A 55,230-nucleotide genomic window follows, 5' to 3' on the forward strand; every position below is an offset into this window, starting at 1 on the left:
GCGCAGCTACCCTGAGCACTTGCCGGAGATCGAGTACGACCCGGGCGATCGGGTGCTCAAGGTCGGACGCATCGGGCAGGTCCGCTTCAATGGCCGGAGCCTGTTTGTCGGCGGCGGCCTGGCGGGAGAGCGGGTTGCCATCCGTCCGACCACGACCGACGGCGTCTTCGACGTGGTGTTCATCCGTAAGACCGTGCGCCAGATTGATCTCAGGCAACCCAAGCCATGACCATCAACCCGTTACCCATGTCTCCCGACAAGCGTTACCCATGTATACCGGCTGAACACCATGCGCACCGATTGCGGAATCAGCCCGTGCGCACGGCGCACCCTACCAGCTCGAAATCACCCCAACGGCTTCCGCAATTTCAATGCCCCGACGGCAGGAAGAAGCGCGCCGTCAGCGGCAGGTGATCGGAGATGCGCAGGGTGTCGCCCTGGCGCACCCGCGCTTCGATGCGGGTCAGGCTGGGGCTGTGGAAAACGTAGTCCAGGGTGCGGTCGGGCCCCTTCACCCGAGGGTCGTTGGGGTAGTGGGTGAACCATTGCGCCTGCTGGGCACCACTGGCTTCCTCGACGCTGGGAATCATCGGGTAGCGGCTCCAGAGTGCCTTCAGTTCGCTGTCGCGGGTATAGCGGCTGCGCTGGGGGGCGGACAGTCGCTCGTACTGGCCGGGCGGCAACTGGTTGAAGTCGCCGGCCAGGATCCAGGGCAGGCCTTCGCTCTGAAGCTGGTCGAGCAGGCCGCGGGTCATGGCTACCTGGCGCTTGAGGGTTTCCGGGTCGTCCTCCAGGGCATCCAGATGCGTGTTGACGGCGGCCAGTCGCCCGCCGTCGCGAATCGGCAGGTAGCTCACCAGCAGTGCGCGCTTCTTGTCGAACTGGCGGCTGAGCGGATCGTTCACTTCCAGAGGCAGCTGCAAGCGTTCGGCACTCTCGATGCGGAAGCGGCTGAGGGTCGCCAGTTTCAGGCCGACGCTGCCGAGGATATGGGGATCGGGTACGAAGGCGGCCTTCCAGTAGAAGGCCTGGCTGGTGCAGGGGTAGACGTCGGCCAGGCGTTCCTGGAGCAGGGCCAACTGGTCCTGGTAGTCGGTGGCGCGGGCGCCTTCGTGCAGTTCCTGGAGATTGACGATGTCCGGCTGTTCCTCGCGAATCACCCGCACCACCTCGTCCAGGCTATAGGCCAGGTCTTCCGCCGTGGGGCGTTCGTCCGGGCCTTCGCCATCAGGCAGGTCGTAATAGAAGACGTAGCGTTTGCCGGCCAGGTACTGGAGGTTCCAGGTCATGACCTTCAGGGCCTGGCCCGGCTGCAGTTGCGGCACTTCGGCCTGACAGGCCAGCACGGCCGGTTCGCGCTCTGCGGGATGCCAGGTCAGCGCATAGATCAGGGCCACCAGGCCAACGGCCAGGACCGACAGGCTGAGCAGGGCGAAACGCAGGACTCGGGGCATCGGCAAGGGCAGGCATCTATGCTGGAAGAGGGCGAGCATACCCGAGCCGCCGCCGCGGCCCAAGCCAGGCGCGCCCGGGAGGAATGCCGTGGACAGCGAAGTGCGAATCGCCCAGCGGGGGCCGTTCGAAGTGGAGGTGGTGGCCGGCCGGGATTACTTCTGGTGCCGTTGCGGCCGCAGCCAGCAGCAGCCGTTTTGCGATGGATCTCATAAAGGAACCGGCCTGGCGCCCCTCAAATTCCATGCAGATGTCAGCGAAACCCTGTATTTCTGTGGCTGCAAACATAGCCACTCGCCACCGCTCTGCGATGGCACCCATAACCAACTGCAAGACTGATCCGGGAGCCTGCATGCGGCTGGGCGTAGTCCTCTGGTCAATCCTGGCCTCACATTTCAATTCGGGACGCCTCTGGCTGGCGGGTTTGCTGCTGTTGCCCCGCCTGGTGGTTGCTGATGATGCACCGCCATTGCGGGTAATGACCGATTTCTGGCCGCCCTTTCGCATCGCCGGTGAAGGAGGGCAGCTGCGCGGTCTGGACATGGACTTGCTGGCGGAGCTGGAGCGCCGTACTGGGCTGCGCTTCGAGGTGCAGCGAGCGCCCTGGTCGCGAGGGCTCGCCGCATTGGAGCGGGGCTCGGCCGACCTGATGACGGGCCTTGCCCGGACCCCCGAGCGCGAACGCTTTATCGACTTCCTGGAACGCCCTTATTTCACCTGCGCGCCCCGCTTCTACAGCCTGCCGGCGCTGGCCCAGAAGGTCAGCGGCTATGCGCAGCTGGGCCAGTACGACATCGGTTTCGTGCGGGGCTCGGCCTACTTCGAACCCTTCGATTCCGATCAGGACTTGCGCAAGGTCGGGGTCGGCAATGAAGGGCAGTTGCTGGACATGCTGCGCCACAAGCGGCTGCAGTTGGTGATCGGCACCGATTGCCAGGTGGACTATCAACTGCTGCGCGACCCGACCCTCGCCGGGCGCATCGTCAAGCTGAACTATCGGCCGACTGCGCGTACCGAACTCTTCCTCGGCTTCACGCGCCAGCGGCCCTTGCAGGCGCAGCGCCAGGCTATTGCCGAGGCGCTGGAGCAGATGATCGATGAAGGCTGGGTGCTGGATGCCGCGCGGCGCTACAGCCCCCGTGCTCAGTGAGCGTGAGGCTCGACGTACAGCTCGTAGTCCGGGGCCAGATCCATATCCCAGAAGGCGGCCTCGATCTTGTGGCCATCAAGGTCGCGGATGAAGCAGCCGTAGTAGGGCTCACCGTATTCGGGGCGCGGGCCGGGTTCGCCATCGCCCTTGCCGCCGGCGTCCAGGGCGGCCTCGAAGAAGGCCAGGACCGCCTCTTTGCTGGCAGCGAAGAAACCGATGTGGGTGCCATTGCCGACGCTCGCCGGGCGGCCGTCGATGGGGGACTGCACCCAGAATTCCGGGTACTCGCGGCCGTAAGCCACAGCGCCGGGGTGCTCCATGATGCGCTTGCAGCCCAGGGTGGGCAGCACCTTGTCGTAGAAGGCGACGGCGCGTTCGAAGTCGTTGGTGCCAACCGAGATGTGGGACAGGATGCTGGGGTTTTCAGCCATGGAAGATCCTCCTTGAGTGGCCTGGAAAGCCTAGCAGCCCGTCGCGGAAACAGCGGCCAACCCTTCCATGGGTTGGTGTCCGGACGTTACAGGGTCACTGCTCCGTCGCGCGTTCCGTGACCAGGGTGAACATCCGGTATAGGGCGATGCTGACGAACAGCTGGAAGAAGCTGTTGAAGCTTTCCAGCACCACGGTGCCCACCGGATCGGGGTTCTGTCCCAGTTCGCGATAGGCGAACCAGTCCACCAGCCAGATCGGCCCCATTACCAGCAGCACGCAGGCGAGGATGGTCCAGAAGTGCCCGCGGGTGAGGGCGAAGCTTTCCTTGATCGCGTCCAGCGGGGGCTTGCCTTCCAGCACCAGCAGGTACTCGGCGAAGGCCAGTTTGATCATCACGTAGACGCCGGGAATGATCAGCATCCAGACCCCGACCATGATCAGCAGCGTGCTGATGGCTGCCAGCACGGCGAATGTGGGCCAGCGGAACAACGCCATTTCCAGCACCTGCCTCGGCTTGAGGCGGATGTGATGGCTGCGGCTGTCGACGAAGATGATCAGCGCGCCGACGTAGAGCGGATAGAACAGCATGCTGACGATGATCGACGCGCCCTGGGATTTGTCCGCTCCTAGCCAGGCGATCAACCCCTGTTGGGCGATCGCTTCGGTGAGGATGGCCGGCAGGCAGAGCAGGGCGATTTCGCCGGCGTTGCGGGAGAAGAAGAACCAGGAGGCGCGCAGCAGCTCGAACGGATTCATCGGCGGGCATTCACATCTTGCGGCAGTTGGTCTTGCGCACTTTAGCCCAAGCCTGCGCTGCCTCCAAAGGGCGCTTCACTCGGAACGGTAGTGCAGGACGCGGTTGGGTAATTGCGACAACAGACGGGCGAGGTCGGCGGTGGCCACTTCCAGGGTGTACTCCGGTGGGCCCGGGGAATAGATCAGGTAGTCGTGCCGGAAGATCGCCTCGTCGAATACCAGGGCAATGTCCTCGGCATGGCCCAGGGGGCAGGCGCACTGGGGCACGCAGCCAGTCAGCTCCACCAGTTCTTCGTCGCTGGCAATGCTCGGTCGCGCGCCCAGCAGCGCCTTGAGTTGTGCCCAGTCGGCCCGCGCGCCTTCCAGGGTCACCAGCATGGCGTAGCCGCCGCCCTTCAGGCGCAGGAACAGGCTCTTGCTCTCCACCCCGCGCAGGCCGAAGCGCTGGCGCACCGCATGGGCGGTGGGATAATCGAGCACGGCTTCGTGGCTGACCTCCCGGTAGGGGATGGCGTGATCGTCGAGCAGGGCCAGGTTGCGGTCGTGGAGCGACATCGGGGTTCCGCGGGATGGGAGACGGGAGCGCCATGATAGTCGTTCAGGGAAGGCTGAGGTCATCCAGCCCGGCTTCGCGCAGCACCTGCTGCTCGATGGCCTGCAAGCGACCTTGCTGTGCCATGTGCCGCAGCACCTCCTCCAGGCGTGGTGCGAGATCGCGATGGCGCGGGTTCAGGTAGTGATGCATGGAGAAGCGCTCCAGCACCGGATGCAGGGGCTGGATACCGCGCATGCCGCTCTGGCGCAGGATGCACATGCCCGAGTAATAGTCCTCCACATGCACGTCCACGCGGCCACCGGCCAGTTTGCGCATGCCGTTCTCCACCCCATTGGACGGTGACATCCGCACCCCCTTGAGTCGCAGTTCCAGCGCCGCCTTGCCGCGTTCGAAACCGACGAGATACGGCTTGAGGCTGGACCAGCCGCGCAGTTGCAACGGGCGATTGGCAAAGGCCACCGTGTAGGATTCGAACAGTGGGGTGCGGATCAGCAGCAGGTCGCTGCGCTGCTCGGCCAACAGGCTGGTGCGGCACAGTTCGCCATCGTTCAGGCCGCGCTCGGCATATTGCAGGGCGCGGGCGGCTGGCGCGGCGCGGGTCTCGATGCTGATGCCGAGCTCGCCGTAGGCTTCCACCAGGATGCGCTTGCAGATCTGGAACAGGGGCAGGCCCTGGTCGGGAAAGGTGCTGAATACCAGGCGCGCCTCGGCATGGATGGGGGCGGACAGGAGCAGCAGGACAAGCAGGCAGCTTCCATAGGCTCGCATTGCACAATCGCCTGGGGCACGGCCTGTGGCTGGAGTGACTGCCAGACGGCGCCGCCTGCCATGGCGGGCGCCTTGCTCCCTGCAACAGACCCGTGCGGTGGGTCTTGGCGTCTTCCCCGTTCTCGATGCGCGCGGGGTTAGCTGAAACTATAGACGCCCGCCTTCAGGGCGTTGGCCAGTTCGCCAGCAGTTCGTCCGTCGACAGCACCTGCGCGTATTCGCCCTGCAGGTTGGCCATGGCCATGTCGTGCACTTCCTCGGCGCTGCGCTGGCGGCCGGCGAAGTCGGTCTTGGCGAAGGTGTAGCAGGCGTCCGCGACGACCGTCGTGGCAAAGCCCAGGTTGCCGGCGCTGCGGGCGGTGGCTTCCACCGAGTTCTCGCTGGCTACGCCAACGATCACCAGCGCATCCAGGCCGCGCACCCGCAACCAGTGCTCCAGACCGCTGTTGATGAAGGCATCGGGCACGTTCTTCTCCAGTACCTGCTCGCGCTCCCTGGGCATGAACTCGGGTTGGAAGAGGACGCCGGGCTGTCCGGGGGCGAATACCGAATGTGCCTCGCGGGAGATATGGCGGATGTGCACCAGCGGCCAGCCGGCGGCGCGCCAGCGTGCCAGCAGGGCGGCCATGTGGCGTTCGGCATCGGAGTTGTTGCGCGGTTTGTCGAGGCCACGGATGCCTTGCTGCTGATCGATGATCAGCAGGGCAGCGGGAGCGTTCTGCAGGGTCCTATCCACTTTCCATCCCCAGAGGCTGGCATACTGGCCGCAATCTACCCTTATACCGTCGCTGCCAGCCAGCCGCCCCCAGTCAGCCACGAGGATCCGCGTTGAAGAAAATCGCAGTATTCGCCGACGTGCAGAACCTCTACTACACGGTGCGTCATACCTACGGCTGCCATTTCCACTACAGCGCGTTCTGGCAGAGCGTCAGCGCCGAGGGCGATATCGTCGAAGCCAACGCCTACGCCATCGATCGCGGCGACCCGCGCCAGCAACAGTTCCAGCAGATCCTGCGCAATCTGGGCTTCAACGTGAAACTCAAGCCCTTCATCCAGCGCAGCGACGGTTCGGCCAAGGGCGACTGGGACGTCGGCATCACCATCGACGTACTGGACGCCGCGCCGCGCGTGGATCTCATCGTGCTGGCCTCCGGCGACGGCGACTTCGACCTGTTGCTGGATCGGGTGGCCAAGGCCCATGGCGTGGAAACCCTGGTCTATGGCGTACCCGGCCTGACCGCGCAATCGCTGATCCGCGCCGCCAGCCGCTACCAGCCCATCGAAAGCCCCCTGCTGCTGCGCAACTGAAACCCGCCCCAATCTGGACAATTCCGTGGACCCCATAGCCGTCATCGACTTCGAGACCACCGGCGTCATGCCGGGCAACGACTGCCGCGCCACCGAGATCGGCATCGTCATCCTGGAGGGTGGGCGCATCGTCGACCGCTACCAGAGCCTGATGAATGCCGGTGTTCCGGTACCCGCCTTCATCCAGGGCCTGACCGGCATCACCACCGCCATGCTGCGCGAGGCGCCGCCCGTGGAGCAGGTGATGGGCGAGGCGGCGGACTTCATCGGCGACCTGCCGCTGCTGGCGCACAACGCCTCGTTCGACCAGAAGTTCTGGGACTACGAAATCGGCCGCATCGGCAGGACACGCCACCAGGCCTTCGCCTGCTCATTGCTGCTGGCCCGGCGCCTGTTGCCCGAAGCGCCCAACCACAAGCTCGGCACCCTCAATACCTGGGCGTGCCTGCCGAACACCGGCAAGGCCCACCGCGCCCTGGCCGACGCCGAGATGGCCGCCAACCTCACCCTGCACATTGCCGGACGCCTGCGGGAGAAGCATGGAATCGCGGAGGTCTCGCACAAATTGTTCTGCAGCCTGCAGAAAGTACCGGCGGCAAAGATTCCCGAAGCACTCAGGCGCCATCGGGAAGCCTGACCTGCTTTTGTAGGTTGGTCCGAGCTCCGCGAGGCCCAACGATTCCGGGTCGGGTCCGCCTGTTGGGCTTCGCTTCGCTCTGCACCAACCTACGGATAGATCAGCCTTTTGCCGTGCGCAGGGTTTCCACCTTGCCGCGCTCCTGCAGCACGGCGGGAATTCGCTGCTCGAACGGCGTGGAGAGGACGAGCGAGGTCTTGGTCGCGCCGAACTGGCCGATCTGGTCGATCAGGTCCTGCAGCTCCGGCATCGACGCCACGGCCGCCTTGATCAGCAGGCAGGCATCGCCGGTAACGCGGTGGCATTGGGTCAGCTGCGGGATCTTCTCCAGGGCATCCTGGGTGCGCTTGTAGTCACGGTCGGTGATGCGCAGTTCGATCACGCATTCGATGGGCGAGCCCAGCTTCGCCAGGTCCACGCCGGCGTGGTAGCCGGTGATGATCCCGGCGGCCTCCAGCTTGGCCACGCGGTCGGCCACCGCTGGCGGTGACAGGTTGACCCGGCGCGCCAGGTCGGCGAAGGACGCGCGTCCGTTCTCGATCAGGGCCGACAGCAGCAGGCGGTCGTACTTGTCCACAGGTGCCTCCGAAAGTGGTCGCCTTCGAATCGAAGGGTGGAGCCGGTGAATTCGATGATTTGCAAGGTATGGCCGGGGATCAAGCAGGCTTTCTGCCTTATTTCCCCGCCGAAGCCTTTCATAGAATAGACACCTCATTCCTGCCTGTGTCGAGTTCCGATCATGCCTGCGCGCCGCTTTCCGTTCCTGCTCATAGGGGCATTCATCGCTCTCTATCTGATCTGGGGTTCCACCTACCTGGCGATTCGTATCGGTGTCGAATCCTGGCCGCCCCTGTTGATGGCCGGGGTTCGCTTCGTGGTGGCCGGCGCCCTGATGTACGGCTTCCTGCGCTGGCGCGGTGTCCCCAACCCGACCTGGCAGGAGTGGAAGTCCGCCGCCGCCATTGGCTTTCTGCTGCTGAGCTGCGGCAACGGTGGCGTAACCCTGGCCGAAGACCTCGGCGTGGCGTCCGGCGTCGCCGCCTTGGCGGTGGCCACCGTGCCGCTGTTCGCCCTGCTGTTCGGGCTGATCTGGGGCCAGCGCACCACGCGCCTGGAATGGGCCGGCATCCTGCTTGGGCTGATCGGTATCGGCCTGCTCAATCTCGGCTCCAACCTCCAGGCCAGCCCGCTGGGGGCCGTGCTGATCATATTCGCTGCGGCGTCCTGGTCTTTCGGCTCCATGTGGAGCAAGAACCTCAAGCTCCCCGCCGGCCCCATGGCCAGCGCAGTGGAAATGCTCGCCGGCGGCTTCGCCCTGCTGGCCGGCAGCCTGCTCAGCGGCGAGCGCATGGTCGCCGCGCCCACGCTGGCCGGTTGGGGGGCGCTGGCCTACCTGATCGTGTTCGGTTCCATCATCGCCTTCAGCTCCTACCTCTACCTGCTGAAGAACGTGCGTCCGGCGGCGGCCACCAGCTACGCCTACGTCAACCCGGCGGTGGCGGTGCTGCTGGGGATCGCGTTCGCCGGCGAGACCATCGGCATCGAAGAGGGCCTTGCCATGCTGGTGATCATCGGCGCCGTGGTGCTGATCGGCCTGCCGCAATGGCGCGAACGCAAGGAAGCCAAGGCGCCGGCGGACGAAGAGCTGCAACAGCAGACCAGTTGATCCCGGAGGTCGTGGGCGGCCTGATAGAATTGCGGCTTTTCCGCACACTATGGCTGCCCCGATGACCTTCGCTTCCCTCGGCCTGATCGAACCCCTGTTGCGCGCCACCGAGGCGCTCGGCTACCAGACCCCATCGCCGGTACAGGCCGAGGCGATTCCCGCCGTCCTCAAGGGCCGCGACCTGATGGCCGCTGCCCAGACCGGCACCGGCAAGACCGCCGGCTTCGCCCTGCCGCTGCTGCAGAAGCTGACCCAGGAAGGCCCGCAGGTGGCCAGCAACTCGGTACGTGCCCTGGTGCTGGTGCCGACCCGCGAACTGGCCGAGCAGGTCAACGAGAGCTTCCGTGTCTACGGCCAGCATCTGCCGCTGCGCAATTACGCGGTCTACGGCGGCGTCAGCATCAACCCGCAGATGATGAAGCTGCGCAAGGGCATCGACGTCCTCGTCGCCACCCCCGGCCGGCTGCTCGACCTCTATCGGCAGAACGCCGTGAAGTTCAACCAGCTCCAGGCGCTGGTACTGGACGAGGCCGACCGCATGCTGGATCTGGGTTTCGCCCGCGAGCTGGACGAGCTCTTTTCCGCACTGCCGAAGCGCCGCCAGACCCTGCTGTTCTCCGCCACCTTCTCCGACGCCATCCGCCAGATGGCCGGCGAACTGCTGCGCGACCCGCTGTCCATCGAGGTCAGCCCGCGCAACGCTGCCGCGAAGAGCGTGCGCCAGTGGCTGATCCCCGTGGACAAGAAGCGCAAGAGCGAATTGTTCCTGCACCTGCTGGAAGACCGTGGCTGGGGCCAGGTGCTGGTCTTCGTCAAGACGCGCAAGGGCGTCGACCAATTGGTGGATGAACTCCAGGCCCAGGGCGTCAGCGCCGATTCGATCCACGGCGACAAGCCGCAGCCCTCGCGCCTGCGCGCCCTGCAGCGCTTCAAGGCGGGCGAAGTGCAGGTCCTGGTGGCCACCGATGTGGCGGCCCGTGGCCTGGACATCGACGACCTGCCCCTGGTAGTCAACTTCGACCTGCCCATCGTCGCCGAAGACTATGTGCACCGCATCGGCCGTACCGGCCGCGCCGGCGCCACCGGTGAGGCGGTATCGCTGGTCTGTGCCGATGAGGTGCAACTGCTGGCGGCCATTGAAGTGCTGATCCGCCAGACCATCCAGCGTCGCGACGAGCCGGATTTCATCCCCGATCACCGCGTGCCCATGACCGATGCCACCGGCCAGGTGATCAAGAAGCCGAAGAAACCCAAGAAGCCCAAAGAGCCCCAGGCCGTCGCTGGCAAGCCAGGCAAGGGCGCAGCGCTGGGCCGCTGGATCGACAGCGAAAAGCCCAAGGTCAAATCGGTGCGCAAGTCGCCGGGATTCGGCAAGGCGAAGAAGGGCTGATTCCCGGCCCGGGCGTCACCGCATTGTGGTGATGGGTGACGCCTGATGGGGCAACGGGAACCCGAATGGGGCAGGGCGGGGAACCGGCACCCCCGTGCCAGAGCGGGCGGTTGGGCTTTCAGGATATTGGCGCACTTCCTGCATTTCTGTTCGAAATGCTGAACGCCTATCTATAGTGATTGAAGCGCAGCCCAACCTCAGGCATTTCCCACATGCGCCACAAGGAACTCAAACACTGGACCACCGGTGTTGCCCACCTGCTCGCCCAGCCCGCCGGGCGAGCCCGTCTGCTCGGCCTCAGCCAGTGGTTGCAGCAGGCCTGCCATGTCGACCACTTCGTGCTCTTCATCTACGAAGGCAATCACCGGCCGCTGGCCTTGTTCGACACCTTCCCCCCCGACAAGCGCCATGTGTATGTCGAGGACTACCAGGTCGGTCCCTATCTGCTGGACCCCTTCTACCTCGCCTGCACCCGCAACCAGGCCCCAGGCCTCTGGCGCCTGCGCCAGTTCGCGCCGGACCACTTCTACCTGGGCGAGTACTACGTCACCTACTACCAGCAGACCGGCCTGACCGAGGAGATCGCCTTCTTCATCGACCTGGCCGACGGCGCCAAGGCGGTGCTCTCGCTGATGCGCAGCGCCTGCAGCCCGGCCTATAGCCGGGACGAGATGCAACTGCTGGACTGTGCCCAGCCGGTGGTGGAGCAGGTGGTCAACGAAGCCTGGGAACTGGCCCGTGCCCACGCGCCACGCCCGGCGCAGGACCTGGACTACAAGATCCGCGAAGCCTTCGACCAGTTCGGCGCCCACGTGCTCACCGCGCGGGAGCAGGAAGTGGTGCAGATGCTCCTGCGCGGCCACTCCAGCGCCTCCGTGGCCGAGCACCTGGCCATCAGCCCCGGCACGGTGAAGATCCATCGCAAGAACATCTACGCCAAGCTGGGCATCGGCAGCCAGTCGGAGTTGCTCGGGCTGTTCGTGCGTGAACTGGCCGGCCAACGCGACGATCCCGAACCGTTGCGCAAGGCGGTCTAGCCTTATCGCTATTAGCGATTTAAACGGCGCTGCTCAATAACTATCCAGCACAAGCCGGATCAGCCGCCATCGGCCTCCGGCGCGGATGCCCACGAGTTATCCACAATGATTTGCACAGAAATTGTGGGCAGGGCGAGCGCTCGCTATGTGCTGTTGTAGGGGCGAATTCATTCGCCAAGGGCAACGCAGTTGCCCCCACGAGATTGAACAGGGCAGCCCTGCGGCCTGCTTGGCGATTGAAATCGCCCCCACAACGAGGCTGCTCAAAAACCGAGCAATTGCTTCTATCCCTTGCGGCGCGTGCCTCGCAGCCAGTCTTCCACTAGTTATCCACAATTGATCCCACAGAAAATGTGGGCAGCGGGCATACCTGTAGGGGCGAATTCATTCGCCAGGGGCAACGCAGTTGCCCCTCGAGATTGCACAGGGCAGACCTGCGGCCTGCTTGGCGAATGAATTCGCCCCCACAAAGAGCGCCTGCTCAAAATCCGTCCATCCCGCGCAAATCCCCGCCGGCCGGGACGTCCAGCCCTCCATCCATAACTTATCCACACCATGCTCCACAGTTTCTGTGGAGGGCGCGTCTATCCCCGGAGGGATATATACAGCCGAAAACCGCCATTGGTAGCGTGTTGCCACATGCCAAGAACACCTGAAAAAAGGGGCCGGTCGTGAGCGATGCAAGCGAGTTCTTCGATATCGAGTTCCGCCATGTGGTCAAGCGCTATGGCGCGGTCTCGGCGGTCAACGGCCTGAACTTCAAGGTGCGGCGCGGCGCTTTCCATTCCTTCCTCGGCAGCTCCGGCTGCGGCAAGACCACCACCCTGCGGATGATCGCCGGCTTCGAGCAGCCCACCGAAGGTGAGGTCCTGCTGGCCGGGCGTTCGGTGGCCGGGGTGCCGGCGCACCAGCGGCCGGTGAACATGGTGTTCCAGAGTTATGCACTGTTCCCGCATCTCTCGGTGGCGGAGAACATTGCCTATGGACTGCGCTACCACCAGCCGCGCCCGGATCGTGCCGGGCAGCGCCGCATGGCCGACGAGGCGCTGGAGATGGTGCGCCTGTCCGGCTTCGGCCAGCGCAAGCCCCATGAACTTTCCGGTGGCCAGCAACAGCGGGTGGCCCTGGCCCGCGCCCTGGTGAACAAGCCCACGGTGCTGCTGCTGGACGAACCCCTGGCGGCACTGGATCGCAAGCTGCGCAAGGAGATGCAGTCCGAACTGCTGCGCCTGCAGCGCGAGGTGGGCATCACCTTCGTGCTGGTCACCCATGACCAGGAAGAGGCGCTGTCCATGAGCGACAGCATCAGCGTCATGCAGGACGGCCAGATCCTCCAGAGCGCCAGCCCCGAGCAGCTCTACGAAACCCCGGCGAGCCGCTACGTGGCCGACTTCATCGGCGAATCCAACCTGTTCGACGGCACCGTGCGGCGCATCGAGGATGGCCGCGTGCTGCTGGAAACCACCCACGGCCTGCAACTGGCCAGCCCGCAGACGCCCACCGGCCCCGCCCTCAAGGCCTCCGAGCCGGGCTGCATCGCCGTGCGCCCGGAGCTGATCGCCATCGGTGCCGGGGCCGAGGCGCTGCCCCGCGAGATCAGCCTGCCCGGCCAGGTGGTGGACCGCATCTACCTTGGCAACCTCACCGAGTACCGCGTGCGCACCGAGCCCTTCGGCATCGTCTGCGTGCGTGTGCCGCGCCATGGCCAGCACGAGCGTTCGGCCTTCGAACACGGCTCGCCGGTACGCATCGGCTGGGACCAGGCGAGCGGCCTGGCGATGACGCTGTAGAGAGACGCAGTAGGCGAAGGACAAGAACAACCAACCCTTGAAAGGCAGGTGGCAGCAATGGATCGGAAAGACTTCATCAAGCAACTGCGCAGTTGGCAGAACGGCTCCATCAGCCGTCGCGAGTTCCTCGGCCGGACCGGCCTCGGCGTGGCCATGGCGGTAATGGCCGCCAACATGCCGGGCCTGCTCACCAGCAACCGTGCCTTCGCCGCAGAGAAGGGCTCCCTCGGCGACCGCGTGGTCCTGGCTACCTGGCCGAACTACCACAATGCCGAGAACTTCGCCGCCTTCGCCGAGCAGACCGGCGCCCAGGTGCAGATGAACGTGTTCGGCTCCAACGAAGAGATGCTCGCCAAGCTGCAGGCCGGTGGCAGCGGCTGGGACGTCTTCGTGCCCACCAACTACACCATCAGCACCTACGCCGAGCTGGGATTGATCGAACCGCTGGACCTGTCACGCATCCCCAACTTCGATCCGTCCTCCTACGAGAAGCGCTTCATGGAGCAGGGCGTGATCAACGGCAAGACCTACGCCGTGCCCAAGGATTGGGGCACCACCGGGTTCGTCTACGACAGCAAGAAGATCAAGGCCAGGCCCACCACCTGGAAGGAGTTCTGGGAGCTGAGCAAAGGCGAAGCCACTGGCCGGGTGATGGTCCACGACTATCAGTTGACCGTGATCGGCAATGCGCTGAAGTCCTTCGGCTACAGCTTCAACTCCATCGACCCGAAGGAGCTGGCCGACGCCGAGAAGCTGTTGCTGGAGGTCAAGCCGCATCTGTTCGCCATCAACTCCGATTACCAGCCGTCCATGCGCAACGGCGATGCCTGGATGGCCATGTGCTGGACCGGCGATGCCTCGCAGCTGCATCGCGACCTGCCGGAAATGAGCTACGTGCTGGGCCGCGAGGGCGGCGAGATCTGGAGCGACTTCTTCGCCATTCCGAAGAGCGCCGAGCGGCGTGATGCGGCCTACGCGCTGATCAACTACCTGCTCGATCCGCAGGTGAACAAGCGCGAAGTGGAGGCCCACGGCTACCCCAGCGGCGACAAGCGGGTGGATGCGATGCTGCCCAAGGCAATGTTGGATGACCCGATCATGTACCCGGCCGCCGACCTGCTCAGCGCCCTGGAGTTCGGCGCTGCCGCCACCCTGACCAGCCCGGCCCGGGCGGAACTGATGGCGCGCTTCAAGGCGGCCTGACCCATGGCGCTGTAGGAGCGAGCTCTGCTCGCGAAGCCGTTCGCGAGCAGAGCTCGCTCCTACGAAAGCCGCAGTAATGAACCGTAGGGAATCTTCCATGAACGTCGCCCTCAGCGCCCCCGCGCTGGCCGATGCGGGCCAGGCCGCGCCTGCCGAAAGCCGCAGCCTCGGCCGTCGCGTCACGCTGCTCCTGCTGTTGCCGTCCACCTTGTGGTTCCTGCTGCTGCTCCTGCTGCCGCTGGTGATCATCCTGGTCTTCAGCCTGGGCGAGCGCAGCCCCGTGGGGGGCTACAGCGCCGCCCTGACCCTGGAGAACTACCTGAACCTCGGCTCGCGGGCGAAGGCCTTCTACAACACCTTGCTGCTGGCGCCGCTGGGCACCCTGGTGTGTCTGCTGGCCGCCTACCCGCTGGCGTATTTCCTCGCGGTGAAGGTGCAGCGCAGCCGCTCGCTGCTGCTGACCCTGGTGATCGTGCCCTTCTGGACCAGCTTCCTGATCCGCACCTACGCCTGGATCTTCATCCTCGGCGGCAAGGGCATCCCGGCGCTGCTGGCGATGGTGGGCCTGGATGACGTGCGCCTGATCAACACGCCGACCGCCGTGCTGATCGGCATCGTCTACGGCTACCTGCCGCTGATGGTGTTTCCCATCTACGTCAGCCTGGAAAAGCTCGACAAGCGCCTGTTGGAAGCCTCGTCTGACCTGGGCGCCAGTGCCTTCGAGACCTTCCGCCGGGTGACCCTTCCGCTGTCGGCGCCCGGCGTCATCACCGGCAGCATGCTGGTGTTCATCCTGCTCATGGGCGAGTTCCTGATCCCGGCCATCCTCGGCGGCGGCAAGGTGTTCTTCGTCGGCAACGCCCTGGTGGACCTCTTCCTGCAATCGCGCAACTGGCCGTTCGGCAGCGCGGTGGCCATGACCCTGGTGGCGATGATGCTGGTGATCATCGCCCTCTACCTGAAACTGGTGGCGCGCTACGGCAAGCGCGGCACGGAGGGGATGCTCTGATGTGGCTGCGCAGCTATTCCACCTCGCTCTACCTGTTCCTCTATGCCCCCATTGCGCTGATCGTGCTGTTCTCGTTCAACGCCGGGCGTAGCGGGCTGTCATTCGAATGTTGCTCGGTGCAGTGGTTCGGCCGCGCCTTCGGCAATCCGTTCATCATCGAGGCCCTGGGCACCAGTGCGCTGATCGCCTTCTGCTCGGCGGTGATCGCCACGCTCTTCGGCACCCTCGCGGTGTTCGGCCTGCAGCGGGCGGGCAAACGGGTGCGGCTGTTCTTCGATGCCATGACCTACTGCGCGATCATCATTCCCGGCATCGTCATCGGCATCGCCACCCTGATCGCCTTCATCAGCCTGTTCGAAGTGGTCAACCCGTTGCTCGACCTGCTGCTGGGAGCCGGTCTGCCGCGCCTGCGCATGGGCCTGATCACGGTGATCGCCGCCCACTCGTTGTTCACCATGGCACTGGTGATCGTGATCGTCCGCACCCGCGTCGAGGCCCTGGACAAGGCCCTGCTGGAAGCCTCCGCCGACCTCTACGCACCGCCCCTGGAAACCTTCCGCCGGGTGACCCTGCCGCAGATCGCACCGGCCATCCTCGCCGGCTTCCTGCTGGCGTTCACCTTCAGCTTCGACGACTTCATCGTTGCCTTCTTCGTCGCCGGCTCGGAAACCACGCTGCCGATCTACATCTTCTCGTCGATCCGCCGGGGCATCACCCCGGAGATCAATGCCATTTCCACGGTGATCATCTGCGTCTCCCTGGCGCTGCTGTTCACCTCCCGCTACCTGCAGAACCGCCGCAGTGGCGCCTGAGCGCCCATGGAGCAGAGCCATGCGTGACCAGCTTTACATCAACGGGCAATGGGTCCGCCCTGACCTGGGCGGTTATTTCGAGGTGCTGGACCCCAGCAGCGGCGACCTGATCCAGCGCGTACCGGCGGCCACCGAGGAAGACATCGACCATGCCGTGCATGCCGCCCGGCAGGCCTTCAATCGAGGCTGGGGACAAAGCAGCGGGGCCGAGCGCGCCAGTTGGCTGGAAGCCCTGGCCAGCGAACTGGAAGGCCGCCAGGACGCCCTGGCGGTGCTGGAAGTGCGCGACAACGGCAAGCCGCTGCCGGAGGCGCAGTGGGACATCGCCGACGCCATCGGTTGCTTCCGCTACTACGCCGAACTGGCGCGGGAATTGGACGACCGCCAGGACGAGCCGCTGGCGCTGCCGGACGATCGCTTCAGCTGCCGTATCCGCTATGAGCCGGTGGGCGTGGCCGGGCAGATCATCCCCTGGAACTACCCGCTGCTGATGGCCGCGTGGAAGGTCGCCCCGGCCTTGGCGGCGGGTGCCACCTGCGTGCTCAAGCCGTCGGAACTGACGCCCCTGTCCGCGCTGGAACTGGCCGGCGCCGCCGAACGCATCGGCCTGCCGTCGGGGGTGCTCAATGTGGTCACGGGCCTCGGCAGCGAGGCGGGTGGGCCGCTCAGCCAGCATCCGGGTGTGGACAAGCTGGCCTTCACCGGCAGCGTGCCGACGGGGGCGAAGATCATGTCGGCGGCGGCGGCCGACATCAAGAACATCAGCCTGGAGCTGGGCGGCAAGTCGGCCTTCATCGTGTTCGACGACGCCGATGTGGACGCCGCCGTGGAATGGATCATGTTCGGCATCTTCTGGAACCAGGGCCAGGTGTGCAGCGCCACGTCGCGCCTGCTGGTGCAGGAAGGCATCGCCCCGCGCCTGATCGAGCGCCTGGTGGAAGAAACCCGGCGCATCAGCATCGGTCCCGGTCTGGAGCGCGGCGTGCTGCTGGGGCCGCTGGTGAGTGCCGGGCAGTATCAGAAGGTCGTGGGCATGATCGAGCAGGGCAAGCAGGAGGCCAGCCTGCTCACCGGCGGCAAGCGGCCCGCGCACCTGTCCCATGGCTATTTCATCGAACCGGCAGTGTTCGATGAGCCGGCGGACAACAGCCGTATCTGGCGCGAGGAAATCTTCGGCCCGGTGCTGTGCGTGAAACGCTTCAAGACCGAGGCCGACGCCCTGCGCATGGCCAACGACAGCCGCTTCGGCCTGGCCGCCGCCGTGATGAGTGCCGACCTCGACCGCGCCGCGCGGGTGGCCAACGGCCTGCGCGCCGGCATCGTCTGGGTCAACTGCTCGCAGCCCACCTTCACCCAGGCACCCTGGGGCGGCATGAAGCAGAGCGGCATCGGTCGCGAGCTGGGGAGATGGGGCCTGGAGAATTACCTGGAGGTGAAGCAGGTGACCGAGTACAGAAGCACCGAGCCTTGGGGGTGGTACATCAAATGATTGAAAGGGGCAGGTAGGTTTTTTGTAGGGGCGATTTCAATCGCCAAGCAGGCCGAAGGGCTGCCGAACCAATTTCCAGGGGGCGGCTGCGCAGCCCTTGGCGAATGAATTCGCCCCTACAGGAGCTGCGGACGACGGGTCTCCGCCAACTGCCGCTTCAACCGCGCCACTTCGGTCATATCGGTGATCACCAGGCACACACGCTCCACCTTGCCACCTGCGGCGGCAAGGGGCAGGACGGTGAGGTTCTGGTACATGAAGTCCTCTTCGCCAGTGATCGGCCGGTAGTTGTCGAAGCGGATCAGGTAGGGCCGCTGCTCCCACAGGCTGAAGGCGCGGGTGCCGAGTTGCAGCACGCTGTCCACCTTGCGTCGCAACCAGTTGCGGTCGATCTCCGGGAACAGCTCGAAGAGGTTCTTGCCGTGTACCCGGTCGGGGCCAAGGCCCGAATGGTTTTCCATGAAGCTGTTCCACACCTCGACGTGGTACTGGCGGTCCAGGACCACCACGCCGACGTCCAGGCACTGGACGATATCCAGCAGCCAGTGGAGTTCCTTGAAATCGATCTGTGCCGGCATGGGGTCAGTCCATCAGGTAGTGGATCTTCTGGGTCAGGCGCGCGATGGAGGTTTCGGTGAAGAGCAGCAGCAGGTCGAAGTGCAGGTTGTGATCTTCGATGGCGTAGCTGATCTCCACGGCCAGCGTCTTGCGCCAGCGCCGGTTGTTGAGCTGGAACAGCCGTTCGATGGAGCTGTGCCGGCCGAGCAATTGCGGGTGGCCCTGGGAGAAGCGCACGTCGATCTGTTCGGCGATGCCGGCAAGGCAGGCGCCGATCAGGATGCTCGCCAGGTCCAGCTGGATCTCCGCTTCCTCGTTCTCGCCCTGGGGGCGGCAGCCGAGCAGGCGCGCCACCTCGGCGCTCTCGGCATCGTGGAACAGCAGCAATGCCTCGCCGGCGATGGATTCGCCGATGAAGCCCTGGCACACCGCCGACAGCCGTTCGCCGCGCTGGGCATCGGCCAGGGCCATGTGCAGTTCGCTGACTTCGAAGAGGTTGACGTTGGGCACCGGCAACTGCACGAACACCCCGAGCACCCGCGCCAGCAGGGCGGCGGCGCGGCCCATGGCGACGTTGCTGACCTCGCGCAGGGCATCGCGGAAGTTCACCCGCAGGTCCGGATCGGTGCGTACCGGGATGCCGCTCAGTGGGCTGGTGGACGGCGCCGGGCGCAGCAGCCCCAGGCGGATCAGGGTTTCCCGCAGCTCGTCCGGATCGGCGGGCTTGCGGATGAAGGCCAGAGCGCCGAGCTCGTGAACGCGGCGCTGGGCTTCTTCCTGGATATCGCCGGAAATCACCACCACCCGTGACTTCAGCCCCTCGGCGCGGATTCGGCTGAGGACCTGGTAGCCATCCATCACCGGCATGGTCAGGTCCAGCAGGACCACCTGGCCCTGGCCCTGGCGTATCGCTTCAAGGGCTTCTTCGCCATTGCTCGCCTGGGTGATATGCACCGGCCAGTCCAACGGCAGCGCGCGAATCAACTGCTTGCGCGCCATCATCGAGTCGTCGCAGACGAGAAGGGGAATCACCTTGGGGGCACCGCGTGGAGAAAGCTGGGCTCTGGGCAAGCATAGACGCTGGCCGCGTGCCAGCCGACACCTCGCGGCCAGCTTCCGATCAGATGCGGTCCGGGACCGATCAGATGTTCTGGCCGATGCGCCAGAGGACGCCGCTGGGGTCGGCGAGGATGAAATCGCGCATCCGCCAGGGCTGGTCCTCGGGCGGAGTGGCCCGCACGCCATAGCGCTCGATCACGCCGGAGTCCTGCACGTGCTGCCACCAGGCTTCAACGTCCTTCACCTGCAAATGCATCATCAGGTTCTCCGCAAACTCCTTGGTGTAGAAGCTCTGGAGGAGGAAGGCGCAGTGGCCGTATCGGAAGTAACTGACCTCGTCCGAAGTGCTGCACATTTCGAAGCCGAGGTCGCGGTAGAAGTCCTTGCTCTGTGCATAGTCCTTCGCCGGCACGAAGGCTTTGATCTCGATGGTGTCCAGTGTGCTCATGGGGCTTTCCCTGACAGTAACGATGGGCAGGCGATCACGGTGGAAACGGCCCTCTGACGGGGTCTGGAGCGGGATGCTATGCGAGCTCGTGGGGCTGCGAAAGCCAGCGCAGCACACCTTGTGCCGCCACTCGTCCGCTGGCGAAACAGGCGGTGAGCAGGTAGCCGCCAGTGGGCGCTTCCCAGTCGAGCATCTCGCCGGCGCAGAACACGCCCGGCAGTTGCCTGAGCATCAGGCCTTCATCCATCGCCTCGAAGGGCACGCCGCCGGCCGAGCTGATCGCTTCGTCCAGCGGGCGCGCCCGTACCAGCGTCAGCGGCAGGGCCTTGATCACGGCGGCCAGGCGCGCGGGGTCGAGGAAATCGTCCTTGGCCGACAGCTCCCGTAGCAGGCCGGCGCGGGCACCGTCGATGCCCAGCTGGCTGTGCAGGTGCTTGGCCATGGAGCGCGAACCGCGCGGGCGCGCCAGGGCCTTGGTGACCTTATCCACAGAGTGGTTGGGCAGCAGGTCCAGGTGCAGGGTGGCGCTGCCGGTGGCGTTGATTTGCTCGCGGATAGCGGCGGAAAGGGCGTAGATCAGGCTGCCTTCCACGCCGTTGGCGGTCAGCACGAATTCACCCAGGCGCGGTGCCTGGTCAACCAGGCGAATGGCCGTCGACTTGATCGGCGCGCCGGCGAATTTCTCTTGCAGCAGCGGGCTCCAGCCTTCCACGTCAAAACCGCAGTTGCTGGGCTGCAGCGGCGCGATGGCCACGCCGCGCTGTTCCAGCAGCGGCACCCAGGCGCCGTCCGATCCCAGCCGTGCCCAGCTGCCACCGCCGAGCGCCAGCACGCAGGCGTCGGCACGGACGGACGTTTCACCGGCAGGCGTTGCAATGCGCAGCGCACCGTCCTCTGCCCAGCCGAGCCAGCGGCTGCGGGTGTGGATGACCACGCCCTGCTCGCGCAGGCGCTTGAGCCAGGCGCGCAGCAGCGGCGCGGCTTTCATGTCGGTGGGGAAGACCCGTCCCGAGGTGCCGACGAAGGTGTCGATGCCCAGGCCGTGAATCCAGGTGCACAACTCGTCGGCGCCGAACCCCTCCAGCAACGCGCCCACCTCTTCGCGGCGTACACCGTAGCGGCCGACGAAAGGGGCCTTCGCTTCCGAATGGGTGATATTCATCCCGCCCACGCCGGCCAGCAGGAACTTGCGTCCCACCGAGGGCATGGCATCGAACAACTCCACCCGAGCGCCGCCCTGGGCCAGGACTTCGGCGGCCATCAGGCCAGCGGGGCCACCGCCGATGACGGCGACGAAGGGGGAGGAGTCGTTCATGGGAATGAGTCGGGGCGGGAAATGGGGGAGGGCGCATTCTAATGCACGCCGCTCGGCTGGACACGGCATGTTGTGGGAGTGAATTCATTCGCGATGGGCGGCGACGCTGCCCCGAGGAAGGCTGCCGGGCAGGCCAATGGCCTGCTCAGCGATTGAAATCGCTAGCGCCCCAGCCCCATCTCCTGCCAGACCCGATTCGCGCTGTGATGGAGGATGCCGTGCCGCCTTGCCAACGCCGCGCGGTCCTTGCTATAGCCGCCGCCGATCACACCCACCACCGGGATGTCGCGCCCCAGGCAATGGCGGATCACCCGCTCATCACGCTCGGCCACGCCGGCGTCGGTGAGTTGCAGATAGCCCAGCGCATCGTCCTTGTGCACATCCACGCCGGCGTCGTAGAGCACCAGGTCCGGCTGATACAGCGGCAACAGATAGTTCAGCGCATCCTCCACCACTTGCAGGTAGTCGGCGTCACCCATGCCCATGGGCAAGGGGATGTCCCAATCGCTCTCGGCCTTGCGCGCGGGGAAGTTCTTCTCGCAGTGCAGGGAGACGGTGATGGCTTCCGGGGTATCGGCCAGCAAGCGCGCGGTGCCGTCGCCCTGGTGCACGTCGCAGTCGAAGATCAGCACGCGCTGCACCTTGCCCGCCTCCAACAGGTAGCGGCTGATCACCGCCAGGTCGTTGAAGATGCAGAAGCCCGCCGCGTGGTCGAAGTGCGCATGGTGGGTGCCACCGGCCAGGTGGCAGGCCAGGCCGTGCTCGAGCGCCAGGTCGGCGGCCAGCAGCGAACCGCCCACGGCGCGCACGGTGCGCCGCGCCAGTGGTTCGCTCCAGGGCAGGCCGAGGCGGCGCTGTTCGTCGCGGCCCAGGTCGCCGTCGAGGAAACGCCGGATGTAGTTGGGGCAATGGGCGAGCGCGAGCACGTCGGGCGGGCAGATGTCCGGGCGGTGCAGGCGCGCGTCGGTGGTCAGGCCGCTGTCCAGCAGGTGCTCGTAGAGCAGGCGGAACTTCTCCATGGGAAAGCGGTGTTCCGCCGGAAAGGGCGGACTGTAGTCGTCGTGGTACACCAGCGGCAGGAACATCGATCGGCACTCGGGGCGGGACGCAGGGCAGTATTATGAGGCCTTCGAGCCAGGTTCAAGAGTAAGCCCCGTGCCCCCGATCGAACTGCATACCCCGCGCCTGCACCTGCGTGCCTGGCGCGACGATGACCTGACGGCCTTCGCCGAACTCAATGCCGACCCCGAGGTGATGCGGCACTTCCCCGCCTGCATGAGCCGCGAGCAAAGCGATGCCCTGGCGACCCGAATCCACCAGCACACCCAGCAGTACGGATTCGGTCAGTGGGTGGTCGAGCACCGCGGGGACGGCGGCTTTGTCGGCGTCGTCGGCCTGCAGAACGTGAACTTCGACCAGCACTTCACCCCAGCGGTGGAAATCGGCTGGCGCCTGATGCATCGCTACTGGGGGCAGGGCCTGGCCAGCGAGGCGGCGCAGGCGGCCCTGGCGTTCGGCTTCGAGTCCATGCAGCTGGCGGAGATCGTGGCGTTCACCGTGCCGGGCAACCTGCGTTCCCAGGCGGTGATGACGCGAATCGGGATGCAGCGCGACATGCAGGGCGACTTCGAGCATCCGCTCCTGCCCGAGGGGCATCCATTGCGCCTCCATCTGCTCTACCGCCTGGGCCGCGCCGAATGGGAAGCCTTGCGATGAGCAATGACGTACGTGCCTACCACGAGCTCAGCAAGCACCGCCCGGACCGCTTCGCGCCGGGCCCTGGCCAGCTCGACTGGGCGACCCAGCCGGCGCCCTTCCGCCGCTACGCCGGGGCGCGTGTGCTGGAGTTGTGGCATCGCCCGCTGGAAGAAACGCCGGGCTACGACGCGGTCTTCGCTGCCCCGGTCGGCGCGCCGGCGCCCCTGAACCGCGCGAGCCTGTCGCAACTGCTGTACGACAGCCTGGCCATTTCCGCCTGGAAGGAGTCGGGTGCGAGCCGCTGGGCGCTGCGGGTCAACCCGTCCTCCGGCAACCTGCATCCCACCGAGGCCTACCTGCTGCTGCCGGCGGGCGCAGTGGAGGAGGGCGCCCTGCTGGCCCACTACGCCCCGGACGCCCATGGGCTGGAAATCCGCAGCGAGTTGCCGGCGCCCCTGGCCGAGCAGTTGTCCACAGCGCTGCCGGCGAGTGGCTTCCTGCTGGGGCTCGCCAGCATTCCCTGGCGCGAAGCCTGGAAGTACGGCGAGCGCGCCTACCGCTATTGCCAGCACGACCTGGGTCATGCCCTGGCGGCACTGGCCATCGCCGCCAGTGCCCTGGGCTGGCAGGTGCGGGTGATGGGCGGAGTCGCTGAAGAAACCCTGGATGCCCTGCTGGGGCTGGACCGGCCCGGCTTCGTCGAGCGCGAGTACGCCGATGTGCTGCTGTGGATAGGCCCGGCACAGGAACGGGAGTTCGCCCTTGGCCAGCCGCTGCTGGATGGCCTCGCCGCCCTGGAGCTGCATGGCACACCGAATCGCCTGTCCCGCGAGCAGCGCCACTGGCCCGAACTGGAGCGAGTCCACGAACTCTGCCGGGCTCCGCGCCTGCCGCCGGCCGACTGGCGCGCAGCCGAGGCCCGCGCGGTTGTGGATAACCCCGGACTGCCGTTGCGCCCGCTGCTGCATCGCCGGCGCAGCGCGCAGTCCATGGATGGCCGCAGCGGTATCCAGGCGGACCTGTTGCTGGCCTGGCTGCGCCGCCTGATGCCGGAGAATTCGCCGGTGCCCTTCGCCAGCCTTGGCGATGCGCGGGTCGACCTGCTGCTGTTCGTCCATCGCGTCCAGGGCATGGCGCCGGGCCTCTACTGGCTGGCACGTGGGGCCGCTGCGGAAAGCGAGCTGCCCCAGGGCCTGCGCGAGGATTTCCTTTGGCAGCGGGCCAGCGACGAGCTGCCGCTGTACCGCCTGCTGGAAGGCGATGCCCGTGGCCTGGCGGGCTTTCTGTCCTGCGGCCAGGACATCGCCGCGGACGGCTGCGTTGCGGTGGCCATGCTCGCCCGCTTCGAGGCTGCCCTGGAACGGGGCGCCTGGCTCTACCCGCGGCTTTACTGGGAGTGCGGGCAGATCGGCCAGTTGCTCTACCTGGAAGCCGAGGCCGCCGGGATATCGGGGACCGGCATCGGCTGCTACTTCGACGATTCGGTGCATGAATTGCTGGAAATGGCCGACAGTCGCTGGCAAAGCCTTTACCATTTCACCATTGGCCGCGCGCTGTGGGACGAGCGCCTGACGACGCTGCCGGCCTATCCCGAACTACGAAGACCGCCCCGGCCATGACCGGAGCGGCAGCCTTGCAGAGGAGAACTCCATGACCCAGGTGCTCGATGAGCTGGTCGCGCTGCTGAGCCTCGAATCCATCGAAGAGAACCTGTTCCGTGGCGTCAGCCAGGACCTCGGTTTCCGCCAACTGTTCGGCGGCCAGGTGCTTGGCCAGTCGCTCTCCGCCGCCAGTCAGACGGTCGAGTCCGAGCGCCATGTGCACTCCCTCCACGGTTACTTTCTGCGCCCCGGCGATGCCACCCTGCCGGTGGTCTACTCGGTGGAGCGGGTGCGTGATGGTGGCAGCTTCAGCACCCGCCGCGTCACGGCCATCCAGAAGGGGCAGCAGATCTTCACCTGCAGTGCGTCCTTCCAGCAGGACGAAGAAGGCTTCGAGCATCAGCTGACCATGCCTGAGGTACCGGGGCCGGAGAACCTGCCCAGCGAGCAGGAACTCGCTCGGCAGAATGCGCACCTGCTGTCGGAGCGCATACGCGACAAGCTCCTTTGTGCCAAGCCCATCGAGATTCGCCCGGTCAGCGCGGAAAACCCGTTCGACCCGCGTCCGGGGGAGCCGATCAAGTACGTCTGGTTCCGCGCCGACGGCAGCCTTCCGGACATCCCGGCGATCCACAAGTACATCCTCGCCTACGCCTCGGACTTCGGCCTGCTGACCACGTCCATGCTCCCCCACGGCGTGTCGGTGTGGCAGAAATTCATGCAGGTGGCCAGCCTCGATCATGCCCTGTGGTTCCACCGCGACCTGCGCGCGGATGACTGGTTGCTCTACTCCATGGATAGCCCTTGGGCGGGCAATTCCCGTGGTTTCTCCCGCGGCAGCATCTTCAACCGCGCCGGCCAGCTGGTGGCCTCGGTGGCCCAGGAAGGCCTGACCCGCCTGCGCGAGGATTGGAAGTGACGGTTCCGAACACCGAACTTGGGCGATACCGCCACTGGGTGTTCGACATGGACGGCACCCTGACCATCGCCGTGCATGACTTCGCCGCCATCCGCGTGGCCCTGGACATCCCGCCGGAGGACGACATCCTCCACCACCTCGCCGCCCTGCCCGATGACGAGGCCGCCGCCAAGCACGTCTGGCTGCTGGAGCACGAACGGGAGCTGGCGCTGAACGCCCAGCCCGCTGACGGCGCCATCGAGTTGGTTCGCGAACTGCACCAGCGCGGCTGCCAGCTCGGCATCCTCACCCGCAATGCCCATGAACTGGCCCTGCTGACCCTGGAAGCCATCGGACTGGGCGACTGCTTCGCCACCGCCGACATCCTCGGCCGCGGCGAAGCCCCACCCAAACCCCACCCCGGCGGCCTGCTGCACCTGGCCGGGCGCTGGCAAGTCCCACCCCGCGAACTGGTGATGGTGGGCGACTACCGCTTCGACCTCGACTGCGGGCGCGCCGCAGGGGCGGCAACCGTGCTGGTCAACCTGCCGGAAAACCCCTGGCCGGAACTGGCGGACTGGTTTGCGCGGGATTGTGGGGCGTTGTTGGGGATGGTTGGGGTGTAAGGGGCAGGTGATTGCGAGCAAGGAGGCTCAATGGAACTCAAGAAGTTTGCCAGGGAACTGCGCAGCAACATGACTGATGCTGAGCATCGCCTCTGGTACTACCTGCGTGGACATCGGTTCTTCGGACTCAAGTTCAAACGACAGAAGCCAATGGGTCGCTACATAGTCGACTTCATTTGCCTGGAACAGCGGCTGGTGATTGAACTGGATGGTGGCCAGCATCAGGAACAGGCTGACCGGGATGGCGAACGCGATCGCTGGCTGTCAGAGCAGGGCTATCGGGTATTGCGTTTCTGGAATCATGAGGTGCTGGGGGATACGGACGCCGTGCTTGAGGCGATCGGACGTGCGCTGGGCAAACTCTGACCCTCTCCCCAGCCCTCTCCCACACGTGGGAGAGGGGGCGGTCCGAGTGCGCCATGACTTGGTCGCTCTGATCAGGCTCGCTCCCGGCTGCGTAAGTGGGGCGGTCAGTGCGCGTCATGACCAGATCGCGCCGATCAGGCTCCCTCTCCCGCCTGCGGGAGAGGGCGGGGGGAGAGGGCAGATGACAGTGAGCTAAAGCCTCGCCGTCGAAAACGTATCGCAGCGCCCCACTTCCCCTTTCTCGAACCCCATCTTGAACCAGCGCACCCGCTGCGCCGAGGTTCCGTGGGTGAAGGAGTCAGGCACCACCTGGCCACGGCCCTGGCGCTGCAGGCGGTCGTCGCCGATGGCGTTGGCGGCGTTCAGGGCTTCTTCCAGGTCGCCGGGTTCCAGCCAGTTGAGGCGCTTCTGCGCGTGGTAGGCCCAGACGCCGGCCAGGCAGTCCGCCTGGAGTTCCTGGCGCACCAGCAGGCCGTTGTCGCCTTCCACCCGTTCGCCGCGTTGGCGGGCGGCGTTGACCTTGGCCGAGACGCCCAGCAGGGTCTGCACGTGGTGTCCCACTTCGTGGGCGATCACATAAGCCTGGGCAAAATCGCCGGCGGCCAGGAAGCGGCTGGCCATTTCCTCGAAGAAATCCAGGTCCAGGTAGACCTTGCGATCACCCGGACAGTAGAAGGGGCCGACCGCCGAGGAGGCGAAGCCGCAGGCCGATTGCACGCCGCCGTTGAACAGCACCAGGGTCGGGTCCTGGTATTGGCGACCGGCGGCCTGGAAGATCTCGCGCCAGGTATCCTCGGTGTCGCCGAGGATCGCGCGGACGAACTCGCGCTCCTCCGGGGTGCCTGTCGGCATGGCCGACTGCTGCTGGGGATTGACCGAGGCGTTCTGCTGGGTGATCTGGCCAAGGATCTGCAGCGGGTCCTCGCCCATCAGCAGGGCGACCACCACCACAATCGCGATCCCGCCCAGGCCCAGTCCCTTGCCACCGCCCAGGCGCATGCCGCCGCCACCCATGCCTCCGGCGTCTTCCACATTGTCGCTGCGACGCGCTTTTTGCCAGCGCATGACCGCTCTCCACACAGAATGCGAGTTATTCAGTGTTGACGCTGGTGGCGAGTGTCGCCAGCCCGGTCGTCAGCCCAGCTCGGCCAGGGGCGGCAGCAAGCGAGCGTGGGCCAGGAGCTGGACCTCGCCGCCCACCAGCACATTGCCGGCTGCGGTGACGCATACGTCGAGCCGGCTCGGGCGGCCGAGGAAGCGGCCCTGTGCCAGGGCGAAGGGCTGCTCGGGGCGCTCCAGTTCCTGGGCTACGCGCCAGGCGGCCACCGGTCCTGCGGCACTGCCGGTGGCGATGTCTTCCACCACGCCGAGCGGGTCCCAGGTGCGGCCTTCGCGGGCGTCAACATCCATCAGGAAGACGAAGGCGGCGCCAATGCCTGCCAGGGCATCGTCCAGCAGTTCGCGCTGCTTCGCCGCCGCCAGTCCGGCAGCGGTCACCGGTAGCAGCAGGTAGGGCAGGCCGGTGCTGACCACCTGGGCCGGATAGCGGCGGTCGCGCTCGCTGCCGAAGGCCGCGGCGAAGGTATCGGCGGCGGCATCGTCCAGCACCTGGCCGAACTCCGCAGGCCCCTGGTCCATCTCGGCATAGAAACCCTTGCCGTGGCGGCGGGTAGCGATGTGCACCTGCTTCTCCGGCAATTGCAGCAGCCACTCGGCGTCGGATTTGCCGCCATGCAGCTGATGCAGCAGCGCGGCGGCGCCGAGAATGGGGTGGCCGGCGAAGGGCAGCTCCTCTTCCACCGTGAACACCCGCGCGGAGAACGCATTGTGGGTATCCAGCGGCGCCAGGAAGATCGACTCGAATTGCCGCAGCTCGCGGGTCAGCTCCTGCATGGCGGCGGGGGAAAGGCCGCGGCAATCGGGGAAGACGGCCAGGCCATTGCCGGCCAGGACCCGTTCGGCGAACACATCGACTTGCCAGTATTCCATTTCAGGCTCCAGGGAAATGAAAACGGCCGCACCAGGCGGCCGTTGCGTGAACGCGTGGATTCAGCGTGCAGGATACTCGCTGAGCACGCTCAACTTGCCACCCTGGGCGACGCCGACCACCTGGTAGGCGTCCTGGCGGTCACCCATTTCCATACCGGGGGAGCCGATGGGCATGCCCGGTACGGCGGCGCCCAGCAGGTCGGGACGCTCGCGTAGCTTCAGCACGTCGCTGGCCGGTACGTGTCCCTCGACGAACTTGCCGTCCACCACGCCGGTGTGGCACGAGCCGAGCTGGTAGGGCACGCCGACGCGCATCTTCACCGCGGCCATGTTGGTTTCCTCGTGGTCGCGGACCTGGATGCCGTTGTCCCGCAGGTGGGTGATCCATTCCTTGCAGCAGCCGCAGTTAGGGTCGCGGTAGACGTCCATGGTGATGGGCTCGGCGGCCTGGGCGATGCCGGCGAACAGGGTAGTGAGCAGGAGGAGGGAACGCATGTGGACTCCTTGCGGCCAAGTAGGCCGGAGACAAAGAAAGGGAGCATAGCGCCGCACCGATCCCGTCCCAAGCACAGGTCTGTTTCAGACTGTTCCCGAGCGGCCTATGCTTTTTCTGACCCTCGCGCGAGACTCGCCGATGCTCTTCACCCGCATCCTGCTTGGCCTTCAGGCCCTGATCCTTGCCGTCTTCGGCCTGGCCTACTTCATCCGCCCGGAAGAAATGGCCAGCCTCAGCGGCATGCTCTTGATGGACCCTTCCGCAGTCACCGATGTGCGTGCCTGGTACGGCTGCCTGCCGCTCGGCATCGCCGCGTTCCTCCTGCTCTCGCAACTGCGCCTGCAACTGGCGCGTGCCGCGCTGGACCTGCTGGTGCTGGTCTATGTCGCCCTGGCCCTGGGGCGCATCAGCGGGCTCTGGCTGGACGGCAGCCTGGGGCAGACCTTCAACCTCTATGCGCTGCTGTTCGAGGTGGTGTCGGCAGGACTCGCCTTCGTCGCCCTGCGTAGGCTGGATAACTGATATATCAAAAAGATCTATAAATATTTTTATTTCGAATTTTTAGAAATAAAAAATTGCCTTTATAAGAGCGAGAACAACACCTCATCTCGCCCTGAAAAAGGACTTTTCCCGATGAACGCCAAGACCGAAACCCCTGATCTCCCCGAAGGCGCCTGCATCACCGCCAAGGTGCCGGAGCGCGGCACCGCGCTGCTCGGCGACGTGGTGGTCAACCCCTACAAGCTGGCGCCGCTGACTGCGATCATCCGCGACGGTGGCCAGGCCATCAGCGCCGCCTACGTCCGTGTGCTGGGCAAAGGCGAGCGTGGCGTGGACATCGCCTACGAAGTCTCCGACCGCTCGCTCTGGACCTATGGCGGCATCCCGGTATTCGGCCTCTATCCGGACCACGTCAACCAGGTGGAGGTGACCTACAAGCTGGCTGGCGAGCGCATTCGCGAGCGCTATCAGGTCTACGCCCCGGCGGTGCGCCTGCCGGTTGTGGCCAACCAGACCGCCGCGCTGCCGCTGGTGGAGCCGATCAAGGTGGCGCCCGGCTTCGAGCACCGCCTGTACCTGTTCAATCACCTGCTGGGCGAGATTCCCGGCGGTCGCGCCTTCAAATGGAACGCCCTGGGCGGTGCCGCGGAGTGGGACCAGGTGGGCAACAACTGGATCTCCGACAGCAACGGTGATGTGCGCTGGTACCTGGATATCGAGCAGATCCACGATTCCGGTCGCCGCGACGGCCTGGGCGGCACCATGGGCTTCCAGCAAACCCGCGACGGCAAGCTGATCTGGGGCCAGGGCCAGACCTATTCCAAGTACGACCTGCTGGGTCGCCGCGTGTGGCAGCGCAACCTGCCGGACAAGTTCGCCGACTTCTCCCACGAGATCCGCGAGACCCCCAACGGCACTTACCTGCTGCGGGTCGGCACCAGCGACTACCGCCGCCCCGACGGCAAGCGCGTTCGCTCCATCCGCGACCACATCATCGAGGTAAACGAAGCCGGCGACGTGCTGGACTTCTGGGACCTGAACCAGATTCTCGACCCCTATCGCGGCGAGCTCTTGGAAACCCTCGGCAAGGCCGCGCTTCAGCTACCGGAGGGCGTGCAGAAACAGGACAGCACCGCCGCAAACGAGCTGCTGGAAGGCGACCTGCCGTTCGGCGACACCCCCGGCGTCGGCACTGGCCGCAACTGGGCCCACGTCAACGCCATCGACTACGACGCGAGCGACGACAGCATCATCATTTCCGCCCGCCACCAGGGCGTGGTGAAGATCGGGCGCAACAAGGAAGTGAAATGGATTCTCGCCTCGCCCCAGGGCTGGCCGGAGCGCCTCAAGTCCAAGGTGCTGACTCCGGTGAATGCCAAGGGCGAGGCGCTGAAAGAGGAGGGCGGCCTCTACGCCGAAGGCTTCGACTGGTCCTGGACCCAGCACACCGCCTGGCTCACCGGCAAAGGCACGCTGAGCGTGTTCGACAACGGCTGGGGCCGCAACTTCGCGCCGACCAAGCTGGCCGGCAACTACAGCCGCGCGGTGGAGTACCGCATCGACGAGGCGAAGGGCACCGTCGAGCAGGTCTGGGAATACGGCAAGGAACGCGGGGACGAGTGGTACAGCCCGGTGACTTCGGTCGTCGAATACCGCGCCGACAAGGACACCCAGTTCATCTACTCGGCTTCGGTGGGCTTCCTCACCCCGGAAAAACTCACGACCACCGTGCTCAACGAAGTGAAGTACGGGACCCAGGAGGTACAGGTGGAGCTCAAGGTGAGCAGCCGCCAGCCGGGTAGCGTGGGCTATCGGGCGCTGGTGATCGATCTGGCGCGTGCCTTCTCGTAGGCAAACGCTTTTGTAGGTTGGTGCAGAGCGAAGCGAAGCCCAACGATGCCGGAAACACCGAGCGAGGCTTGGCTACCCTCACCCCAACCCTCTCCCAGAGGGAGAGGGAGCAGGCCGTGCCGGGGCTGAGCTGAGAGTCACCCCTCTCCCCCCGGGAGAGGGGCCGGGGGTGAGGGAGCTCCGGGCAGAGCAGGAACTCAGCGCCGCTCCAACAACACACCCGACTCCATGTGGTGCGTATAGGGGAACTGGTCGAACAGCGCGCAGCGCACCACTTTGTGGGTGTCGCTCAGCTGCTGGATGTTCGCCGCCAGCGTCTCCGGGTTGCAGGAGATGTAGAGGATGCGGTCGAAGCGGCGGGTCAGTTCGCAGGTGTCCGGGTCCATGCCGGCGCGGGGCGGATCGACGAAGACGTTGCCGAACTCGTAGCCCTTGAGGTCGATGCCGGCCAGGCGGCGGAACGGGCGGACCTCGTTCAGCGCCTCGGTCAGCTCCTCGGCGGACAGGCGCACCAGGGTGACGTTATCCACAGCGTTGTCGGCCAGGTTGGCCAGGGCGGCGTTTACCGAGGTCTTGCTGATCTCGGTGGCCAACACCTTGCGCACGCGGGTGGCCAGGGGCAGGGTGAAGTTGCCGTTGCCGCAGTACAGCTCCAGCAGGTCGTCCTGGCGCTCGCCCAGTACATCGAAGGCCCAGCCCAGCATCTTCTGGTTCACCTCGCCGTTGGGCTGGGTGAAGGCACCCTCCGGCTGGCGATAGCGGAACACGCGGCCAGCGACGGTCAGTTCTTCCTCGACATAGTCGCGGCCGATGACGATGCGCTTGCCCTTGGAACGGCCCACCAGGCTCACGCCAAGGTCTGCGGCGAGCTTTGCGGCTTCGGCCTGCCAGGCCTCGTCCAGCGGGCGGTGGTAGCAGAGGGTGATCAGCGCATCGCCGGCCAGGGTGGTGAGGAACTCCACCTGGAACAGCTTGAACGACAGCGCCTGGCTTGCCTGCCAACCCGCCTTGAGGCGCGGCATCAGTTCGTTGATGCGGCGGCTGGCGATGGGGAAGTCCTCGATCAGGATCGGCGTGAACTTGTCGCCGGCCTCGAACATCGCGTAGTGGCGGTTCTCATTGCCAGTCTCGCGCCACAGGCGGAACTCGGCGCGAAGGCGGTAATGCTCGCGGGGGGACTCGAAGACTTCCGGTTCCGGGGCGTCGAAGGGCGCCAGCAGCGCCTTGAGGCGCTGCGTCTTCTCGGTGAGCTGGGCGGCATAGGCCGCCGGATCGAACTGGGGACGACTCATCAGTGGAAGAAACCCATCTTGATAACGAAGAGCACGGCCAGGATCACCAGCGCCGGGCTGAGCTCCTTGTAGCGGCCAGCCAGGGTCTTGATCGCGGCCCAGGCGATGAAGCCGAAGGCGATGCCGTCGGCGATGGAATAGGTGAACGGCATGGCCAGGGCGGTGATCAGTACAGGTGCGGCGGTGGTCAGGTCGTGCCAGTCGATCTCGGCGAGGCCCGAGGCCATCAGGACGGCGACGAAGAACAGCGCCGGCGCGGTGGCGAAGGCTGGCACGCTACCGGCCAGCGGCGAGAGGAACAGGGCCAGCAGGAACAGCACGGCAACCACCAGGGCGGTGAGGCCGGTACGGCCGCCGGCGCTGACGCCCGCAGCGGACTCGATGTAGCTGGTGGTGGTGGAGGTGCCCAGCAGGGAACCGCCCATGGCCGCGGTGGAGTCGGCGATCAGGGCGCGGCCCATCTTCGGCATGTAGCCGTCGGCGCGCATCAGGCCGGCCTTCTTGGCCACGGCGATGAGGGTGCCGGAGTTGTCGAACAGGTCGACGAAGAGGAAGGCGAAGATCACGCTCACCAGGCCGATTTCCAGTGCGCCGGCGATGTCCAGCTGGAGGAAGGTCGGCGCCAGCGACGGCGGCATGGAGAAGATGCCGCCGAACTGGGAAACGCCCAGTGCGATGCCGGCGATGGTCACGGCGAGGATGCCGATCAGCACGGCGCCGGTCACCTTGCGCGCTTCGAGGGCGACGATCAGGAAGAAGCCGAGCACGGCGAGGATCGGCTCCGGCTTGGTCAGGTCACCGACCGTCACCATGGTGACCGGGTGGGCGGCGACGATGCCGGCTTTCTGCAGGGCGATCAGTCCGAGGAACAGGCCGATGCCGGCGGCGATGGCCGAGCGCAGCTCCAGTGGGATGCTGTTGATGATCCACTCGCGGATCTTGAAGATCGACAACAGGAAGAACATGCAGGCGGAGAGGAACACCGCGCCCAGGGCCACCTGCCAGGTGTGCCCCATCTGCAGCACCACGGTGTAGGTGAAGAAGGCGTTCAGGCCCATGCCCGGAGCCAGGGCGATGGGGTAGTTGGCGATCAGCGCCATGACGGTCGAACCGATGGCAGCAGCCAGGCAGGTGGCGACGAACACCGCGCCCTTGTCCATGCCGGTTTCACCGAGGATGGCCGGGTTGACGAAGAGGATGTAGGCCATCGTCAGGAAGGTCGTCAGACCCGCCAGGATCTCGGTACGCACATTGGTGTCGTGCGCCTTGAGTTGGAATAGCTTTTCCAGCATGTGTGAGCTCCCCGTGACGCAGTGCGTCGTTGTCATTCAGCTGGCGAAAATAAAAGCACAAATGCACGGCGCGCGCGGGCGCCATGGACTTTTCTCTGCCAGTCTGGAAAAAGGCGCGCATCATACCAGCTCACCCGGGAGCGGTGAATTTGTGACCGGACGGACAGCTTCGGTTTCCAGGAACAGGAGAACGCCATGCAAACCCAACCCCAACTCCAGGCCCTGATCGCCGTTGCTGAAGGCGTGGAGGACCTGGAGACCGTGACGCTCATCGACGTGCTGCGGCGCGCCGACATCAAGACGGTGGTGGCCAGCATCGAAACCCGCCGCATGATCACCCTGGCCCGTGGCACCCGCCTGACTGCTGACACCATGCTGCTGGACGTGCTGGCCCAGGACTACGACCTGATCGTGCTACCCGGCGGCATGCCCGGTGCACAGCGCCTGGGCGAACATGAACCGCTGGGCGAAAAGGTCCGCGAACAGGCCAAGGCCGGCCGCTTCTTCGCCGCCATCTGCGCATCCCCGGCCATGGCCCTGCAGCCCTTCGGCGTGCTGCGCCAGCGGCGCATGACCTGCTACCCGACCTTCAGCGACCGCCTTTCCGGCTGCACCTTCGTCGACCAGCCGGTGGTAGTGGACGGCAATTGCATCACGGCCCAGGGGCCGGGCAACGCACTGGCCTTCGCCCTGACCCTGGTGGAGCAGCTGTGCGGCAAGGGCAAACGCAATGAAATCGCCAAGGCGATGTTGGTGTCTTGATGGAGGACCCGCAGGCGCTTTTCCTGTAGGGGCGAATTCATTCGCCAAGGGCGGCGCAGCTGCCCCTTTCACCTCACAGGGCAGACCTTCGGCCTGCTTGGCGATTGAAATCGCCCCTACAGCGAATGAATTCGCCCCCACAAGGTTTCTGCCTGTCATTTTTGTAGGGGCGAATTCATTCGCCAAGGGCGGCGCAGCTGCCCCGTAGGGTGATGCTTAGCGCAGCGAAGCCCAACGATCACCTGCCCGTCAGTGCAACTTGTCCCGCTTGGCCAGGCTCGGGAACAGCTTCATCCACAACCCGGTCACGATCAGCGTGCCGACGCCGCCCATGACCACTGCCGGAACCGTGCCGAACCAGGCCGCGGTGACGCCGGACTCGAACTCGCCCAGCTGGTTGGAAGCGCCGATGAACAGGCCGTTCACCGCGCTGACCCGGCCGCGCATCTCGTCCGGGGTGTGCAGCTGCACGAAGGCACCACGGATCACCATGCTGATCATGTCGGCCGCGCCGAGCACTGCCAGAACCGCCAGGGAGAACCAGAAGGATGTGGACAGGCCGAAGGCGATGGTCGCCACGCCGAATATGCCCACCGAGGTGAACATGATCCGCCCGACATTGCGTTCGATGGGGAAGCGCGCCAGCCAGAAGGACATCAGCAAGGCGCCGACCGCCGGGGCCGAGCGCAGCAGGCCCAGGCCCCAGGGACCGGTGAGCAGGATGTCCTTGGCGAACACCGGGAGCAGGGCGGTGGCGCCGCCCAGCAGTACGGCGAAGAGATCCAGCGAGATGGCGCCGAGGATGTCCGGGCGGCTGCGGATGAAGCGGATGCCCGCCAGCAGGTTCTCCAGGTTGGCCGGGGCCTTGTTGGCCTGCTGCTGGTTGCTGGAGAGGCCCAGCATCAGGACACAGGCGGCGATATAGAGGATGGCCGTCGGTCCGTACACCCACAGGCTGCCGAAGGCGTAGAGCAGACCACCAAGCGCCGGCGCGACGATGGTGGCCGCCTGCATGGCCGAGGCCGAGGCAGCCACCGCGCGAGGGAACAGCTCCTTGGGCACGACGTTGGGCAGCAGCGCCTGGGTGGCCGGCATCTCGAAGGCGCGCGCGGCGCCGAGGACGAAGGCCATGAGGAAAATCAGTTCGCGGCTGGCGCTGTCGGTGGCGCTGGCAAATACCAATACCCCGGCCACCAGGGCCTGTAGCACCTGGCAGATGGCGGCGACGCGGCGGCGGTCGAAGCGGTCGGCCACATGTCCGGTGTGCAGCATGAACAGGACGCGCGGCAGGAACTCCACCAGCCCCACCAAACCGAGGTCGAGCACGTTGCCGGTGAGCTCGTAGATGTGCCAGCCGATGGCGACGGTGATCATCTGGAAGCCGCTTGCCGTACAGACGCGCGCGAACCAGAAGGCCAGGAAGGGGCGGTGATGACGTAGGAGAAGTGCCTGGGACATGTCCGAAAATGCTTAGGTTGCTATCGGTAGCGCAGCCTAGCACGGTCGCTGAAACATACGGTTGCATTTACCGAACAGAGCGTTCGATCAACGACTGTTCCTCTGAAATTTCTGACCAAAGAGACAGATTTGCCCTTTGTCTCTGTCAATGATTTCGTTAGAATTTGACTCTCAAGTCAGATTAATCCCACCGACTACTCTTCATTATTGCGATCCCTTCTCCCGGATGGGTCGACAACCGTGTTTTGCACAAAGAAAAGGGCCGGCAAACGCCGGTCGATGAGGAACGGGCATGTCCACTCCTGAACTATCCCGCCGCGCCTTCCTGCAAGGCAGCGTCGTCGCCGGTATCGGCATCACTCTCGCGCCGCTCGGCAGCAAGGCCTTCGCCGCGCTGTTCGAAGAACAGGTCACCCGTGGCCCCGAGCCCTGGCACACCGCTGGTGGCCAGGCCCGTGGGCGGATCGACGGCGTCAGCAAGGTCTGCGGCGGCAAGGTGTTCGCCCGCGACATCCGCGCCAAGGACATGCCCGGTTGGCCGCAACAGCAGGGCCACGCGCTGCTGATCAAGGCCACCCGCGCCGATCACCTGTACCAGGGCATCGACCTGTCGATGCTGGGGGATGAGCTGAAGCCCGACCGCGTGGTGACCGCCGCGGACCTGGCGCGGGACGGCATCGCCTTCCCCGAAGGCCATAGCCCGGACCCCTTCCTGCCGGAAGGCCAGGTGCCCATGTTCATCGGCCACCCGGTGGCGCTGCTGATCTGGAAGGATTTCGACCGCTATCGCCGGGCGAAGAACATCCTCAAGTTCAACGAGAAAGTGGTGCGCTACGGTGCCCAGGCCCCGCTGTTCCAGCGTGACCCCTACGGTAGCTTCCGCTTCGTGCGCGTTGGCGGCGCCACGCCGTTCGAGCCGGACACCTTCTCCAGCCTGAAGGACAGCATGCTGTTCCCGCTGATCCGCGAGCGCAAACCCACCTGGGGCGCCGGCAACCCGGCGGGCGACCTGACCGCCCAGGGCATTTACCACGCCGAGCAGATGCAATCGAAACTGGCCAATCCGCCGGAAGGCTGGATGGTCTTCGATGAGCGCTTCAAGACTCAGTCCATCGAGCCCGCCGCCCTGGAAGCGGACAACGGTAACGGCTGGTACGACCCGGCCACTGGCACCCTGCATTTCGTCGTGGCTACCCAGTGCCCCTTCGAAGTGGCCGAGCAGACCGCGCACATGCTGGCGCCGTCCCGCTTCAAGGTGACGAAGCTGAACATGCACCCCGGCTACACCGTGGGTTACGGCTCCAAGGACAACAACATCTTCGTGTTCTACGCCGCCCTGGCCGCCATCTACGGCGACGGCGTGCCGGTGCGCCTGGCCAATGACCGCTACGAGCAGTTCCAGAGCGGCATCAAGCGTCACCCCTTCGACATGCACTACCAGTTGGCGGTGAAGAAGGACGACCTGTCGTTCCAGATCTTCCGCGCCCACATGGATGTCGACGGCGGCGGACGCATCAACTACAGCCCCTCGGTCGCCGCCGTGGGCGCCACCGCCGCGCAGTCCATCTACTACCTGCCGCAGAGTGACCTGGCCGCCACCGCCTACCACTCCCGTGGCGTCGAAGCCGGCTCCATGCGTGGCTACGGCACCCTGCAGACCATGGCCGCCACCGAGATGATGGTGGACGAAGTGGCCCAGCGCCTGGGCGTCGACCCCATCGAGCTGCGCCGCAAGAACGTCTTCAAGTCCGGCATGAAGAACACCCAGGGCGCCATTCCCGCCGGTGCCCTGCGCCTGGAGGAAATCCTCGACAAGGCCGCCCAGCACGACGTCTGGAAAAACCGCGACGCGCGCAAGCGCGAGGAAGAAGCGAAGGATCCGGATAACTACTACGGCGTCGGCTTCGCCATCTGCCAGAAGGACTTCGGCACCGGCTCCGAAGCGCCCATGGCGAGCGTGGAGTTCACTGCCGACGGACGTGTGACGCTGCGCCAGATCGCCATCGACATGGGCACCGGCATGGCCACTTCCCAGGCCCTGCTGGTGGCCGACTACCTGGGCCGCCCGGCGCATGAGATCCGCACCGGCGTCACCGAATGGTCCGAACTGGCCCTGACCACCAGCGGCAACCCCTACCTGATCAGCCAGTCCGAGCAGGACGCCGCGCTGAAGAACCCGCGCTGGGTCGGCAAGTTGGCCTCGCCGTCCTCGGCGACCAACTCGGCCTACTACTCCGGCCACGGCACCCGCGAAGCCGCGCGCATCCTCTTCAACCACGGCCTGTGGCCGGCGGCGCTGGCCATCTGGGGCCGCGGCGAGTTCGGCGGCCTGGCCAACCCTTATGTGGTGCGCCGCGAAGACGCCAACTGGGTCGAAGGCAAACTCACCGCCAACGGCCTGCCGCCGATCCCCTTCGAACTGCTGGCGCACAAGGCCCATGAACTGGGCCTGGTCACTGGCGTCAGCGTCCACGGTTTCAACCGCTGGGCCTGGGCCGAGGGCGAGTTCGAGATCGACGGCAAGCGCGACACCTTCCCGCTGGATGCGGTAGCCGTGAAGTACGGCGACGGCGCGCCCAAGGAGAAGAGGGCGAAGATGACCAGCCACGGCTTCCACCTGCTGGATCGCACTGCCATCAGCTACCCGCCGACCCAGCTGAACAACGCCATGGTCACCTACTACAGCCCGGTCGCCACCCTGGTCGAGGTGAAGGTGAACAAGGGCAGCGGCGAGGCGCGGGTGATCAACCACCATTCCTGGCTGGAGTGCGGCCGGGTCATCGTGCCGGAACTGGTTCGCGGCCAGCTCGAAGGCGGTATCGCCATGGGCATTGGCCACGCATTGATGGAAGAAATGCCGCTGTACGAGGGCGGTCCCGGCGAAGGCACCTGGAACTTCAACCGTTACCAGCTGCCCCGCGCCAAGGACTGCGCAGTCTGGACACAGACCGCTGAAATCCTCCCGCCGTTGTCGCCCAGCGACCCAGCCAAGGGCATTGCCGAAGTGGTGATGATCCCCGTGGTCGGCGCCATCGTGAACGCCGTGGCCCACGCCACCGGCAAGCGCCTGCGCGACCTTCCCCTGACCCCGGCCCGCATCAAGGAGGCCCTCCATGGCTAAGCGCGCCCTCAGCATGACCCTCAACGGCCAGGCCGTCGGTCCCATCACCGTGGACGACGACCTGATGATGATCGAGTTCCTCCACGAATACCTGAACCTCACCGGTTCGCGCCTGGGCTGCGGCCAGGGCGTCTGCCATGCCTGCGTGGCGATCCTCGACAAGCCGGACGGCACCAGCGAGGAAATCCGCACCTGCATCACCGGCGCGCACTTCTTCGACGGCAAGAAGGTGCGTACCGTCGAAGGCCACGCCAAGCGCGATGAAAAGGGCGAAGTGACCGGGCTGAACCCGATCCAGCAGAAATTCATCGACCAGTTCGCCTTCCAGTGCAGCTACTGCACCCCCGGCTACGTCAACGCCGCCACCGTGCTGGTGGAAAAGCTCCAGCGCCAGCCGGTCAAGCGCAGCGAACTGGAAGGGGAGATCGAGCACGCCCTGGGCAACCATATCTGCCGCTGCACCGGCTATGTCCGCTACTACAACGCCGCGCGCGAAGTGGTGGAAGGCCTCGGTCTGGTCAAGGAGGGTTGAGGATGCGCTCGCTTATCCTCGCGGCACTGCTGCTGCCCCTGGCCGTTCAGGCCGCTGAACAACCGGCGGACAAGGCGCTGATCGAGCGCGGCAAGTACCTGGCCCGCGCCGCCGACTGCGTGGCCTGTCACAGCATCGAAGGCGGCGCCGAGTACGCCGGCGGCCTGCCGCTGGTGTCGCCGTTCGGCACCATCTATGGCACCAACATCACCCCGGACAAGGAGCACGGCATCGGCCACTACAGCGCCGATGAGTTCTTCAAGGCGGTGACCCAGGGTGAGCGCAGGGACGGCGGCAAGCTGTACCCGGCCATGCCCTACACCTCCTACCACCTGCTCAAGCGCGAAGACTCCGACGCCATCTACGCCTACCTGATGAGCCTGGAGCCCATCGCCAAGCCGAGCCCGAAGACCGACCTGGCCTTCCCGTTCAACGTGCGCTTCGGCATGACGTTCTGGAACATGCTGTACAAGAACCGCGTGCAGCTCGAAGCGGCCGATGGCAAGGGCGAGGAATGGCAGCGTGGCCAGTACCTGGTGGAAGTGCTCGGCCACTGCGGCGAGTGCCACACCCCGCGCAACGCCGTCGGCGCCCTGCAGCAGGACCTGCGCATGACCGGTGGGGTGATCCTCGGCTACGAGGCACCCAGCCTGTTGGCCAAGGACCTGGCCGAGCGCGGCTGGACCACTGACGACCTGTCGACCTTCCTCAAGCACGGCATCAGCGACCAGGGCTCGGTGTTCAACGAGATGTACCCGGTGCTGCACCACAGCACTCAGTACCTGCCCCAGGACGACCATCGCGCCATGGCCACCTACCTGTTGGGTGAGCAGGCGCCGGAACCGCGCAAGATCGTTGCCGTGGCCGAGACCCAGCTGGGCGAAAGCGCAGCCCGTGGCCGCCAGCAGTACCTCAACGTCTGCGCCGGCTGTCATGGCGTGGAAGGCGAGGGCGTGCCCCACGTGGCGGTCGCCATGAACGGCAACACCACACTGCGCCTGGCCGACTCCCGCAACCTGCTGCGGGTGATCGACGACGGCATCCGCGCGCAGCAGTTCACCGGTTTCGAACGGATGCAGCCAATGCCGGGCTTCAGGGATAAACTCGACGACGGCCAGCTGCGCGACCTGCTCAACTACCTGCGTCAGACCTGGGGTGGTCTCGACGGTGAGGTGGGCCCCGAGCGGGTAGCGGAATTGCGCAGCGAAGCCCCGTCCCACTGATAACGGTATCCCTCGATGCAACACCTCGACCTGCTGGTGGTGCGCAAGGCCCTGGAGTGGTCCGCTTCCGGCCAGCGCGTGTGGCTCTGTACCGTCCTTGCCACGTACGGCTCGGCGCCCCGCGCGCCGGGCTCGCTGCTGGCGGCTACCGCTGATGGGCACTGGATAGGCTCGCTGTCCGGCGGTTGCGTGGAGGATGACTTCCTAGAACGTCTGGCCGCCGGCGCTTTCCCCGAACCGGTGCAATTGGTGCGTTACGGCGATGGCAGCGACACCCATTCGTCGATTCGCCTGCCCTGCGGCGGCATCCTCGATGTGCTGGTGGAAAACCTGCCCTCCGATTGCGATGTCCAGGCCCACTTGCGCGAACTGGAAAGCGCCCTGGCGGGCCAGCGCCGGCTGATCCGCGAGGTGTCCGTGCCCGACGGCGCCCGGCGTCTGCTGCCCGACCGCGATCACGGCCCCCGGGTCGAGCGCGAGGACAGGCTGCTGCGCCTGCGCGTCGGCGCTGCCCAGCGGCTGCTGTTGGCGGGGTATTCCACTGTCGCCCAGGTGTGCGCCGAGTTCGGCCAGAGCCTGGGTTTCGAGGTGGTGCTCTGCGACCCGCGTGACGAAGCCCTGCAAGGCGTCGAGCTGCCAGGTGTGGAAATCCGCCGCGAACTGCCCTCGGAGTTCATCCGCCTGGGCGGCTGCCATGCAGACACTGCCGTGGTCGCCCTGACCCACGATCCGAAGATCGACGACCTGGCGATGATCGAAGCAGTGCGTACTGAAGCCTTCTACATCGGCGTGATGGGCTCCATGGCAACCAGCACCAAGCGCATGGAACGCCTGCGTCGGGTGGGTGGCCTGAACGAGGCGGAAATCGCCCGCATCATCGCCCCCATCGGCCTCAACCTGGGCAGCAAGACCCCGTCCGAAATCGCCCTGGCGGTTCTCGCGGATATCCTGCGGGTGCGCAATGGGATTGCGCGGGAAAGGGTTTGATTAGATTGCCTTCCCTTTGTGGGAGCGAATTCATTCGCGAATGGGCTGCGCAGCAGTCCCGATCGTTCGGAATCGGCAGGCCTGCGGCCTGCTTCGCGAATGAATTCGCTCCTACAGGGGGGCCGTGATCGCCACTTGGAGATGAAGGATGCCCACCGTCCCCGCCCTGATCCTCGCCGCCGGCTTCGGCTCCCGCTTCGGCAGCGACAAGCGCCGCGCCACCCTGGCTGATGGCCGCACCCTGCTGGCAGCCAGCCTTGCGCGGGCCCAGGCGGTGTTCGACGAGGTGCATCTGGTGCTGCGCCCGGAGGACGACCCGGCTGCATTGGGGCTGCCGGAAGGCTGCAACATCATCCTCTGCGAAGACGCCGGCCAGGGCATGGGCCATAGCCTGGCGGCCGGAGCGCGGGCACTGGCCGTGGGGGAAGGGGAGGCCATCGCCGTGCTGCTGGGCGACATGCCCTGGATCGCCGAGTCCAGCCTGCGCGCCCTGATTGCCAAGGCGGCGCCGAGCCGCATCGTCTTCCCCGTCCATCACGATGAGCGTGGCCATCCGGTGCTGTTCGGACGGGACTTCTGGTCCGAATTGCAGACGCTTACCGGCGACGAAGGCGCGCGCCGTGTCCTGCGCGCCCACGCTTCCGCCTGGGTTGCGGTGGGCGTCGACGATCCGGGCGTTCTGCGCGATGTGGACAGCCCCGAGGCAATCCAACCGTAGGTTGCGGCAGAGCGCAGCGAAGCCCAACGATTCCCGGTGAGTCCGCATGTTGGGCTTCGCTTCGCTCAGCGCCAACCTACACAACCCCTGCCCACCTCATGCGGCGCGCAGCCGCGCGGCAACCTGTCGCGCGGCAACGAACCACAGCTTCCAAAATGCCTTGACCGGCTAATCTCTATGCATTGCTTGATCCGCGTCAAAACCCCAGACGCGGGTTTGTGAAGGGCCGACCTGGCCCACATCCAGTCGCACCAGCCTCCACAAGAACAATTCGGCTCGGCCTGGCTCCAGTACCCAAAGGAGTCGCGCGGGGTCTTTGCCTGTATCAACCTGATTAGAGGATTCGCCATGTTCGGATTGGAGGCTCTCGATCTCGCCCGAATGCAGTTCGCCTTCACCGTGTCCTTCCACATCATCTTTCCGGCCATCACCATTGGCCTGGCGAGCTACCTCGCTGTGCTGGAAGGCCTGTGGCTGAAGACGGGACAGGGGGTCTATCGCGACCTCTACCACTTCTGGTCGAAGATTTTCGCCGTGAACTTCGGCATGGGCGTGGTATCCGGCCTGGTCATGGCCTACCAGTTCGGCACCAACTGGAGCGCCTTCTCCGACTTCGCCGGCTCCGTCACCGGGCCGCTGCTCACCTACGAGGTGCTCACCGCCTTCTTCCTCGAAGCCGGCTTCCTCGGCGTGATGCTGTTCGGCTGGAGCCGCGTCGGCCCTGGTCTGCACTTCTTCGCCACGGTGATGGTGGCCATCGGCACCATCATCTCCACCTTCTGGATCCTCGCCTCCAACAGCTGGATGCAGACCCCGCAAGGCTTCGAGATCATCGATGGCCGTGTGGTGCCGGTGGACTGGCTGGCGGTGATCTTCAACCCGTCCTTCCCTTACCGCCTGCTGCACATGGCCACCGCCGCCTTCCTCGCCACCGCCTTCTTCGTTGGCGCCTCGGCGGCCTGGCACCTGCTGCGCGGCCGTGACAACCCGGCGATCCGCAAGATGCTCTCCATGGCCATGTGGATGGCGCTGCTGGTGGCCCCGGTACAGGCCTTCATCGGCGACCTGCACGGCCTGAACACCCTCAAGCACCAGCCGGTGAAGATCGCCGCGATGGAAGGCCACTGGGACAACAGCAGTGGCGAAGCCACCCCGCTGATCCTCTTCGGCTGGCCGGACATGGAGCGCGAGGAAACCCGCTTCAAGGTGGAGATTCCCTACCTCGGCAGCATCATCCTGACCCACAGCCTGGACAAGCAGGTGCCGGCGCTGAAGGACTTCCCCAAGGAAGACCGCCCCAATTCCACGGTGGTGTTCTGGTCGTTCCGCATCATGGTCGCCCTGGGGATGCTGATGATCCTGGTAGGCGTCTGGAGCCTCTGGCTGCGCTGGCGCGGCGGGCTGTTCCGCTCGCGGCCGTTCCTCTACCTGTGCCTGTGGATGGGGCCGTCCGGATTGATCGCCATCCTGGCCGGCTGGTTCACCACTGAAATGGGCCGCCAACCCTGGGTGGTCTATGGCCTGATGCGCACGGCTGACGCGGTATCCAACCACAGCGTGGCGCAGATGAGCCTGACCCTGGTGAGCTTCGTGGTGGTGTATTTCGTGCTCTTCGGCACGGGGATCGGCTACATGATGCGCCTGGTGCGCAAGGGCCCGGTCACCCATGAAGGCAAGGAACTGGCTGGCGGCCCTGGCCAGCACCGCACCCCTGCACGCCCGCTCTCGGCGACCGAAGAGGGCATGGACGATGACGACAACGCTGCAACCCTGCCGAGGACCTGAACATGGGCGTCGACCTTTCTCTGATCTGGGCCATCATCATCATCTTCGGCGTGATGATGTATGTGGTGATGGACGGTTTCGACCTCGGAATCGGCATCCTCTTCCCCTTCGTCAAGGATGACCAGGAGCGCGACGTGATGATGAACACCGTCGCGCCGGTCTGGGACGGCAACGAAACCTGGCTGATCCTCGGAGGGGCCGGCCTGTTCGGTGCCTTCCCACTGGCTTACTCGGTGGTGCTTTCCGCGCTCTACCTGCCGCTGATCCTGATGCTGCTGGGGCTGATCTTCCGGGGTGTGGCCTTCGAGTTCCGCTTCAAGGCCCGTCCGGCCAAGCGCCACCTGTGGGACAAGGCCTTCATTGGCGGTTCCATCGCCGCGACCTTCTTCCAGGGCGTGGCCCTGGGCGCCTTCATCGAAGGTATTCCGGTGGTGGACCGCACCTTTGCGGGTGGTTCGCTGGACTGGCTGGCGCCGTTCCCGCTGTTCTGCGGCCTGGGCCTGATCGCCGCCTACGCGCTGCTGGGCTGCACCTGGCTGATCATGAAGACCGAAGGCCGCTTGCAGCAGCAGATGCACGACCTGGCGCGTCCGCTGGTGCTGGTGCTGCTGGGCATCACCGGTATCGTCAGCATCTGGACCCCGCTGGCCCATGAGGAAATCGCCACGCGCTGGTTCAGCCTGCCCAACCTGTTCTGGTTCATGCCGGTACCGATCCTGGTGCTGATCTGCACCTGGGCGCTGCTGCGCGCGGTGGCCAACAACGCCCACCATGCGCCGTTCGTGTTGACCCTGGTGCTGATCTTCCTCGGCTACAGCGGCTTAGGCATCAGCATCTGGCCCAACGTGATCCCGCCGTCCATTTCCATCTGGGACGCCGCGGCCCCGCCGCAGAGCCAGGGCTTCATGCTGGTGGGCGCGCTGTTCATCATTCCCTTCATCCTGATGTACACCGCGTGGAGCTACTACGTGTTCCGCGGCAAGGTGCGTGTGGAAGATGGCTACCACTAGGAGCACGGCGATGGGCGAATCCGAGAAGAAGCCCCTGTGGCAGCGCCTGGGCTGGCTGGTGGGCATCTGGGCCCTCAGCGTGCTGGCCCTGGGCGCGATGGCCTACCTGCTGCGGATGTTCATGGCGGCGGCGGGGTTGAGTACGCACTGAGGGGAGTCCGAGCGGCGTTCAACTGCCCTCATCCGAACGCGGCCCGCCCCGGCCCCTCTCCCGAAGGGAGAGGGGTGACGCACCCTGACAACCCTCTGCACGGATGGCTCCCTCTCCCTCTGGGAGAGGGCTGGGGTGAGGGTAGTCAGGCCCCGCGCGGAGTCATTTGCTCGCTTTGAGCACCACGAACTTCGGCGTCGCCGCCACCTGCTCCACGCCCCGGAACAGGCGCTTGAGCTTGGCGTGGTAGCCCAGGTGACGGTTGCCCACGATCCACAGCTCGCCCCCCTTCACCAGCGCATTGCGCGCCTGCACGAACATGCGCCAGGCGAGGAAGTCGCCCACCACCTGCTGTTGGTGGAAGGGCGGGTTGCATAGCACCAGGTCCAGCGAATCCGCTGGCTGTTCGGCCAGGCCGTCGCCGGCACGGATATCCGCCGGGCGTTCGCCCAGGGCTGCGCGCCAGTTTTCCTGCGCCGATTGCACCGCCATGTAGGACTCATCCACCAATGTCATCTGCGACTGCGGGTTGGCCAGGGCGTAGACGATGCCGAGCACGCCATTGCCGCAGCCCAGGTCCGCCGCGCGGACATCCGCCAGGCTGCGCGGCAGGTGCGAGAGAAAGGCGCGGGTGCCGATGTCCAGCCCGTCGCGGCAGAACACGTTGGCGTGATTCACCAGCGTCAGGCGCGGTTGATCCAGCTGGTAGCGCGTGGGGTAGGGCGAGGCGATGGCCGGCTTCTGTTCGGGGGTGGCGATCAGCAGGCGGGCTTTCTTCACCGCCAGGGAGGGCTGCATCGGGCCGACGTACTTGGCCAGCAGGTCACCGGCAGCGTGGGGCAGGTGCTTGACCATGCCAGCGGCGACCACAGTAGCGCCTGGAGCCAGTTGGCCGTGCAGGCGGATCAGTTGTTCCTCCAGCAGTGCCAGGGTCTTGGGCACGCGGATCAGTACCCGGTCGAACGGACCAATGGCCGCTTCACTGGCAGGAACGAAACGTACGCCACCGACATCCAGTTCATTGCGCGCCAGATTGCGTTGCAGGGCGATATGACCGAGGTGGGAATCGCCGCTGCTGGTGACCTGGGCGTGGGGCGCGAGGCTGGCCGCCAGCGCGCCGAAGCTGTCGTTCAGTACCAGGATGCGTGTATCGGCCGTGATGCCTTGCTCATGGAGGTGATTGAGCAGGTATTCGTCGGCGGCATCGAAGGCCTGCAGCGGGTCATCCTGCTGCTCGGGCTGGCGAACGAGGTCGAGCTGGGCGAAAGGCGTAGCAAATATAGGCATAAGAACCGGCGGTGTTTCTGAAGGCCGCTTTGCGAGACACTGGGGCGGTCTTCGAACGAATCGGAAATGAGTGGGAGCGGAGTATGACCGCCAGCGAAGAGAAGTTCACCCGTCAGACCCTGCTGGAAGTAGAGACCCTGACGCCCAGCCTGTTCACCCTGCGCACCACCCGCGACGCGGGCTACCGCTTCCGCGCTGGCCAGTTCGCCCGCCTGGGGGTGACCAAGCCCGACGGCAGCACCGTCTGGCGCGCCTATTCCATGGTGTCGGCGCCCCATGACGAGTATCTGGAGTTCTTTTCCATCGTCGTGCCGGGGGGCGAATTCACCAGTGAGCTGTCACGCCTCGCGGTCGGCGACACCCTGATGGTGGACAAGACGTCCTTTGGCTTCCTCACCCTCGACCGCTTCGTCGATGGCCGCGACCTCTGGCTGCTGGCCACCGGCACCGGCCTGGCGCCCTTCCTGTCGATCCTCCAGGACCTGGAAGTCTGGCAGCGTTTCGAACGCATCATCCTGGTCTACAGCGTGCGCCAGGCCGCCGAACTGGCCTATCAACCGCTGATCGATGACCTGAAGAACCGCGACTACCTGGAAGGCGTGGCCGACAAGCTGCTGTACATCCCCGTGGTGACCCGCGAGGAAGTGCCCGGCGCGCTGCATGGGCGCATCACCACGCTGATCGAGAATGGTGAGCTGGAACGCGCCGCCGGCCTTGAACTGCTCCCGGAACATAGCCGTGTGATGCTCTGCGGCAACCCGCAGATGATCGACGACACCCGTGCCGTGCTGAAGAAGCGCGACATGAACCTCAGCCTGACCCGCCGGCCGGGGCAGGTGGCGGTGGAGAACTACTGGTAGAAAAGCATCGCGAATGAATTCGCTCCCACAGGGCACCGATTGCCTTTCAGTGTGGGAGCGAATTCATTCGCGAAAGGACTGCTTAGCAGCCCGATTCAAGCCTCGATATCCACGCGACTCGCACACCCCCCATCACACCGCCCCGGACAGCCGCACCCCGTGCTGCTGCGCCCAGTGGCGCGCTCCATGCGTCGGGCCACGGGTTCGTCGTCGGCGAAGGGCAGCATGGTGGCTTCTTCGATCTGACGCTGGCTCCTGCCACCCAGGCAGGCCTGGGTGGCGAGGTAGAAGAAGGTCAGCGCGGCCAGGCTGAGCAGGGCGTAGGCGCTCTCGTTATCCATGGGCCACCGCCTGCGGTACTGCTTCGGTGGTACGGGCATCGCCAACGCGAATCGTGCGCCAGGTGTTCCAGGCCATCAGCAGCATGCCAGTGACGAAGAAGATGCCGCCCACCATGCGCACCACGAAGCCGGGATGGCTGGCTTCCAGGGCTTCGACGAAGGAGTAGGTGAGGGTGCCGTCCTCGTTGACCGCGCGCCACATCAGGCCCTGGGTGATGCCGTTGACCCACATGGAGGCGATGTAGAGCACGGTGCCGATGGTGGCCAGCCAGAAGTGCGCATTGATCAGGCCGATGCTGTGCATCTGGGCGCGGCCATAGAGGCGCGGGATCAGGTGGTAGAGCGAGCCGATGGTGATCATCGCCACCCAGCCGAGCGCCCCGGCGTGCACGTGGCCGATGGTCCAGTCGGTGTAGTGGGACAGCGCGTTGACGGTCTTGATGGCCATCATCGGGCCTTCGAAGGTGCTCATGCCGTAGAAGGCCAGGGACACCACGAGGAAGCGCAGGATCGGGTCGTCGCGCAGCTTATGCCAGGCCCCGGAGAGGGTCATCATGCCGTTGATCATGCCGCCCCAGGATGGCGCCAGCAGGATGATCGACATCACCATGCCGAGGGACTGGGCCCAGTCGGGCAGGGCGGTGTAGTGCAGGTGATGCGGACCGGCCCAGATGTACAGGGTGATCAGCGCCCAGAAGTGCACGATGGACAGCCGGTAGGAGTACACCGGGCGCCCGGCCTGCTTGGGGATGAAGTAGTACATCATCCCGAGGAAGCCGGTGGTCAGGAAGAAGCCCACGGCGTTGTGGCCGTACCACCACTGCACCATCGCGTCGGTGGCGCCGGAATAGACCGAGTACGACTTGAACCAGCTCACCGGAATGGCCATGTGGTTGACGATGTGCAGCATCGCAGTGACCACGATGAAGGCGCCGAAGAACCAGTTGCCCACATAGATGTGTTTGGTCTTGCGCTTCATCACCGTGCCGAAGAACACCACCGCGTAGGCGATCCAGACGATGCCCATCCACACCGCGCCGGTGAACTCCACCTCGGCATATTCCTTGGTGGTGGTCAGGCCCTGGGGCAGGGTCACCAGCAGGATCACCACCAGTGCCTGCCAGCCCCAGAAGGTGAAGGCGGCAAGCCCGCCACCGAACAGCCGTGCCTGGCAGGTGCGTTGCACCGTGTAGTAGCTGGTGGCGAACAGCGCGCTGCCGCCGAAGGCGAAGATCACCAGGTTGGTGTGCAGCGGGCGCAGGCGGCCGAAGCTGGTCCAGGGCAGGTCGAGGTTCAGCGCCGGCCAGACGAGCTGGGCGGCGATGAACACCCCCATGCCCATGCCGACGATGCCCCAGACGAGCGTCATCAGGGCGAACTGGCGAACCACCTTGTAGTCGTAGGTCGGTTCCGGGATTGCGGTGTTCATGTGCGGGCCTTTCGGTTGGGAAGACTGAGCGGCGCCATTCTGGAAATCCCGACGACGGGGAAACAGACTCAGATAAACCCGCTTTTTAGAGCTCAGATTGAGAGTGTCCTTCCAAGCGAACCGCTGCTATCCCTGTAGGAGCGAGCTCTGCTCGCGAAGGGCCGGTTCGCGAGCAGAGCTCGCTCCTACGGAGGTTGAGTCCCAGGTTCATCTGATATGGTTTTTGCGGATAAATCTGGCGCTGTTTCCTGCTGCAGAGCGTAGCCATAGTGAAGGCCCCCGCCCGCCTTGCTGGAGCCCGCTTGCATGTACCACTACGACGACTACGACCGCGCCCTGGTGCAGGAGCGCGTGGCGCAATTCCGCGACCAGGTGGCGCGGCGCATCAGCGGCGAGCTGAGCGAGGAAGAGTTCCTGCCGCTGCGCCTGCAGAACGGCCTCTACATGCAGAAGCACGCCTACATGCTGCGGGTCGCCATTCCCTACGGCACCCTGTCGTCGAACCAGCTGCGTTGCCTGGCGCACATCGCCCGCGCGCACGACCGCGGCTACGGTCACTTCACCACGCGGCAGAACATCCAGTTCAACTGGATCGAACTCGCTGAAGTCCCGGACATCCTGCAGCAGCTGGCCGAGGTGGAGATGCACGCCATCCAGACCTCCGGCAACTGCGTACGCAACATCACCACCGAGGCCTTTGCCGGGGTGGCTGCCGACGAACTGCTGGACCCGCGCCCGCTGGCGGAAATCCTTCGCCAGTGGTCCACCATCAACCCGGAATTCCTCTTCCTGCCGCGCAAATTCAAGATCGCCCTCTGCGCCGCCGAGGAAGACCGTGCCGCCGTGCAGATGCACGACATCGGCCTTTACCTGTACCGCGACGACGCTGGCGAAATGCGCCTGCGGGTGATGGTGGGCGGTGGGCTTGGGCGCACGCCGATCCTCAGCCAACAGATCCGCGACGGCCTGCACTGGCGCCACCTGCTGTCCTATGTCGAGGCCATCCTGCGGGTCTACAACCGCCACGGGCGGCGCGATAACAAGTACAAGGCGCGGATCAAGATTCTGGTGAAGGCGCTCGGCATCGACGCGTTCGCCCGCGAGGTGGAAGCCGAGTGGCAGCACCTGAAGGATGGTCCCGCCGAATTGACCGAGGACGAGTACCAGCGGGTCGCCGTCAGCTTCGATGCGCCGTCCTATGCCCATCTCGATGACGCCGATCTCGGCTTCGGCACTCACCTGGCGCGGGACCCGGCCTTCGCTCGCTGGTGCGCGCGGAACCTGCAGCCGCACAAGGTGCCGGGCTACGCCGCTGTGGTGCTGTCCACCAAGCCGGGGCCGGACGCGCCGCCCGGTGACGTCACCGCCGCGCAGATGGACGCGGTGGCCGACTGGGCCGAGCGCTTCGGCTTCGGTGAAATCCGCATCGCCCACGAACAGAACCTGGTGCTGCCCGACGTACGCAAGGCCGATCTGCACGCGCTCTGGCTGCTAGCCCGCGAACAGGGCCTGGCGACCGCCAACATCGGCCTGCTCACCGACATCATCGCCTGCCCTGGGGGCGACTACTGCTCCCTGGCCAACGCCAAGTCCATCCCCATCGCCCAGGCCATCCAGGCTCGCTTCCCCGATCCGGCGGCGCTCCAGGACCTGGGCGAGCTTAGCCTGAATATCTCCGGCTGCATGAACGCCTGCGGCCACCACCACATCGGCAATATCGGCATCCTCGGCGTGGATAAGGGTGGCAGTGAGTGGTACCAGATCACCCTCGGTGGCGCCCAGGGCATGCAGAGCGAGCTGGGCAAGGTGATCGGCCCGTCGTTCAGTGCCGACGAAGTCCCGGATGTGATCGAAAAGGTGGTGGCGACCTTCCGCGACTACCGCGAGCCGGAGGAGCGCTTCGTCGACACGGTGCGCCGTATCGGTCTGGAGCCCTTCAAGGAGCGGGTCTACGCCAAGGCGGAGGTGCCGGCATGAATAACCTGATCAAGCTAGTGGACGGTGAAGCTCACTTGGTGGATGACCCCTGGACTCTCGTACGCGAGACGGGCGAATCCCTGCCAGATGGACGACTGATCTTGCCGCTGGCGCTCTGGCGCGAGCGCGATGGACGCGATGGCCTGTTGCTGCAACCGGATGATGAAGTGGAACCGCTGGCGCCGTTGGCCGACGATCTGCCGCTTATTGCGGTGGACTTTCCGAGCTTCCGCGATGGTCGCGGCTATAGCCAGGCCTACCTGTTGCGCACCCGACTGGGCTGGGGTGGCGAGCTGCGTGCGGTGGGGGATGTGCTGCGGGACCAACTCAGCCACATGCGCCAGTGCGGCTTCGATGCCTTTGCCGTGCGCGAGGACAAATCCGCCGAGGATGCGTTGAAAGGATTGATGGGTTTGAGCGTGCTCTATGGGCGTTCGGCAATAGAGCCAAGGCCCCTGTTTCGTAGGCGCTGAGAGATTTCGTACATGAACGGTAAAAATTCCTCGCTTAATGCGCGGGATTTTCTGACCTAGCATTCGCAGTTCGTTTATCCGAACTGGAAACCAATGGACAGCGACAGTAGTTGTAAGCCGCCCCCTGCGACCCTGGGAGCGGCCTCCCTCCCCACCGGCGTTCCCGCACGCCAGATCGAATTGCAGCTTCCTGCTGCCTACGCTTCGTGCATGTCGATGCAACGCCAGCAGGCGTGGTTTGTGCCTGCCCGTGAACTTCTCCCGAGAGCTTGATCCCTATGGAATGGATACTTGATCCCACGGCCTGGCTTGGCCTGCTGACCCTTATCGTCCTGGAGATCGTCCTCGGCATCGACAACCTGGTGTTCATCGCCATCCTGGCCGACAAGCTGCCGCCCCATCAGCGGGACCGCGCGCGTCTGATCGGCCTGTCGCTGGCGCTGATCATGCGCCTGGGCCTGCTGGCGAGCATTTCCTGGCTGGTCACCCTCACCACGCCGCTGTTCGAAGTGTTCGACAAGAGCTTCTCCGGCCGTGACCTGATCATGCTGTTCGGTGGTGTGTTCCTGTTGTTCAAGGCCACCATGGAATTGCATGAGCGCCTGGAAGGCCGGGTTCACAGCCAGGGTGGCAGCCGCACCTATGCCCTGTTCTGGCCGGTGGTGGCGCAGATCGTGGTGCTGGACGCGGTGTTCTCCCTGGACGCGGTGATTACCGCCGTGGGCATGGTGGAGCATCTGGAAGTGATGATGATCGCCGTGGTCGTGTCCATCGGCCTGATGATCATCGCCAGCAAGCCGCTGACCGCCTTCGTCAACGCTCACCCGACGGTGATCATGCTGTGTCTGGGCTTCCTGATGATGATCGGTTTCAGCCTGACCGCCGAAGGCCTGGGCTTCCACATCCCGAAAGGCTACCTGTACGCCGCGATCGGCTTCTCGTTGCTGATCGAGGCCGCCAACCAACTGGTGCGCTGGCGCCGCAAGCGCCAGCTCCAGGGCGACCGCAGCGTGCGTGAGCGCACTGCCCACGCGGTGCTGCGCCTGCTGGGCGGCCGTGGTGTGGAGGCCGAAGAGGTGGGCGAGGAAATCGCCGACCTGGTGGGCGCTGACGATGCTGGCAAGGTGCCCTTCGACCGCCGCGAACGGATCATGATCAGTGGTGTGTTGGGGCTGGCGGAACGCCCGATCCGCACCCTGATGACCAATCGCAGTGAGGTGGAGCGCGTCGACCTCGACGAACCCCGCGAGGTCATCTGCGACGCCCTGCTGCGCTCGCCTCACTCGCGACTGCTGGTGATCCGTGGTGGCAACGTGGACGAGCCGCTGGGCTACGTGCACAAGAAGGAGCTGCTGCGCGAGCTGCTGCAGGGCCAGGACCCGGATTTCGAGCAGGTGCTGCGGGTTCCTCCGAATCTGCCGGATAGCGCGTCGGTGCTGGGCGCCCTGGAGGAAATGCGCAAGGCCTCCACCCACGTGGCCTTCGTGGTCAACGAGTTCGGCGGTTTCGAGGGTCTGCTGACCATGACCGACATACTCGAGTCCATCGCCGGTGAACTGCCCGACGCCAGCGAGGTGGATGGGCTGGATATCGAGCCGTGCGACGGTGGCTGGAAGGTCAGCGGTGCTGTGAACCTGAGTCTTCTGGGCGAGCGCCTGGGCTTTTCCGCCAAGCCCGGCGAGGACTATCAGACCCTCGCCGGCCTGGCCATGAGCCTGCTGGACCGCTTGCCGGTGAGGGGCGATGCCCTGGAAGTGGAGGGCTGGCAGCTGGAGGTGATCGAAGTGAAGGAAAGGCGGGTCAATCGCCTGTTCCTGAAGCCGATGGCGTAGGTCGGGAAGGCCTTGTAGGGGCGAATTCATTCGCCAAGCGGACCGCAGGTCCGCCCTGCATGTCCGGTGGCCGCTGCGCGGCCCATGGCGAATGAATTCGCCCCTACAGGTAAAGGCAAAAACGGCGCCGATGAGGCGCCGTTGTAATTTTTGCGATGCCCGTCAGGGCTGCCTGTCCTGCTGCGATTTCAGCAGGTCGCGGATCTCGGTCAGCAGTTCCTGGTCCTTGGTGGGTGCCGGCGGTGCTTCCGGGGCGGCGGCCTCTTCACGCTTGAGCTTGTTGATCGCCTTGACCCCCATGAAGATCGCGAAGGCCACGATCACGAAGTCCAGAATCGTCTGGATGAACTTGCCATAGGCCAGCACCACGGCCGGAATGTCGCCCTCGGCGGCCTTGAGGGTGATGGCCAGGTCGGAGAAGTCCACCCCGCCGATCAGCAGGCCAATGGGCGGCATGATCACATCGCCCACGAAGGACGAGACGATCTTGCCGAAGGCGGCACCAATGATGATGCCCACGGCCATGTCGACCACGTTGCCCTTGACGGCGAAGGCTTTGAATTCGTTGAGCAGGCTCATGTTCACTCCCTGAGGTTCTGGTTTTAAGGCTGAAGTGTAATTCAGCGGGTCGAGGCTGCCAGTGGCGGTCACCTCCTTGTGCGGGCACACATGCTAGGGCCCGGCATGGCCAGTGCCAAGCCTGCGGTGTGTTTCCGTCAGGCGGCGCTTTCCGCCGCTGGACACTGGTCTAGCCTGAGAGTGAGGCTGCAAGAGGAGGGTCGCTGCCATGCCACTAGAACATCACCCGCTCAACCGTGAATTCCCGGAGTTCAAGGACACCATGCGCGCACTGCTGCAAAGCGATGCGCACTTTGCCCGGTTGGCGGGGGAGTACCAGGATCTGGATTCGCAAATCTACGAAGTCGAGGACGGCAACAAGGCCCTCGATGACAGCGCCCTGCACGGTTTGAAGGTGCAAAGGGTCGCCTTGAAAGATGAAATCGCCCGAATGCTCAGGAGCGCCAAGGGCTGACGCCTTGATTTGATCGGGGTCAACAGGGCTGGACGAGCAGGGGCATAGGCTGGGCACCATCTTTTCTTCCCGGAGCCTTTGCCATGACCGCTGCCATCCTGGTGTCCGGCGTGGGCATGATGCCTGCGTCGTCCATTTCCCCTGAGCGCCTGGAAGCCATCGAACGTCTGGGCCGCCTGCAAAGCCAGCTCGACCTGTTGCAACTCCGCATCCGCCGCGTGGAAGAGGGCAGCGAGCCGGATGACGGCTCCAGCCTGACCATGCTGCAGATGCGCCTGGATGGTCTGCTCGAGGACCTCGAACGCCAGCGTCGACGCGCCAGCGGCCAGTGCTGCAACTGCGGCGGCGGTTGCCGAGGTTGATCCGCTATCATGCGGGCTTTCGTGTTTCTGACGGAGTCCGCTGATGGCCAAGGCCAAGCGCATGTATGGCTGCACCGAGTGCGGCGCCACCTTCCCCAAATGGGCCGGCCAGTGCGCCGATTGCGGGGCCTGGAACACCTTGGTTGAAACCGTGCTGGAGGGCGCCGCGGCGTCTTCCTCGGGCGGTCGCGGCGGCTGGGCTGGCCAGCAGGCGCAGATCAAGACCCTGGCCGAGGTCAGCGTCGAGGAAATGCCGCGCTTTTCCACCGCGTCCACCGAGCTGGACCGGGTTCTCGGCGGCGGCCTGGTAGACGGTTCGGTCGTGCTGATCGGCGGTGATCCGGGCATCGGCAAGTCCACCATCCTGCTGCAGACCCTCTGCAACATCGCAGCGCGTTTCCCCGCGCTCTATGTCACCGGTGAGGAGTCCCAGCAGCAGGTGGC

57 protein-coding genes and 1 pseudogene (1 of these 58 only partly in view) are annotated in these 55,230 nt (G+C 65.5%); 36 read left to right on the plus strand and 22 right to left on the minus strand.

Going from position 1 to position 55,230, the window contains the following annotated elements; genetic code table 11:
• Positions 1 to 229, plus strand: a pseudogene (locus E8E91_RS20205) (IS481 family transposase); the annotation flags it as partial.
• A 139-nt stretch (positions 230 to 368) separates the two neighbouring features.
• Here the strand turns inward: E8E91_RS20205 and E8E91_RS20210 are convergent.
• Positions 369 to 1,493 (minus strand): endonuclease/exonuclease/phosphatase family protein, encoded by a 1,125-nt coding sequence (locus E8E91_RS20210; RefSeq protein WP_280378228.1) that lies wholly within the window; start codon positions 1,491 to 1,493, stop codon positions 369 to 371.
• 49 nt (positions 1,494 to 1,542) lie between these two features.
• Between E8E91_RS20210 and E8E91_RS20215 the strand changes: the two genes are divergently transcribed.
• The gene (locus E8E91_RS20215) at positions 1,543 to 1,791 is read left to right on the plus strand and encodes a CDGSH iron-sulfur domain-containing protein (protein WP_280366757.1); all 249 of its coding nucleotides are present in this window, start codon (positions 1,543 to 1,545) and stop codon (positions 1,789 to 1,791) included.
• A 13-nt stretch (positions 1,792 to 1,804) separates the two neighbouring features.
• A complete protein-coding gene (locus E8E91_RS20220) occupies positions 1,805 to 2,602 on the plus strand; it encodes a transporter substrate-binding domain-containing protein (protein WP_280378229.1) in 798 nt (265 codons plus the stop codon).
• Here the strand turns inward: E8E91_RS20220 and E8E91_RS20225 are convergent.
• The 5 genes from E8E91_RS20225 to E8E91_RS20245 form a co-directional block, all read right to left on the minus strand.
• Positions 2,596 to 3,033 carry a VOC family protein gene (locus E8E91_RS20225; RefSeq protein ID WP_271470044.1) on the minus strand — a complete coding sequence of 146 codons (438 nt, stop codon included), beginning with the start codon at positions 3,031 to 3,033 and terminating at the stop codon, positions 2,596 to 2,598. The genes E8E91_RS20220 and E8E91_RS20225 overlap by 7 nt on opposite strands.
• Before the next feature lie 94 nt (positions 3,034 to 3,127).
• A complete protein-coding gene (locus E8E91_RS20230) occupies positions 3,128 to 3,790 on the minus strand; it encodes a YciC family protein (RefSeq protein ID WP_280366763.1) in 663 nt (220 codons plus the stop codon).
• Positions 3,791 to 3,865: 75 nt separating this feature from the next.
• Positions 3,866 to 4,345 (minus strand): YbaK/EbsC family protein, encoded by a 480-nt coding sequence (locus tag E8E91_RS20235; RefSeq protein ID WP_280378231.1) that lies wholly within the window; start codon positions 4,343 to 4,345, stop codon positions 3,866 to 3,868.
• 43 nt (positions 4,346 to 4,388) lie between these two features.
• Positions 4,389 to 5,114: a hypothetical protein gene (locus tag E8E91_RS20240; RefSeq protein WP_280378233.1), complete on the minus strand. Its 726-nt coding sequence runs from the start codon at positions 5,112 to 5,114 to the stop codon at positions 4,389 to 4,391.
• 163 nt (positions 5,115 to 5,277) lie between these two features.
• Complete coding sequence (locus E8E91_RS20245) at positions 5,278 to 5,850, minus strand: cysteine hydrolase family protein (RefSeq protein ID WP_280378235.1); 573 nt, start codon at positions 5,848 to 5,850, stop codon at positions 5,278 to 5,280.
• Between the two features lie 92 nt (positions 5,851 to 5,942).
• On the opposite strand from E8E91_RS20245, the gene E8E91_RS20250 reads away from it, so the two are divergent.
• On the plus strand, positions 5,943 to 6,422 hold the full coding sequence (locus E8E91_RS20250) for an NYN domain-containing protein (protein WP_190826849.1): 480 nt from the start codon (positions 5,943 to 5,945) through the stop codon (positions 6,420 to 6,422).
• 25 nt (positions 6,423 to 6,447) lie between these two features.
• Complete coding sequence (locus E8E91_RS20255) at positions 6,448 to 7,059, plus strand: 3'-5' exonuclease (protein ID WP_280378238.1); 612 nt, start codon at positions 6,448 to 6,450, stop codon at positions 7,057 to 7,059.
• A gap of 100 nt (positions 7,060 to 7,159) precedes the next feature.
• On the opposite strand, the gene E8E91_RS20260 is transcribed toward E8E91_RS20255, so the two are convergent.
• Positions 7,160 to 7,636: an Lrp/AsnC family transcriptional regulator gene (locus tag E8E91_RS20260; RefSeq protein WP_280378240.1), complete on the minus strand. Its 477-nt coding sequence runs from the start codon at positions 7,634 to 7,636 to the stop codon at positions 7,160 to 7,162.
• Between the two features lie 162 nt (positions 7,637 to 7,798).
• On the opposite strand from E8E91_RS20260, the gene yedA reads away from it, so the two are divergent.
• The 8 genes from yedA to E8E91_RS20300 all read left to right on the plus strand — a co-directional run bounded on the left by yedA (position 7,799) and on the right by E8E91_RS20300 (position 17,455).
• Positions 7,799 to 8,725 carry a drug/metabolite exporter YedA gene (gene yedA / locus E8E91_RS20265; protein WP_280378243.1) on the plus strand — a complete coding sequence of 309 codons (927 nt, stop codon included), beginning with the start codon at positions 7,799 to 7,801 and terminating at the stop codon, positions 8,723 to 8,725.
• Positions 8,726 to 8,786: 61 nt separating this feature from the next.
• A complete protein-coding gene (locus tag E8E91_RS20270; protein ID WP_280378245.1) occupies positions 8,787 to 10,115 on the plus strand; it encodes a DEAD/DEAH box helicase in 1,329 nt (442 codons plus the stop codon).
• A gap of 212 nt (positions 10,116 to 10,327) precedes the next feature.
• A complete protein-coding gene (locus E8E91_RS20275; protein WP_280378247.1) occupies positions 10,328 to 11,152 on the plus strand; it encodes a LuxR C-terminal-related transcriptional regulator in 825 nt (274 codons plus the stop codon).
• A gap of 671 nt (positions 11,153 to 11,823) precedes the next feature.
• Positions 11,824 to 12,942, plus strand: coding sequence for an ABC transporter ATP-binding protein (locus E8E91_RS20280; protein WP_280378249.1), 1,119 nt, complete (start codon positions 11,824 to 11,826; stop codon positions 12,940 to 12,942).
• Positions 12,943 to 12,999: 57 nt separating this feature from the next.
• Entirely contained in the window at positions 13,000 to 14,145 is a 1,146-nt protein-coding gene (locus E8E91_RS20285) for a spermidine/putrescine ABC transporter substrate-binding protein (RefSeq protein ID WP_280378252.1), read from the plus strand.
• A gap of 97 nt (positions 14,146 to 14,242) precedes the next feature.
• The gene (locus E8E91_RS20290) at positions 14,243 to 15,154 is read left to right on the plus strand and encodes an ABC transporter permease (RefSeq protein WP_280378254.1); all 912 of its coding nucleotides are present in this window, start codon (positions 14,243 to 14,245) and stop codon (positions 15,152 to 15,154) included.
• The gene (locus tag E8E91_RS20295; protein ID WP_280366790.1) at positions 15,154 to 15,966 is read left to right on the plus strand and encodes an ABC transporter permease; all 813 of its coding nucleotides are present in this window, start codon (positions 15,154 to 15,156) and stop codon (positions 15,964 to 15,966) included. The genes E8E91_RS20290 and E8E91_RS20295 overlap by 1 nt, the downstream gene beginning before the upstream one ends.
• A 19-nt stretch (positions 15,967 to 15,985) precedes the next feature.
• The gene (locus tag E8E91_RS20300; protein WP_280378256.1) at positions 15,986 to 17,455 is read left to right on the plus strand and encodes an aldehyde dehydrogenase family protein; all 1,470 of its coding nucleotides are present in this window, start codon (positions 15,986 to 15,988) and stop codon (positions 17,453 to 17,455) included.
• 116 nt (positions 17,456 to 17,571) lie between these two features.
• Here E8E91_RS20300 and E8E91_RS20305 read toward each other — a convergent pair whose 3' ends face one another.
• The 5 genes from E8E91_RS20305 to E8E91_RS20325 form a co-directional block, all read right to left on the minus strand.
• The gene (locus tag E8E91_RS20305) at positions 17,572 to 18,033 is read right to left on the minus strand and encodes a PAS domain-containing protein (protein WP_280366794.1); all 462 of its coding nucleotides are present in this window, start codon (positions 18,031 to 18,033) and stop codon (positions 17,572 to 17,574) included.
• 4 nt (positions 18,034 to 18,037) lie between these two features.
• Positions 18,038 to 19,045, minus strand: a complete 1,008-nt coding sequence (locus E8E91_RS20310; protein WP_280366796.1) for a response regulator — start codon at positions 19,043 to 19,045, stop codon at positions 18,038 to 18,040.
• 109 nt (positions 19,046 to 19,154) lie between these two features.
• Positions 19,155 to 19,520 (minus strand): VOC family protein, encoded by a 366-nt coding sequence (locus E8E91_RS20315; protein WP_280378259.1) that lies wholly within the window; start codon positions 19,518 to 19,520, stop codon positions 19,155 to 19,157.
• 76 nt (positions 19,521 to 19,596) lie between these two features.
• Complete coding sequence (locus E8E91_RS20320; RefSeq protein WP_280378261.1) at positions 19,597 to 20,835, minus strand: TIGR03862 family flavoprotein; 1,239 nt, start codon at positions 20,833 to 20,835, stop codon at positions 19,597 to 19,599.
• A gap of 161 nt (positions 20,836 to 20,996) precedes the next feature.
• Positions 20,997 to 21,920 (minus strand): histone deacetylase, encoded by a 924-nt coding sequence (locus E8E91_RS20325; RefSeq protein WP_280378263.1) that lies wholly within the window; start codon positions 21,918 to 21,920, stop codon positions 20,997 to 20,999.
• A gap of 70 nt (positions 21,921 to 21,990) precedes the next feature.
• Here E8E91_RS20325 and E8E91_RS20330 point away from each other — a divergent pair, with 70 nt between their 5' ends.
• Genes E8E91_RS20330 through E8E91_RS20350 form a run of 5 tightly spaced genes read left to right on the plus strand, consistent with a single transcriptional unit; the run spans position 21,991 to position 26,024 of the window.
• Positions 21,991 to 22,551, plus strand: a complete 561-nt coding sequence (locus tag E8E91_RS20330) for a GNAT family N-acetyltransferase (protein WP_280378265.1) — start codon at positions 21,991 to 21,993, stop codon at positions 22,549 to 22,551.
• Positions 22,548 to 24,152 (plus strand): nitroreductase family protein, encoded by a 1,605-nt coding sequence (locus E8E91_RS20335; protein ID WP_280378267.1) that lies wholly within the window; start codon positions 22,548 to 22,550, stop codon positions 24,150 to 24,152. The genes E8E91_RS20330 and E8E91_RS20335 overlap by 4 nt, the downstream gene beginning before the upstream one ends.
• Before the next feature lie 31 nt (positions 24,153 to 24,183).
• The gene (gene tesB / locus E8E91_RS20340) at positions 24,184 to 25,053 is read left to right on the plus strand and encodes an acyl-CoA thioesterase II (protein WP_190826880.1); all 870 of its coding nucleotides are present in this window, start codon (positions 24,184 to 24,186) and stop codon (positions 25,051 to 25,053) included.
• On the plus strand, positions 25,050 to 25,658 hold the full coding sequence (locus E8E91_RS20345) for an HAD family hydrolase (RefSeq protein ID WP_280378269.1): 609 nt from the start codon (positions 25,050 to 25,052) through the stop codon (positions 25,656 to 25,658). The genes tesB and E8E91_RS20345 overlap by 4 nt, the downstream gene beginning before the upstream one ends.
• 30 nt (positions 25,659 to 25,688) lie before the next feature.
• On the plus strand, positions 25,689 to 26,024 hold the full coding sequence (locus E8E91_RS20350) for an endonuclease domain-containing protein (protein ID WP_280378271.1): 336 nt from the start codon (positions 25,689 to 25,691) through the stop codon (positions 26,022 to 26,024).
• A gap of 192 nt (positions 26,025 to 26,216) precedes the next feature.
• On the opposite strand, the gene E8E91_RS20355 is transcribed toward E8E91_RS20350, so the two are convergent.
• The 3 genes from E8E91_RS20355 to E8E91_RS20365 form a co-directional block, all read right to left on the minus strand.
• Positions 26,217 to 27,089: a neutral zinc metallopeptidase gene (locus E8E91_RS20355; protein ID WP_280366817.1), complete on the minus strand. Its 873-nt coding sequence runs from the start codon at positions 27,087 to 27,089 to the stop codon at positions 26,217 to 26,219.
• A gap of 69 nt (positions 27,090 to 27,158) precedes the next feature.
• Complete coding sequence (locus E8E91_RS20360) at positions 27,159 to 28,013, minus strand: PhzF family phenazine biosynthesis protein (protein WP_280378273.1); 855 nt, start codon at positions 28,011 to 28,013, stop codon at positions 27,159 to 27,161.
• A 60-nt stretch (positions 28,014 to 28,073) separates the two neighbouring features.
• Positions 28,074 to 28,508 (minus strand): DUF411 domain-containing protein, encoded by a 435-nt coding sequence (locus tag E8E91_RS20365; RefSeq protein WP_280378275.1) that lies wholly within the window; start codon positions 28,506 to 28,508, stop codon positions 28,074 to 28,076.
• Between the two features lie 139 nt (positions 28,509 to 28,647).
• On the opposite strand from E8E91_RS20365, the gene E8E91_RS20370 reads away from it, so the two are divergent.
• Together E8E91_RS20370 and E8E91_RS20375 are read left to right on the plus strand one after the other, a co-directional pair.
• Entirely contained in the window at positions 28,648 to 29,031 is a 384-nt protein-coding gene (locus E8E91_RS20370) for a DUF4345 domain-containing protein (RefSeq protein ID WP_280378332.1), read from the plus strand.
• 111 nt (positions 29,032 to 29,142) lie between these two features.
• Positions 29,143 to 30,861 (plus strand): aryl-sulfate sulfotransferase, encoded by a 1,719-nt coding sequence (locus E8E91_RS20375; protein WP_280378278.1) that lies wholly within the window; start codon positions 29,143 to 29,145, stop codon positions 30,859 to 30,861.
• Positions 30,862 to 31,058: 197 nt separating this feature from the next.
• Here E8E91_RS20375 and trmA read toward each other — a convergent pair whose 3' ends face one another.
• Entirely contained in the window at positions 31,059 to 32,153 is a 1,095-nt protein-coding gene (trmA, locus tag E8E91_RS20380; protein ID WP_280378280.1) for a tRNA (uridine(54)-C5)-methyltransferase TrmA, read from the minus strand.
• Positions 32,153 to 33,445: an NCS2 family permease gene (locus tag E8E91_RS20385; protein WP_280366828.1), complete on the minus strand. Its 1,293-nt coding sequence runs from the start codon at positions 33,443 to 33,445 to the stop codon at positions 32,153 to 32,155. The genes trmA and E8E91_RS20385 overlap by 1 nt, the downstream gene beginning before the upstream one ends.
• 195 nt (positions 33,446 to 33,640) lie before the next feature.
• Between E8E91_RS20385 and E8E91_RS20390 the strand changes: the two genes are divergently transcribed.
• Positions 33,641 to 34,207 carry a DJ-1 family glyoxalase III gene (locus tag E8E91_RS20390; protein ID WP_280378281.1) on the plus strand — a complete coding sequence of 189 codons (567 nt, stop codon included), beginning with the start codon at positions 33,641 to 33,643 and terminating at the stop codon, positions 34,205 to 34,207.
• A gap of 249 nt (positions 34,208 to 34,456) precedes the next feature.
• On the opposite strand, the gene E8E91_RS20395 is transcribed toward E8E91_RS20390, so the two are convergent.
• A complete protein-coding gene (locus tag E8E91_RS20395) occupies positions 34,457 to 35,665 on the minus strand; it encodes an MFS transporter (protein ID WP_280378283.1) in 1,209 nt (402 codons plus the stop codon).
• 292 nt (positions 35,666 to 35,957) lie between these two features.
• Here E8E91_RS20395 and E8E91_RS20400 point away from each other — a divergent pair, with 292 nt between their 5' ends.
• From E8E91_RS20400 to E8E91_RS20435, 8 genes are all read left to right on the plus strand, one after another.
• Positions 35,958 to 38,786: a xanthine dehydrogenase family protein molybdopterin-binding subunit gene (locus E8E91_RS20400; RefSeq protein WP_280378284.1), complete on the plus strand. Its 2,829-nt coding sequence runs from the start codon at positions 35,958 to 35,960 to the stop codon at positions 38,784 to 38,786.
• On the plus strand, positions 38,779 to 39,318 hold the full coding sequence (locus E8E91_RS20405) for a 2Fe-2S iron-sulfur cluster-binding protein (protein WP_280366837.1): 540 nt from the start codon (positions 38,779 to 38,781) through the stop codon (positions 39,316 to 39,318). The genes E8E91_RS20400 and E8E91_RS20405 overlap by 8 nt, the downstream gene beginning before the upstream one ends.
• Before the next feature lie 2 nt (positions 39,319 to 39,320).
• Entirely contained in the window at positions 39,321 to 40,541 is a 1,221-nt protein-coding gene (locus E8E91_RS20410; protein ID WP_280378286.1) for a cytochrome c, read from the plus strand.
• 15 nt (positions 40,542 to 40,556) lie between these two features.
• Positions 40,557 to 41,528, plus strand: coding sequence for an XdhC family protein (locus E8E91_RS20415; RefSeq protein ID WP_280378287.1), 972 nt, complete (start codon positions 40,557 to 40,559; stop codon positions 41,526 to 41,528).
• A gap of 148 nt (positions 41,529 to 41,676) precedes the next feature.
• Positions 41,677 to 42,246, plus strand: coding sequence for a nucleotidyltransferase family protein (locus tag E8E91_RS20420; protein WP_280378290.1), 570 nt, complete (start codon positions 41,677 to 41,679; stop codon positions 42,244 to 42,246).
• A gap of 348 nt (positions 42,247 to 42,594) precedes the next feature.
• Positions 42,595 to 44,031, plus strand: a complete 1,437-nt coding sequence (locus E8E91_RS20425; protein WP_280378292.1) for a cytochrome ubiquinol oxidase subunit I — start codon at positions 42,595 to 42,597, stop codon at positions 44,029 to 44,031.
• Between the two features lie 2 nt (positions 44,032 to 44,033).
• Complete coding sequence (cydB, locus tag E8E91_RS20430) at positions 44,034 to 45,041, plus strand: cytochrome d ubiquinol oxidase subunit II (RefSeq protein ID WP_280378294.1); 1,008 nt, start codon at positions 44,034 to 44,036, stop codon at positions 45,039 to 45,041.
• 10 nt (positions 45,042 to 45,051) lie between these two features.
• Positions 45,052 to 45,192 carry a DUF2474 domain-containing protein gene (locus E8E91_RS20435; protein WP_280378297.1) on the plus strand — a complete coding sequence of 47 codons (141 nt, stop codon included), beginning with the start codon at positions 45,052 to 45,054 and terminating at the stop codon, positions 45,190 to 45,192.
• A 162-nt stretch (positions 45,193 to 45,354) separates the two neighbouring features.
• Here the strand turns inward: E8E91_RS20435 and E8E91_RS20440 are convergent, their stop codons facing one another.
• Entirely contained in the window at positions 45,355 to 46,479 is a 1,125-nt protein-coding gene (locus E8E91_RS20440; RefSeq protein ID WP_280378299.1) for a class I SAM-dependent methyltransferase, read from the minus strand.
• A gap of 83 nt (positions 46,480 to 46,562) precedes the next feature.
• Here E8E91_RS20440 and E8E91_RS20445 point away from each other — a divergent pair, with 83 nt between their 5' ends.
• A complete protein-coding gene (locus E8E91_RS20445; RefSeq protein WP_280378302.1) occupies positions 46,563 to 47,339 on the plus strand; it encodes a ferredoxin--NADP reductase in 777 nt (258 codons plus the stop codon).
• 95 nt (positions 47,340 to 47,434) lie between these two features.
• On the opposite strand, the gene E8E91_RS20450 is transcribed toward E8E91_RS20445, so the two are convergent.
• Complete coding sequence (locus E8E91_RS20450; protein ID WP_280378305.1) at positions 47,435 to 47,680, minus strand: cbb3-type cytochrome c oxidase subunit 3; 246 nt, start codon at positions 47,678 to 47,680, stop codon at positions 47,435 to 47,437.
• Positions 47,673 to 49,109 carry a cytochrome-c oxidase, cbb3-type subunit I gene (gene ccoN / locus E8E91_RS20455; protein ID WP_280378307.1) on the minus strand — a complete coding sequence of 479 codons (1,437 nt, stop codon included), beginning with the start codon at positions 49,107 to 49,109 and terminating at the stop codon, positions 47,673 to 47,675. The genes E8E91_RS20450 and ccoN overlap by 8 nt, the downstream gene beginning before the upstream one ends.
• A gap of 306 nt (positions 49,110 to 49,415) precedes the next feature.
• On the opposite strand from ccoN, the gene E8E91_RS20460 reads away from it, so the two are divergent.
• The 3 genes from E8E91_RS20460 (at position 49,416) to E8E91_RS20470 (ending at position 53,391) form a co-directional block, all read left to right on the plus strand.
• A complete protein-coding gene (locus tag E8E91_RS20460; RefSeq protein ID WP_280378309.1) occupies positions 49,416 to 51,086 on the plus strand; it encodes a nitrite/sulfite reductase in 1,671 nt (556 codons plus the stop codon).
• Positions 51,083 to 51,559: a DUF934 domain-containing protein gene (locus tag E8E91_RS20465; RefSeq protein ID WP_280378311.1), complete on the plus strand. Its 477-nt coding sequence runs from the start codon at positions 51,083 to 51,085 to the stop codon at positions 51,557 to 51,559. Before E8E91_RS20460 ends, E8E91_RS20465 begins: the two co-directional genes overlap by 4 nt.
• A gap of 278 nt (positions 51,560 to 51,837) precedes the next feature.
• The gene (locus tag E8E91_RS20470) at positions 51,838 to 53,391 is read left to right on the plus strand and encodes a TerC family protein (RefSeq protein ID WP_280378314.1); all 1,554 of its coding nucleotides are present in this window, start codon (positions 51,838 to 51,840) and stop codon (positions 53,389 to 53,391) included.
• Positions 53,392 to 53,553: 162 nt separating this feature from the next.
• Here the strand turns inward: E8E91_RS20470 and mscL are convergent, their stop codons facing one another.
• Positions 53,554 to 53,970 (minus strand): large-conductance mechanosensitive channel protein MscL, encoded by a 417-nt coding sequence (gene mscL / locus E8E91_RS20475; protein WP_280378317.1) that lies wholly within the window; start codon positions 53,968 to 53,970, stop codon positions 53,554 to 53,556.
• 208 nt (positions 53,971 to 54,178) lie between these two features.
• Between mscL and E8E91_RS20480 the strand changes: the two genes are divergently transcribed.
• The 3 genes from E8E91_RS20480 to radA all read left to right on the plus strand — a co-directional run.
• Positions 54,179 to 54,424, plus strand: a complete 246-nt coding sequence (locus tag E8E91_RS20480; protein WP_077525124.1) for a YdcH family protein — start codon at positions 54,179 to 54,181, stop codon at positions 54,422 to 54,424.
• 83 nt (positions 54,425 to 54,507) lie between these two features.
• The gene (locus E8E91_RS20485; protein WP_280378320.1) at positions 54,508 to 54,786 is read left to right on the plus strand and encodes a hypothetical protein; all 279 of its coding nucleotides are present in this window, start codon (positions 54,508 to 54,510) and stop codon (positions 54,784 to 54,786) included.
• Between the two features lie 43 nt (positions 54,787 to 54,829).
• Positions 54,830 to 55,230, plus strand: the 5' end (the start) of a protein-coding gene (gene radA / locus E8E91_RS20490; protein ID WP_280378321.1) for a DNA repair protein RadA. Its footprint extends 967 nt past the window's final position; 401 of the gene's 1,368 nt are visible here — the first part of the coding sequence; the start codon lies at positions 54,830 to 54,832; the stop codon falls past the right edge of the window.

Source organism: Pseudomonas sp. BN515, assembly GCF_029873155.1.
GTDB lineage: Bacteria > Pseudomonadota > Gammaproteobacteria > Pseudomonadales > Pseudomonadaceae > Metapseudomonas.

Coding starts and splice junctions, on each gene's coding strand:
- E8E91_RS20470 (WP_280378314.1), top strand. CDS start 51,838: ATGGAATGGATACTTGATCCCACGGCCTGGCTTGGCCTGCTGACCCTT.
- E8E91_RS20410 (WP_280378286.1), top strand. CDS start 39,321: ATGCGCTCGCTTATCCTCGCGGCACTGCTGCTGCCCCTGGCCGTTCAG.
- E8E91_RS20315 (WP_280378259.1), bottom strand. CDS start 19,520: ATGAGCACACTGGACACCATCGAGATCAAAGCCTTCGTGCCGGCGAAG.
- E8E91_RS20240 (WP_280378233.1), bottom strand. CDS start 5,114: ATGCGAGCCTATGGAAGCTGCCTGCTTGTCCTGCTGCTCCTGTCCGCC.
- E8E91_RS20355 (WP_280366817.1), bottom strand. CDS start 27,089: ATGCGCTGGCAAAAAGCGCGTCGCAGCGACAATGTGGAAGACGCCGGA.
- E8E91_RS20235 (WP_280378231.1), bottom strand. CDS start 4,345: ATGTCGCTCCACGACCGCAACCTGGCCCTGCTCGACGATCACGCCATC.
- E8E91_RS20270 (WP_280378245.1), top strand. CDS start 8,787: ATGACCTTCGCTTCCCTCGGCCTGATCGAACCCCTGTTGCGCGCCACC.
- E8E91_RS20375 (WP_280378278.1), top strand. CDS start 29,143: ATGAACGCCAAGACCGAAACCCCTGATCTCCCCGAAGGCGCCTGCATC.
- E8E91_RS20465 (WP_280378311.1), top strand. CDS start 51,083: ATGAATAACCTGATCAAGCTAGTGGACGGTGAAGCTCACTTGGTGGAT.
- ccoN (WP_280378307.1), bottom strand. CDS start 49,109: ATGAACACCGCAATCCCGGAACCGACCTACGACTACAAGGTGGTTCGC.
- cydB (WP_280378294.1), top strand. CDS start 44,034: ATGGGCGTCGACCTTTCTCTGATCTGGGCCATCATCATCATCTTCGGC.
- E8E91_RS20395 (WP_280378283.1), bottom strand. CDS start 35,665: ATGTCCCAGGCACTTCTCCTACGTCATCACCGCCCCTTCCTGGCCTTC.
- E8E91_RS20420 (WP_280378290.1), top strand. CDS start 41,677: ATGCCCACCGTCCCCGCCCTGATCCTCGCCGCCGGCTTCGGCTCCCGC.
- E8E91_RS20325 (WP_280378263.1), bottom strand. CDS start 21,920: ATGTTCCTGCCGCTGGTGTACCACGACGACTACAGTCCGCCCTTTCCG.
- E8E91_RS20385 (WP_280366828.1), bottom strand. CDS start 33,445: ATGCTGGAAAAGCTATTCCAACTCAAGGCGCACGACACCAATGTGCGT.
- E8E91_RS20230 (WP_280366763.1), bottom strand. CDS start 3,790: ATGAATCCGTTCGAGCTGCTGCGCGCCTCCTGGTTCTTCTTCTCCCGC.
- E8E91_RS20415 (WP_280378287.1), top strand. CDS start 40,557: ATGCAACACCTCGACCTGCTGGTGGTGCGCAAGGCCCTGGAGTGGTCC.
- mscL (WP_280378317.1), bottom strand. CDS start 53,970: ATGAGCCTGCTCAACGAATTCAAAGCCTTCGCCGTCAAGGGCAACGTG.
- E8E91_RS20225 (WP_271470044.1), bottom strand. CDS start 3,033: ATGGCTGAAAACCCCAGCATCCTGTCCCACATCTCGGTTGGCACCAAC.
- E8E91_RS20435 (WP_280378297.1), top strand. CDS start 45,052: ATGGGCGAATCCGAGAAGAAGCCCCTGTGGCAGCGCCTGGGCTGGCTG.
- yedA (WP_280378243.1), top strand. CDS start 7,799: ATGCCTGCGCGCCGCTTTCCGTTCCTGCTCATAGGGGCATTCATCGCT.
- E8E91_RS20285 (WP_280378252.1), top strand. CDS start 13,000: ATGGATCGGAAAGACTTCATCAAGCAACTGCGCAGTTGGCAGAACGGC.
- E8E91_RS20300 (WP_280378256.1), top strand. CDS start 15,986: ATGCGTGACCAGCTTTACATCAACGGGCAATGGGTCCGCCCTGACCTG.
- E8E91_RS20450 (WP_280378305.1), bottom strand. CDS start 47,680: ATGGATAACGAGAGCGCCTACGCCCTGCTCAGCCTGGCCGCGCTGACC.
- tesB (WP_190826880.1), top strand. CDS start 24,184: ATGACCCAGGTGCTCGATGAGCTGGTCGCGCTGCTGAGCCTCGAATCC.
- E8E91_RS20405 (WP_280366837.1), top strand. CDS start 38,779: ATGGCTAAGCGCGCCCTCAGCATGACCCTCAACGGCCAGGCCGTCGGT.
- E8E91_RS20400 (WP_280378284.1), top strand. CDS start 35,958: ATGTCCACTCCTGAACTATCCCGCCGCGCCTTCCTGCAAGGCAGCGTC.
- E8E91_RS20425 (WP_280378292.1), top strand. CDS start 42,595: ATGTTCGGATTGGAGGCTCTCGATCTCGCCCGAATGCAGTTCGCCTTC.
- E8E91_RS20365 (WP_280378275.1), bottom strand. CDS start 28,508: ATGCGTTCCCTCCTCCTGCTCACTACCCTGTTCGCCGGCATCGCCCAG.
- E8E91_RS20305 (WP_280366794.1), bottom strand. CDS start 18,033: ATGCCGGCACAGATCGATTTCAAGGAACTCCACTGGCTGCTGGATATC.
- E8E91_RS20295 (WP_280366790.1), top strand. CDS start 15,154: ATGTGGCTGCGCAGCTATTCCACCTCGCTCTACCTGTTCCTCTATGCC.
- trmA (WP_280378280.1), bottom strand. CDS start 32,153: ATGAGTCGTCCCCAGTTCGATCCGGCGGCCTATGCCGCCCAGCTCACC.
- E8E91_RS20370 (WP_280378332.1), top strand. CDS start 28,648: ATGCTCTTCACCCGCATCCTGCTTGGCCTTCAGGCCCTGATCCTTGCC.
- E8E91_RS20480 (WP_077525124.1), top strand. CDS start 54,179: ATGCCACTAGAACATCACCCGCTCAACCGTGAATTCCCGGAGTTCAAG.
- E8E91_RS20445 (WP_280378302.1), top strand. CDS start 46,563: ATGACCGCCAGCGAAGAGAAGTTCACCCGTCAGACCCTGCTGGAAGTA.
- E8E91_RS20360 (WP_280378273.1), bottom strand. CDS start 28,013: ATGGAATACTGGCAAGTCGATGTGTTCGCCGAACGGGTCCTGGCCGGC.
- E8E91_RS20460 (WP_280378309.1), top strand. CDS start 49,416: ATGTACCACTACGACGACTACGACCGCGCCCTGGTGCAGGAGCGCGTG.
- E8E91_RS20390 (WP_280378281.1), top strand. CDS start 33,641: ATGCAAACCCAACCCCAACTCCAGGCCCTGATCGCCGTTGCTGAAGGC.
- E8E91_RS20485 (WP_280378320.1), top strand. CDS start 54,508: ATGACCGCTGCCATCCTGGTGTCCGGCGTGGGCATGATGCCTGCGTCG.
- E8E91_RS20320 (WP_280378261.1), bottom strand. CDS start 20,835: ATGAACGACTCCTCCCCCTTCGTCGCCGTCATCGGCGGTGGCCCCGCT.
- E8E91_RS20335 (WP_280378267.1), top strand. CDS start 22,548: ATGAGCAATGACGTACGTGCCTACCACGAGCTCAGCAAGCACCGCCCG.
- E8E91_RS20290 (WP_280378254.1), top strand. CDS start 14,243: ATGAACGTCGCCCTCAGCGCCCCCGCGCTGGCCGATGCGGGCCAGGCC.
- E8E91_RS20350 (WP_280378271.1), top strand. CDS start 25,689: ATGGAACTCAAGAAGTTTGCCAGGGAACTGCGCAGCAACATGACTGAT.
- E8E91_RS20220 (WP_280378229.1), top strand. CDS start 1,805: ATGCGGCTGGGCGTAGTCCTCTGGTCAATCCTGGCCTCACATTTCAAT.
- E8E91_RS20440 (WP_280378299.1), bottom strand. CDS start 46,479: ATGCCTATATTTGCTACGCCTTTCGCCCAGCTCGACCTCGTTCGCCAG.
- E8E91_RS20210 (WP_280378228.1), bottom strand. CDS start 1,493: ATGCTCGCCCTCTTCCAGCATAGATGCCTGCCCTTGCCGATGCCCCGA.
- E8E91_RS20275 (WP_280378247.1), top strand. CDS start 10,328: ATGCGCCACAAGGAACTCAAACACTGGACCACCGGTGTTGCCCACCTG.